This window comes from Stenotrophomonas sp. SPM, from assembly GCF_003105135.1.
In the GTDB taxonomy this organism is placed as follows: domain Bacteria; phylum Pseudomonadota; class Gammaproteobacteria; order Xanthomonadales; family Xanthomonadaceae; genus Stenotrophomonas.
Genome location: NZ_QETL01000027.1, coordinates 1 through 41,066 on the forward strand (window position 1 = coordinate 1; position 41,066 = coordinate 41,066).

At 67.5% G+C, this 41,066-nt stretch carries 31 protein-coding genes; 16 read left to right on the forward strand and 15 right to left on the reverse strand.

Features of this window, described 5'->3' with window-relative positions; translation table 11 throughout:
- The 8 genes from DCO49_RS08375 to DCO49_RS08410 form a co-directional block, all read left to right on the forward strand.
- On the forward strand, window positions 1-397 hold a 397-nt coding region (locus DCO49_RS08375), incomplete at its 5' end, for an energy transducer TonB (RefSeq protein WP_133249415.1).
- 92 nt (window positions 398-489) lie between these two features.
- On the forward strand, window positions 490-1,251 hold the full coding sequence (exbB, locus tag DCO49_RS08380; protein ID WP_079224460.1) for a TonB-system energizer ExbB: 762 nt from the start codon (window positions 490-492) through the stop codon (window positions 1,249-1,251).
- A 59-nt stretch (window positions 1,252-1,310) separates the two neighbouring features.
- Window positions 1,311-1,736: a biopolymer transporter ExbD gene (locus DCO49_RS08385; RefSeq protein WP_040006786.1), complete on the forward strand. Its 426-nt coding sequence runs from the start codon at window positions 1,311-1,313 to the stop codon at window positions 1,734-1,736.
- 3 nt (window positions 1,737-1,739) lie between these two features.
- Window positions 1,740-2,153, forward strand: coding sequence for a biopolymer transporter ExbD (locus DCO49_RS08390; RefSeq protein ID WP_005411740.1), 414 nt, complete (start codon window positions 1,740-1,742; stop codon window positions 2,151-2,153).
- Window positions 2,154-2,327: 174 nt separating this feature from the next.
- Window positions 2,328-3,788 carry a cardiolipin synthase gene (cls, locus tag DCO49_RS08395; RefSeq protein ID WP_116863649.1) on the forward strand — a complete coding sequence of 487 codons (1,461 nt, stop codon included), beginning with the start codon at window positions 2,328-2,330 and terminating at the stop codon, window positions 3,786-3,788.
- 41 nt (window positions 3,789-3,829) lie between these two features.
- Window positions 3,830-4,084: a hypothetical protein gene (locus DCO49_RS08400; RefSeq protein WP_116863650.1), complete on the forward strand. Its 255-nt coding sequence runs from the start codon at window positions 3,830-3,832 to the stop codon at window positions 4,082-4,084.
- A gap of 9 nt (window positions 4,085-4,093) precedes the next feature.
- Window positions 4,094-4,837 carry a pyridoxine 5'-phosphate synthase gene (locus DCO49_RS08405; RefSeq protein ID WP_116863651.1) on the forward strand — a complete coding sequence of 248 codons (744 nt, stop codon included), beginning with the start codon at window positions 4,094-4,096 and terminating at the stop codon, window positions 4,835-4,837.
- Window positions 4,838-5,081: 244 nt separating this feature from the next.
- The gene (locus DCO49_RS08410) at window positions 5,082-6,194 is read left to right on the forward strand and encodes a PA0069 family radical SAM protein (RefSeq protein ID WP_116863652.1); all 1,113 of its coding nucleotides are present in this window, start codon (window positions 5,082-5,084) and stop codon (window positions 6,192-6,194) included.
- A gap of 40 nt (window positions 6,195-6,234) precedes the next feature.
- Here the strand turns inward: DCO49_RS08410 and DCO49_RS08415 are convergent, their stop codons facing one another.
- The 3 genes from DCO49_RS08415 to DCO49_RS08425 form a co-directional block, all read right to left on the reverse strand.
- Complete coding sequence (locus DCO49_RS08415; protein ID WP_116863653.1) at window positions 6,235-6,942, reverse strand: 2OG-Fe(II) oxygenase; 708 nt, start codon at window positions 6,940-6,942, stop codon at window positions 6,235-6,237.
- Window positions 6,943-7,050: 108 nt separating this feature from the next.
- Window positions 7,051-8,067, reverse strand: a complete 1,017-nt coding sequence (locus DCO49_RS08420; protein WP_116863654.1) for a class 1 fructose-bisphosphatase — start codon at window positions 8,065-8,067, stop codon at window positions 7,051-7,053.
- 341 nt (window positions 8,068-8,408) lie between these two features.
- Window positions 8,409-9,611, reverse strand: coding sequence for an amino acid aminotransferase (locus DCO49_RS08425; protein WP_116863655.1), 1,203 nt, complete (start codon window positions 9,609-9,611; stop codon window positions 8,409-8,411).
- Window positions 9,612-9,779: 168 nt separating this feature from the next.
- Here DCO49_RS08425 and DCO49_RS08430 point away from each other — a divergent pair, with 168 nt between their 5' ends.
- Window positions 9,780-11,903 (forward strand): TonB-dependent receptor, encoded by a 2,124-nt coding sequence (locus DCO49_RS08430; RefSeq protein WP_116863656.1) that lies wholly within the window; start codon window positions 9,780-9,782, stop codon window positions 11,901-11,903.
- Window positions 11,904-11,930: 27 nt separating this feature from the next.
- Here the strand turns inward: DCO49_RS08430 and DCO49_RS08435 are convergent, their stop codons facing one another.
- Window positions 11,931-12,329, reverse strand: a complete 399-nt coding sequence (locus DCO49_RS08435) for a hypothetical protein (RefSeq protein ID WP_243402694.1) — start codon at window positions 12,327-12,329, stop codon at window positions 11,931-11,933.
- A gap of 140 nt (window positions 12,330-12,469) precedes the next feature.
- Here DCO49_RS08435 and DCO49_RS08440 point away from each other — a divergent pair, with 140 nt between their 5' ends.
- The 3 genes from DCO49_RS08440 (at window position 12,470) to ligD (ending at window position 16,367) form a co-directional block, all read left to right on the forward strand.
- Complete coding sequence (locus DCO49_RS08440; RefSeq protein WP_116863657.1) at window positions 12,470-12,868, forward strand: hypothetical protein; 399 nt, start codon at window positions 12,470-12,472, stop codon at window positions 12,866-12,868.
- Between the two features lie 91 nt (window positions 12,869-12,959).
- Window positions 12,960-13,889 (forward strand): Ku protein, encoded by a 930-nt coding sequence (locus DCO49_RS08445; RefSeq protein ID WP_116863658.1) that lies wholly within the window; start codon window positions 12,960-12,962, stop codon window positions 13,887-13,889.
- A gap of 3 nt (window positions 13,890-13,892) precedes the next feature.
- Complete coding sequence (ligD, locus tag DCO49_RS08450; RefSeq protein WP_116863659.1) at window positions 13,893-16,367, forward strand: DNA ligase D; 2,475 nt, start codon at window positions 13,893-13,895, stop codon at window positions 16,365-16,367.
- Between the two features lie 104 nt (window positions 16,368-16,471).
- On the opposite strand, the gene DCO49_RS08455 is transcribed toward ligD, so the two are convergent.
- The 5 genes from DCO49_RS08455 to adh form a co-directional block, all read right to left on the reverse strand.
- Window positions 16,472-19,273: a TonB-dependent receptor gene (locus tag DCO49_RS08455; protein WP_116863660.1), complete on the reverse strand. Its 2,802-nt coding sequence runs from the start codon at window positions 19,271-19,273 to the stop codon at window positions 16,472-16,474.
- Between the two features lie 117 nt (window positions 19,274-19,390).
- Entirely contained in the window at window positions 19,391-19,786 is a 396-nt protein-coding gene (locus DCO49_RS08460) for a hypothetical protein (protein ID WP_116863661.1), read from the reverse strand.
- Window positions 19,787-19,847: 61 nt separating this feature from the next.
- The gene (locus DCO49_RS08465) at window positions 19,848-20,225 is read right to left on the reverse strand and encodes a DUF779 domain-containing protein (RefSeq protein WP_116863662.1); all 378 of its coding nucleotides are present in this window, start codon (window positions 20,223-20,225) and stop codon (window positions 19,848-19,850) included.
- Window positions 20,226-20,306: 81 nt separating this feature from the next.
- A complete protein-coding gene (gene adhP / locus DCO49_RS08470) occupies window positions 20,307-21,335 on the reverse strand; it encodes an alcohol dehydrogenase AdhP (protein WP_116863663.1) in 1,029 nt (342 codons plus the stop codon).
- Between the two features lie 75 nt (window positions 21,336-21,410).
- Window positions 21,411-22,940 (reverse strand): aldehyde dehydrogenase, encoded by a 1,530-nt coding sequence (adh, locus tag DCO49_RS08475; RefSeq protein ID WP_116863664.1) that lies wholly within the window; start codon window positions 22,938-22,940, stop codon window positions 21,411-21,413.
- Window positions 22,941-23,177: 237 nt separating this feature from the next.
- Here adh and DCO49_RS08480 point away from each other — a divergent pair, with 237 nt between their 5' ends.
- Window positions 23,178-25,064, forward strand: a complete 1,887-nt coding sequence (locus DCO49_RS08480; protein ID WP_243402695.1) for a sigma-54-dependent Fis family transcriptional regulator — start codon at window positions 23,178-23,180, stop codon at window positions 25,062-25,064.
- A gap of 99 nt (window positions 25,065-25,163) precedes the next feature.
- Here DCO49_RS08480 and eda read toward each other — a convergent pair whose 3' ends face one another.
- Entirely contained in the window at window positions 25,164-25,802 is a 639-nt protein-coding gene (gene eda, locus DCO49_RS08485) for a bifunctional 4-hydroxy-2-oxoglutarate aldolase/2-dehydro-3-deoxy-phosphogluconate aldolase (protein ID WP_108767183.1), read from the reverse strand.
- Window positions 25,789-26,808, reverse strand: a complete 1,020-nt coding sequence (locus DCO49_RS08490; RefSeq protein ID WP_116863666.1) for a sugar kinase — start codon at window positions 26,806-26,808, stop codon at window positions 25,789-25,791. Before DCO49_RS08490 ends, eda begins: the two co-directional genes overlap by 14 nt.
- 286 nt (window positions 26,809-27,094) lie before the next feature.
- On the opposite strand from DCO49_RS08490, the gene DCO49_RS08495 reads away from it, so the two are divergent.
- The 3 genes from DCO49_RS08495 (at window position 27,095) to DCO49_RS08505 (ending at window position 37,177) form a co-directional block, all read left to right on the forward strand.
- A complete protein-coding gene (locus tag DCO49_RS08495; protein WP_116863667.1) occupies window positions 27,095-29,875 on the forward strand; it encodes a TonB-dependent receptor in 2,781 nt (926 codons plus the stop codon).
- Window positions 29,876-30,100: 225 nt separating this feature from the next.
- Window positions 30,101-33,283, forward strand: a complete 3,183-nt coding sequence (locus DCO49_RS08500) for a TonB-dependent receptor (RefSeq protein ID WP_116863668.1) — start codon at window positions 30,101-30,103, stop codon at window positions 33,281-33,283.
- Window positions 33,284-33,358: 75 nt separating this feature from the next.
- Window positions 33,359-37,177: a LamG-like jellyroll fold domain-containing protein gene (locus DCO49_RS08505; protein WP_116863669.1), complete on the forward strand. Its 3,819-nt coding sequence runs from the start codon at window positions 33,359-33,361 to the stop codon at window positions 37,175-37,177.
- Window positions 37,178-37,268: 91 nt separating this feature from the next.
- Here the strand turns inward: DCO49_RS08505 and DCO49_RS08510 are convergent, their stop codons facing one another.
- The 4 genes from DCO49_RS08510 to DCO49_RS08525 form a co-directional block, all read right to left on the reverse strand.
- Window positions 37,269-37,856: a cysteine dioxygenase family protein gene (locus DCO49_RS08510; RefSeq protein WP_116863670.1), complete on the reverse strand. Its 588-nt coding sequence runs from the start codon at window positions 37,854-37,856 to the stop codon at window positions 37,269-37,271.
- Window positions 37,857-37,975: 119 nt separating this feature from the next.
- Window positions 37,976-38,833 (reverse strand): rhamnogalacturonan acetylesterase, encoded by an 858-nt coding sequence (locus DCO49_RS08515; protein WP_116863671.1) that lies wholly within the window; start codon window positions 38,831-38,833, stop codon window positions 37,976-37,978.
- A 1-nt stretch (window position 38,834) separates the two neighbouring features.
- Window positions 38,835-40,460, reverse strand: a complete 1,626-nt coding sequence (locus tag DCO49_RS08520; RefSeq protein ID WP_116863672.1) for a carboxylesterase family protein — start codon at window positions 40,458-40,460, stop codon at window positions 38,835-38,837.
- On the reverse strand, window positions 40,457-41,066 hold a 610-nt coding region (locus DCO49_RS08525), incomplete at its 5' end, for an alpha/beta hydrolase (RefSeq protein ID WP_133249416.1). The genes DCO49_RS08520 and DCO49_RS08525, both read right to left, overlap by 4 nt.

Genomic DNA, 41,066 nt, shown 5'->3' on the forward strand with positions numbered 1-41,066 from the left:
GAAGCCCTCGCCCGTCCCGCCGCCGCCGCAGGCGCCGGTCGTCGACGTGCCGGAGCCGCGCCCGAACGACATCGTCACCCCGCCGTCGCCGCCCGCGCCGCCTGCCCCGCCGACCACCATCGAGGCAAGCGTCGACATCTCGTCGAAGGCCATGAATCCGCCGCGTTATCCGCCGGCCGCTTTCCGCGCGGGCATCCAGGGCGAAGTGATCCTGATCATTGATGTCGATGCCAACGGCAACGTCACCAATGTCACGGTGGAAAAGTCCAGCCGTAACCGCGACCTGGACCGTGCTGCGATGGAAGCTGCCCGCAAGTGGCGTTTCAACGCCGCTGAATCTGGCGGTAAGAAGGCTGCTGGCCGCGTCCGCGTCCCGGTCAACTTTGCACTGAACTGATGCGAGCGGGTGGCCGCCGGCCACCCCTCCTCCGGTTCGATTGTTTAGCTTAGCTACACCCTTTATCACCACACACAACAAAGGTAAGCGTCATGCTGCAGGAACTTTTCATCGCCGCTGCTGCCGGGGGCAATCCGTCCAACGCCCTGTCGCAGATGGGCTTCGAGCATCTGATCCACGAGATGACCACCCAGCCGGGTGACTTCGCTGTCTCCTGGGTGGTGCTGCTGACCCTGATCGTCATGTCGGCCATGTCCTGGTACTGGACCGTCATCAACATCTTCCGTTCGGTCCGCCTGAAGAGCGCTGCCGATCGCGTCGTCAGCCTGTTCTGGGACACCCCGAACGCGCAGGACGCCATCCGTGCGATGGAAGAACAGCCGGCTTCCGAGCCGTTCTCGAAGATCGCACTGGACGCTGCCCAGGCGGCTGCCCACCACCAGCGCGCTGAAGGCGGCGCCACCGGCGGTCTGGGTGAGAACCTGAGCCGTTCGGAGTTCGTCGACCGCGCCCTGCGTCAGGCCGTGACCCGCGAAAGCAACAAGCTGCAGTCGGGCATGACCCTGCTGGCCACCGTCGGTGCAACCGCTCCGTTCGTCGGTCTGCTGGGTACCGTGTGGGGCATCTACGGCGCGCTGATCAAGATCGGTGCCACCGGCTCCGCTTCGATCGACGCCGTTGCAGGCCCGGTGGGTGAAGCGCTGATCATGACCGCCATCGGTCTGTTCGTCGCAATCCCGGCCGTGTTCGCCTTCAACTTCTTCAGCAAGGTCAACAGCGCGACCATCAGCAAGTTCGATACCTTCGCGCACGACCTGCACGACTTCTTCGCCACCGGCTCGCGCGTCCGCTGATTGCGGCGCGTGACCCTGCGACGAACGACGTAGTCACCAAGATCTAGACGGAGCCCGTTATGGCTTTCAGTAGTGGTAACAGCGGCGGCCCCATGGCCGACATCAACGTGACGCCCCTCGTGGACGTGATGCTGGTGCTGCTGATCATCTTCATCATCACGGCGCCCCTGATGTCCCATAAGGTCAAGGTGGATCTGCCGGAGGCCAACCTGATCCAGAAGCCGGAAGACGCCGAAAAGCGTGCCGGTCCGATCACCCTGGCAGTCAAGGAAGACGGCTCGATCTATTGGAACGACGAAGAGATCAACAAGCAGACTCTCGAGTCGCGCTTGGCGACCGCCGCCCAGCAGACCCCGCAGCCGCCGCTGAACCTGCGTGGTGACCGCACCACCAAGATGCGCGTCATCAACGACCTGACCAAGGTCGCGCAGGAGCAGGGCATGCTGGACGTCGGCTTCGTCGCGACCAAAGAGAAGGGGCAATAAGCCATGGCATTCAGTAGTGGTGGTGGCAAGGGCCCCATGGCCGACATCAACGTCACGCCCCTTGTGGACGTGATGCTGGTTCTGCTGATCATCTTCATCGTGACCGCGCCGATCATGACGTATCCGATCGCCGTGGACCTGCCGCAGCGCGTGCTCAACCCACCGCCGCAGCTGGTCGAACCGCCGCCGCCGATCGAACTCAAGATCGACGCCAGCAACCAGGTCTCGTGGAACAACAGCCCGATCAATACCAGCGAGCTGCAGCAGCGGATGGAGCAGGAGGTCCAGCGTGACCCGACCAACCAGCCTGAGCTGCGCATCGATGCGAGCCCGGATTCCGAGTACGACGTGATGGCCAAGGTCCTGGCCGCCGCGAAGAATGCTCAGATGAAGAAGATCGGCTTCGTGCAGCAGTAATACGTACTACCGCAGCACAACAGTCATGACGCGACTGCAGACGCCCCTGGAGACAGGGGCGTCTTTTTTTGCGCAGGGTGATGCCGGCGGGGTCGGATCCCTTTCCGCAGGAAAGGGCTCTGACCCCATCACTACTGACCCCATCACCACACCCGCGCCCGCTATGATCGGCGCATGCTCGCCCTCTTCGATTCGCTGCGCCTCTGGCTCGATGGCATTGCCCACTTGGGAACGATCCTGGCGGTGGCCTATCTGCTTTACCTGCTGGCCCTGACCGGCTGGATCATGCTGCAGAAGCGCGAGCCGGTGGCCACGCTCAGCTGGATCCTGTCGCTGGCGTTGCTGCCCTACCTCGGCCTCTTCATCTACTACCTGCTGGGCCCGCAGAAGGTGAAGCGGCAGCGCCTGCGCCGTGGCCGCGCGCGCTCGGGCATGGAGCACTACAGCGATGTCTGCCCGCCCGATGCCGGCTGCACCGAGCTGGCAAAGGTCGCCCAGGCCACCACCGGCCTCGCGCCCAGCAGCGCCACCGAAGTCACCTGGCTGGTGGATGGCGCGACCACCTATGCCGCGCTCATCGAGGCCATCGGCCAGGCGCGCGACCACGTGCATCTGGAGTACTACATCTTCAACCCCGACCACGCCGGCACGGCCCTGCGCGACGCCCTGGTCGAACGCGCGCGTGCCGGCGTGCAGGTGCGCCTGCTGCTCGATGCGGTGGGCTCCTCGGCATTGCCGGCGCGCTTCCTGCGGCCGTTGCTGGATGCCGGTGGCGAAGCCGTGTGGTTCCACCCGCGGCAGCTGCTGAAACCCTTCAAGCGCCCGTGGTTGAACCTGCGCACGCACCGCAAGCTGGTGATCATCGATGGCCAGCTGGCCTTCACCGGCGGCATCAACATCACCGACGAAGAAGACGAGAGCCGCAACCCCAACGCCTACCGCGACCTGCACATGCGCCTCCGCGGCCACGTGGTGCGCAGCCTGCAACTGGTGTTCGCAGAGGACTGGCTGTACGCCAGCGGGCAGGAGCCGTCGCGCTTCGACATCGCCCGCCTGTGGCCGGCGGACATGCCGCTGCGCGGCGATGGCAGCATCGACGCCCAGGTGCTGGTGTCCGGCCCGGACTCCGGCTGGGAAACCATCCACCGCCTGCACGTGGCGGCCATCCAGGAAGCCAACGAGCGCGTCTGGCTGGTGACGCCCTACTTCGTGCCCGGCGAGGCCGCGCGCATGGCCCTGACCTCGGCGGCGCTGGGCGGCCTGGACGTGCGCCTGCTGGTGCCGAAGATGAGCGATTCCTGGTTCGTCACCCAGGCCGCGCGCTCCTACTTCGACGAGCTGCTGCATGCCGGGGTGAAGATCTACGAGTACGGCCCGCGCATGCTGCACACCAAGGCCTTCATTGCTGACGATGACGTCTGCATCGTCGGCAGCGCCAACTTCGACCACCGCAGCTTCCGGCTGAACTTCGAGCTGTCGATGATGATCAGCGACCGCGACCGCGTGGCGGAACTGGCCACGCTGCTGCAGGCCGAGTTCGACAGCGCCACCCGCGTGCACGACGAGGCCGGCCGTTCGCTGTGGCTCCACCGCCTGCCCGAAGCCTTCGCCCGCCTGGCCTCGCCGCTGCTCTGACGCAGCGCTACACTGCGGTCGATGCCCGGGGAGGACTGGATATGTACTGGCTGTATCTGCTGCTGTCGCTGGGCTGCTTCGCCTTCGCGCTGAAGACCCCGAACATGGGCCTGATGTCGCTGGCCCTGCTGGCCGCCCTCGGCTTCCTGCTGGCATGGGTGCGTGGCCGCTACGTGGCCCGCTTTGGCGACCTGCAGCGCGATCCATCCACCCTGGTCGATGCCGAGGAGCTGCGCCGCCTGCGTGAGCAGGCCCGCGCCCATGACGGCACGCCCCCACCCTCTTCCGCACCGTAGTTCCGTTCCATGACCCAGCTCAGCGTCAACGTCAACAAGATCGCCGTCCTGCGCAACTCGCGCGGCGGTGCCGAACCCGATGTCGTGCGTGCGGCCCAGGCCTGCCTGGACGCCGGCGCCCACGGCATCACCGTGCACCCGCGGCCGGACCGTCGCCACATCACCGCCGAGGATGTGCTGGCGCTGTCGACCCTGACCCGCGCCCGCGGCGTCGAGTTCAACATCGAAGGCAACCCGTTCGCGCCGCCGCGCGAGGGCTATCCGGGCCTGCTGCCGCTGTGCGCGCAGACCCGCCCGGCGCAGGCCACCCTGGTACCCGATGGCGATGGCCAGATCACCTCGGACCACGGCTTCGATTTCGAGCGCGATGGCGAGCGCCTGCGCCCGCTGGTGGCCGAACTGAAGGCGATGGGCTGCCGCGTCAGCCTGTTCGTGGATGCCGGCAACCCGCTGCTGGAACAGGCCGCCGCGGTCGGCGCCGACCGCATCGAGCTGTACACCGGCCCCTATGCCGAAGCGCATGCCGCCGGCGATGCCGGTGCGATGCTGGAGCTGTTCGCCACCGCCGCACGGCGTGCACAGGCGGCCGGGCTGGGCGTGAATGCCGGCCACGATCTTTCGCAGGACAACCTGCGCGACTTCCTGGCCGCCGTGCCGGACGTGCTGGAGGTGTCGATCGGCCACGCGCTGATCGGCGAGGCCCTGTACGACGGGCTCGATACCACCGTGCGGGGCTACCTCGCCCTGCTGTAACGGCTGACGCCGGGCGTTGCCCGGCAGCCACCGCTGCCCATCGCAGCTGCTGAGACGTCCGTGGCCCATGCTTCCGGCCTGCTGCGGCGATGGCGCCTGCGCGACCACGTGCAACCTGTGGATAACACTGGGGTCAACGTGACGTCGGATCCGCCACAACGCCTACAGCTACGTGAATCCTGGCCGCTTGCGCCGCCTGTGGTTAGCAATAATACTAACGTCTCTGAAACGGCCGGAGGGCGCCATGCAATCCCACCCTCGCAACGCCCAGGCCGCCATCAAGGGCCGGGGTTCCACGTCCCACCTCGCGGGGCGCTTCGAAAGCACGGTGAGCGAAGCGGTCGATGACGGCTGGGCCATCGACGAAAGCGAAGAATTCCTCGCCCCGCGCCTGCGTACCGAGGTGCGCGCCGAGACCGCGCGCAGCATCATCAGCCGCAACAACTCCCCGGACGTGGGTTTCAGCCAGTCGGTGAATCCCTACCGCGGCTGCGAGCACGGTTGCTCGTACTGCTTTGCACGGCCCTCGCACGCCTATCTGAACCTGTCGCCGGGCCTGGACTTCGAGACCAAGCTGTTCGCCAAGACCAACGCACCGCAGTTGCTGCGCAAGGAACTGTCAAAGCCCGGTTACGTGCCACAGCCGATTGCACTGGGCATCAACACCGATGCCTACCAGCCGATCGAGCGCAAGCTGAAACTCACCCGCCAGCTGATCGAAGTGATGCTGGAGACCAGGCATCCGTTCTCGCTGATCACCAAGAATGCGCTGGTGGAGCGCGATATCGACCTGCTGGCACCGCTGGCGGCAGAGAACCTGGTCAGCGTGCACTTCTCGGTGACCTCGCTGGACCCGCACCTGTCGGCGAAGCTGGAACCGCGCGCGTCGGCACCGCACGCGCGGCTGCGCGCGATGAAGCGCCTGCACGACGCCGGCATTCCGGTGGGTGTGATGGTCGCGCCGGTGATTCCGTGGATCAACGACAGCGAGCTGGAAGCGGTGCTGGAAGCCGCGCATGACGCCGGTGCCGGCACTGCGGGTTACGTGCTGCTGCGCCTGCCACTGGAGGTAGCGCCGCTGTTCCGCGATTGGTTGGACACCCACCATCCTGATCGCGCCGCGCACGTGATGAGCACCATCCAGCAGCTGCGTGGCGGCAAGGACTACGACAGCCAGTTCGGTACGCGCATGCGTGGCCAGGGTGTCTATGCGGATCTGTTGAACGACCGCTTCAAGCTGGCGCGAAAGCGGCTGGGCTTCAACGCGCAGAACAGCCATTGGCCGAAGCTGGATTGCAGCCGGTTCCAGAAGCCGCTGCCGCCACGGAAGGAATCACCGCAGGGGTCGTTGTTCTGATGTCGGTGCAGTCGAGCATGGCTCGACTCTACAAGCGGTGCTACCCGCCAAACAGCTTCTGCGCACTCTGGAACAGGATCCAGCTGGTGGCGATGAACTTGTCGCCGCCCTGCGGCCGGTTGCCGCGATGGGTGTGGGTGAACGCGGTCGGTGCGATCAGCAGGCTGCCGGTGCGCGGTGCGATCTTGCGGCCCTGGAACAGGAACTCGGTCTCGCCCTCTTCGAAGTCGTCGTTGAGGTAAAGCGTCCACAACACGTGCCGGTGCAGTGTTTCCGCCTGCGCATCCTTCGGGTACAGCTCGCAGTGCCAGTACGGGTAACCGCCCTCGCCCGCCGCATACCACTGCAGGTTGATGGCCCCGGGGCGCAGGCAGGTGCGGGCCAGCTCGGCCAGCTGTTCCGGCGCCATGTCGGGGAAATCCTCGGCTGACAGTCGGCGCGGCTGGCCGTTGCTGTCCTGGATCTGCAACATCAACGGTGCGATCAGTGCCTGTGGATAACGACGTAGATAAGTCTGCAGCCCGGCGAAAACCGCTTGTTGCAGCGCGTTGTCCACGTCGCGCCACGCATCCAGGCCGCTGATGCGCAGATCCTTGCTGTGCTTGAGTTCGGGGAACACACCACTGCCTACCGCACCGGGTTTCAGGCCCTGGCTGCTGCGCATGCGGGCGACGATGGTGGCGCACACGTCACTGGGGACGGCGTTGTGGATGACTTCGATGAAATCGACCGGGCCCGGCTCGTGCATGCATGCAATCCTTCGGCGGCAAGGGCTTGATGGTGCCGTTTGCCGCCGCTGCTGTCACCCCGCGGTCATGTCATCGTACTGCCATGACCGCTGTAGGGATGGCCGCCTTCAAGCGGTCTTCGCGTCATGCTCCTGGTGATAACGCACCGCTTCGGCCACTTCCTCGCGCGAGCCGAGGAACACCGGCACGCGCTGGTGCAGGTGGTTGGGCTGCATGTCGAGGATGCGTTCACGACCGGTGGATGCGGCGCCGCCGGCCTGTTCAACCAGCAGGCCCATCGGGTTGGCTTCGTACATCAGGCGCAGCTTGCCGGCCTTGTCCGGTTCCTTCTTGTCCCACGGGTAGATGAAGATGCCGCCGCGGGTGAGGATGCGATGCACGTCAGCGACCATGCTGGCGATCCAGCGCATGTTGAAGTTCTTGCCGCGCGCGCCTTCCTTGCCGGCCAGCAGGTCCTGCACGTAGCCCTGCATCGGTGCTTCCCAGTGGCGCTGGTTGGACATGTTGATGGCGAATTCCTGGGTGGCCGCCGGAATCTGCATGTTCTCGGTGGTCAGCACGAACTCGCCGGTCTCGCGGTCCAGGGTGAAGGCGTGGGTGCCGTGGCCGACGCTGAGCACCAGCTGGGTGCTGGGCCCGTAGATGCAGTAGCCGGCGGCAATCTGCTTGGTGCCCGGCTGCAGGAAGGCCTCATCGCCCGGCAGTTCGACGTTGGTCGGGCAGCGCAGCACCGAGAAGATGGTGCCGACGGAGACGTTGACGTCGATGTTGGAGCTGCCATCGAGGGGATCGAACAGCAGCAGGAAATCGCCGCGCGGGTAGATGTCCGGCACCGGCTGGCTGTGGTCCATCTCTTCCGATGCGCAGGCGGCGAGGTGGCCGCCCCAGGCGTTGGCTTCCAGCAGGATCTCGTTGCTGATGACGTCCAGCTTCTTCTGCGCTTCGCCCTGCACGTTGCCGGTGCCGGCTTCGCCGAGTACGCCGCCGAGGGCGCCCTTGCTGACGGCGATGGAGATGCTGGTACAGGCGCGGGCGACCACGGCGATCAGCTGGCGCAGGTCAGCGTTGATGCGGCCGGCGTGCTGTTGCTGGATCAGGAAGCGGGTCAACGAAGTACGGGACATGAGCGGGCAGGTCTCGGCAGCGGGAAAACGCCTATTGTCGCTGCTGTGCGCGGCGTGTGCGTGATTGGTTTGAGGCGAAATCGATTACAGGGGTGTTGCGGTGTGCGGCGCCTTCCTCCATGGAGGCGCAGGGCGAGGCACACCGTGGCCATGACACGCCGTAAACCCATCCATGGGGGCTCGGTCGGCGCATCCATGCGCCTCACGGTCCTGGCCACGGTGTGCCCCGCCCTGCGCTTCAGGGTTCGCCGCGAGCGCGGAGGGTGTGGCAAAGGCAGGAGCAGGAGCAAAAACAAAGGCGCCTTTCGGCGCCTTTGTTTTCAAGCATGTGCTGGGTTGCTTCAGCCCTTGGCGACGGTGGCCACGGCCTTGGCGACGTATTCCAGGTTGTTCTGGTTCAGCGCGGCCACGCAGATGCGGCCGGTGCCGACGGCGTAGATGCCGAACTCGTCGCGCAGGCGTTCGACCTGCTCACGGCTCAGGCCGGAGTAGGAGAACATGCCGGCCTGTTCGTTGATGAAGGCGAACTGCGGGGCACCGGCGGCGGCGAGCTTTTCGACCAGGCCCTGGCGCAGGGCGTGGATGCGCTCGCGCATCTCGGTCAGTTCCTGCTCCCACATCGCGCGCAGGTCCGGGTTGGTCAGTACGCCGGCCACCAGCGCGGCACCGTGGGTGGACGGGCTGGAGTAGATCGTGCGGATCACGCGCTTGACCTGCGACTGCACGGCCTTCGCATCGGCAGCGGTCGGGGCGACCATCGACAGCGCACCCACGCGTTCGCCATACAGCGAGAACGACTTGGAGTACGAGTTGGCGACGATGAAGCTGTCGATGCCGGCTTCGGCGATGATGCGCACGGCGGCGCCATCCTGCTCGATGCCCTTGTCGAAGCCCTGGTAGGCCATGTCGATGAAGGGGAACAGCTGCTTGTCCTTCAGGACTTCGGCCACCTGCTTCCACTGGCTGACGGTGAGGTCGGCGCCGGTGGGGTTGTGGCAGCAGGCGTGCAGCAGCACCACGGTGCCGGCCTGCAGCTTCTGCAGATCGGCCAGCATGCCGTCGAAATCCACGCCATGGGTGGCGGCGTCGAAGTAGGTGTACTCGACCACGTCGAAACCAGCGGCACCGAACACGGCGCGGTGGTTTTCCCAGCTCGGGTTGCTGATGGCGATGGTGGCGTGCGGCAGCAGCTTCTTCAGCACGTCGGCGCCGACGCGCAGCGCACCGCTGCCACCGACGGTCTGTGCGGTGGTGACGCGGCCGGCGGCCAGCAGCGGCGAGTCCTTCCCGAACACCAGTTCACGGGTCGCCTGCGTGTAGGCAGGCAGGCCGTCGATCGGCAGGTAGCCACGCGGTTTGGCTTCGGTGGCGAGCTGCTGCTCGATCTGCTTGACGGCGCGAAGCAGCGGAATGCGGCCGCTCTCGTCGTAGTAGATGCCCACACCCAGGTTGACCTTGGTCGGGCGGCTGTCGGCGTTGTACGCCTCGGTCAGGCCCAGGATCGGGTCGCCCGGGACCAGTTCCACGTTTGCAAAGAAGGACACGGCAGTACTCGTTCTATTTGAGGGGGAGAAGAAGCGCGGGTCGTGAAGCAGCGGCCGTCGGCCACAGCCATGCCATCGTAACAAAGCGTGCCACCCGCGCGGCGGCCATCGTCACGCCGCAGCCCGTACCATGGCGTGTTGTTTCCCCGCCGTGCGTGTAGCTGAACGATGAACGATTCCCTGGCGCCCCGCCGCCTGCCTCTGCTGATTGCCCTGCTGCCGTTGCCGGTGCTGGCCCAGAACGCCGCCGACCCTGCCCCGCAGCAGCTGCCGACCGTGGAGGTGCAGGCCGCGCGCGTGCAGGGCATCGATCCGTTCGCGCTGCCGGCCAGCCAGGACACGGTGTGGGTGGGCGACGACCGCAGCGGGCCCGGGATGCAGGTGTCCGAAGCGCTGGCCGGGGTGCCTGGGGTGCTGGCCCGCGACCGCCAGAACTATGCGCAGGACACCCAGCTGTCGATCCGCGGCTTCGGCGCGCGCTCCACCTTCGGCGTGCGCGGCGTGCGGGTGCTGATCGATGGCGTGCCGGCCACCATGCCCGATGGCCAGGGCCAGCTGTCGCACGCCAGCCTGCTTGGTGCCGAGCGCATCGAAGTGCTGCGCGGCCCGTTCTCCGCCCTGTACGGCAACTCCTCCGGCGGCGTGCTGCAGGTGTGGAGCGCGCAGGGCCAGGCCGGCGATCCGTGGCGGCTGCGGGTGAACGCCGGTGCCGACAACACCGTCAGCGTTGGCGCGCAGCTGCGCGGTGCCGGTCCGGTGATCGACTACAACATCGCCGCCAACCACTTCCACACCGATGGCTGGCGCGACCACAGCGAGGCGCGGCGTGAGTCGCTCAACGCACGGCTGGGCGCTGAAGTCGGCGGCGGCCGCCTGGAGCTGCTGCTCAACGCGCTGGATGCCCCCGATGCGCAGGACCCGCTGGGCCTTACCCGCGCCCAGGTCGCGGCCAACCCGCGCCAGGCCACGGCCGTGGCCGAGCAGTACAACACCCGCAAATCGGTGCGGCAGCAGCAGGCCGGCCTGCGCTGGACCCGCGAAAGCGGCGCCCAGCGCTGGCAGCTGATGGGCTACGCCGGGCAGCGCGCGGTGACCCAGTTCCTGCCGATTCCGCCCACCGCGCAGGCCAACCCGCTGCACGCCGGCGGCGTGATCGACCTGGACGGCGGCTATGGCGGCATGGACGCGCGCTGGGGCTGGAAGGGCGACTTGGCCGGGCGCCCGCTGGACGTGGTGGCGGGCATCAGTGCCGACCGCCAGCGCCAGCACCGCACCGGCTACGAGAACTTCGTCGGCAGCACCCTGGGCGTGCGCGGCCGCCTGCGCCGCGACCAGATCGACACCGTGCAGAACGTCGACCAGTTCGCCCAGGCGTGGTGGCAGTGGAGCCCGCGCTGGTCGCTGCTGGCCGGCGTGCGCCACAGTGCCGTGCGCTTTGAGTCGGACGACCGCTACATCACCGGCAGCAACCCCGACGACAGCGGCCGCCGCCGCTACCAGGCGACCACGCCGGTGGCCGGGGTCAGCTTCGAGGCGACCCCGCAGTGGCGCCTGCACGCGGCGGTCGGACGCGGCTTCGAGACCCCCACCTTCAACGAGCTGGGCTACCGTAGCGACGGCCAGGCCGGCCTGGCGCTGGACCTGTCGGCCGCGCGCAGCCGCAACATCGAGGTCGGCAGCAAGTGGCATGCGCAGAACGGAACCCGGCTCGATGTCAGCGTGTTCCGCGCCGTTACCGACGATGAGCTGGCCGTTGCCAGCAACACCAATGGCCGCAGCACCTACCGCAACATCGGCCGTACCCGCCGCCAGGGCGTGGAACTGCAGTACCAGCGGCCGCTGGCCGAGCACTGGGAACTGCAGCTGGCCTGGACCTGGCTGCAGGCGCAGGTGCGTTCGCCGTACCTGACCTGCGGTGGCAGTGGTTGCCGCGTGCCGGACACCGTCGTGGCCACAGGCAGCCGCCTGCCTGGCGTGCCGCGGCAGCAGGCCTTCGCCCGCCTGCAGTGGTCGCCCAGCGACTGGCAGTGGGCGCTGGAAGCCAATGCCAGCAGCGACACAGTGGTGAACGACCTGGCCACCGAGCGCGCGCCCGGCTACACCGTGCTGAACCTGGAAGCCGGCCGCCGCTGGACCCTGCCCGGCGGCGACCTGCGTGCCTTCGCGCGGCTCGACAACCTGCTGGACCAGGCCTACATCGGCTCGGTGATCGTCAACGATGGCAACGGCCGCTTCTACGAGCCGGGCCCGGACCGGCGCGCCAGCGTGGGCCTGCAGTGGTCGTGGCGCTGATGCGCGCGGTCGGCAGCGCCAGCGGCCTCAATCCGGTGCCTTGGCCGGTACGAAGGGTGAGGTCGGGTCACTGGCCGGAAACGTCTCTTCCAGGGCCTGGTCCTGGTTGTCACTGGCATGCTGTTTGCGCTCGCGGCGCTTGAGCGGGCTTTCCTGACCGCCGCGGTTCCGGTCGCCGCAGTCCTTCCGGTCCAGTGCTGCCTGTTCAGTCTCGCGCTTCACCGGCAGATGCGGGCCATCCTGCTGCGCGGTCTGCGGGTTGCCCGGGTCCGCATGCGCCTCATGGCTTCCGGCATCGACGAAGGGGGCACCGGTGCCGCGGAAATCTGCCTCATCATTGTCGTGCTTGGCGCGCTGCTCGCCAGCCACGGGCGCTGTCGTCTCGCGCAGCGGGTCGCGGGAGGTATCTCGGTTCATGGCGGTCATTTCTCGCTGGGCGGGGACTCCACTTAACCGTTCTGGAGGTAAAGCCACTGCGAACCCGGCGTCATGAACATCTCTGTCACCAGTGCATAACAGCGTGGGGCGTATCCCTCCCAGCCCAGACACTGACGCAGGACCTCGCCGTGGCCCGCCTGGAACGACCCGCACCGTCCGTCTTCAACGCGCTGCTGGACCCGTTGTCAGCGCGCAGCCCGAAACGCGGAACCCGCCGCCACCCGGATCCGCAGGCGGTGGCGCAGGACTACCTGCAATACATGCTGACTGATTACGAAGGGCGCCGCGGCCACGGCCATCGGAACTGGCGCGACCTGTGCCCGGTCTACGCCTTCGCACTGACCACCCATGCGGCCGACTGGCCACGTGGAGGTGATGTGGATACCTGCGAGGAGCTGGCCGCGCACTGGGATCAGATGCGAGGGCAGTCACGCCTGGATTGGGAGCAGGCGTGGCCCGTGGTGGAGGACGCCTGGCGCGCCCTGGACCACATCCCAGTCACCGCCGTGAGGCCTCTGCTGCAGTAGTACCGGCCATCCTCCCTCCACACTCCGGACACGGTCGTTTCACGGCAGGCCACCGAAGCTGGGTACCCATGCTGACTGCCCAGGTACGCCCATGGCCCGCCCGATCTGGACCGGTACCCTTTCCTTCGGCCTGCTGAACGTGCCGGTGTCGCTGATGTCCGGCGAACGCAAGGTCGACCTGCAGTTCCGCATGCTCGATTCGCGCGATCGCAAGCCGATCCGCTTCGAACGGGTCAACGCCGATACTGGCGAGGAAGTGCCGTGGAAGGACATCGTCAAGGCCTTCGAATACGACAAGGGCAGCTACGTCGTGCTGGAAGAAGGCGACATCCGCTCGGCCGCGCCGGAGAGCCATGAAACGGTGGAGGTGGAGTCGTTCGTCGACGCCGCGCAGATCGATCCCCGCTACTTCGAAAAACCTTACCTGCTGGTGCCGGGCAAAAAGGCCGAGAAAGGCTATGTGCTTCTGCGCGAGACGCTGCGCAGCACAGGCAAAGTGGGTATCGCCCGGGTCGTTGTGCGCACGCGCGAGTATCTCTGTGCAGTGATGCCCAATGAAGACGCGCTGGTGTTGATGATCCTGCGCTACCCGCAGGAACTGGTCGATCCGGCGGACTACAAGCTGCCCACCGGCAGTCTTTCCGATTACAGGATCACCAGCAAGGAAACCGCGATGGCCGAACAGTTGATCGAATCGATGGCCGGTGACTGGGATCCCACGCAATACCACGATGAATTCCGCGAGCGCCTGCAGCAGGTGTTGAACAAGCGCATCAAGACCAAGGGCGGCACCACCCAGGTGGAAGAGGAGCCGGTGGCGCACGAGGATGCCAGCACCAACGTGGTGGACTTCATGGCGCTGCTGCAGAAGAGCCTGGATGCCAACAAGCGTACGCCGGCGAAGAAGACCGCGACGCGCAAGGCACCGGCGAAGAAGGCTGCGAAGAAAGCCACGAAGAAGACCGCCGGCAAGGCCGCCAAGGCGACGAAGAAGGCCGCACCGCGCCGCAAGGCAGGCTGAGCCATGTCGCTGCACCAGTACCGCCGCAAGCGCCGTCTTGGCGGTGGCAGCGGGCAGACGCCGGAGCCGGATGATGGCCCGGCAGCAGGCAATCCGAAGCGGCGCCCGCAGTTCGTCATCCAGCTGCACCACGCCAGCTCGCGGCACTACGATTTCCGCCTGGAAATGGACGGTGTGCTGAAGAGCTGGGCGGTGCCGAAGGGGCCGTCGTTGCGGGTGGGCGAGAAGCGCCTGGCGGTGGAAGTGGAGGACCATCCGCTGTCCTATGCCGGCTTTGAAGGGGATATTCCCGAAGGCCATTACGGCGCAGGCCACGTGCAGGTGTTCGACCACGGCAGCTGGGGCTGCGAAGGCGACCCGCTGCAGGCGCTGGTCGATGGCAAGCTCGATTTCGTGCTGCACGGGCAGCGCTTGAGTGGCGGCTGGAAGCTGGTGCGCACGGCCATGAAGGGGCGGCAGGTGCAATGGCTGCTGATCAAGCGTGACGATGCCGACGCGCGTGATGCCGAGGCCGATGATCTTGTGGAGAATCCCATGCCCGCATCCAAGGCTGCTACAAAGCAGGTGAAAAAGGCCGCAAAGAAGTCAGCGCGCGCCGGGACCCGCAAGGCAGACGCACGCTGGCATGCGCGCGCGCTGAAGCTCGCCGGTGCACGCGACCATCCGTATCCGCGCGGCTTCAAGCCGCAGCTGACTGATCACCGGGACACCGCACCCGATGGCGAACGCTGGCTGCATGAGATCAAGTGGGACGGCTACCGCCTGCTGGCCGACCTGCACGACGGTGAGCTGAAACTGCGCTCACGCAATGGCCTGGACTGGACCGATGACTTCCCCGAAGTCGCCCAGGCCGTGCGCGCACTGCCGGTGCGTGATGCGCGCCTGGATGGCGAGCTGGTCGTGCTCGACAAGCAGGGCCGTAGTGATTTCGCGGCCCTGCAGCGTGTCATCGATGGCAGCTCGAAACAGCCGCTGCGCTACATCGTGTTCGATCTGCCCGGCGTGGCCGGCGTGGACATCAGCCGCGCGCCGTTGCTGGAACGCAAGGCCCTGCTCAAGGACCTGATCGGACCGGAGCCGGGCACGCTGGCCTACAGCGAACACGTGCTCGACCATGGCCCTGCGGTGTTCGCCGCCAGCGGCGAGGCCGGCTTCGAAGGCATCGTCAGCAAGCAGATCGATGCGCCCTATGTGAACGCCCGCGCGCGCAGCTGGGTGAAGGTGAAGCACGAGGACACCGACGAATTCGTCATCGTCGGCCACACCGCGCCCAAGGGCAGCCGGGTCGGCTTCGGTTCGCTGCTGCTGGCCACGGCCGATGCCGGCGGCCTGCGCTATGTCGGTCGGGTCGGCACCGGCTTCGACGATGCGGCGTTGAAGGCGCTGAGCAGCGCGCTGGTGCCGCTGGCGGTGAAGAAAGCGGTGCTGGAGCTGCCGGCGCATGTTCCCTTCTGCGCGGCCAGCGTGCGCTGGGTAAAACCGGTGGTGGTGGCCGAAGTGGCCTTCCGTGGCTGGGGCAAGGAAGGGCTGCTGCGCCAGGCCAGCTTCAAGCGCCTGCGCAGCGACAAGCAGACGCAGGACCTGGGCGTGACGCAGGCGACGGGCGGCGACGATGCAGCGGTGGCCATCAGCCATCCGCAACGGTTGGTGTACCCGCAGCGCAAGCTCAGCAAGGGCGACGTGGCCGACTACTACCGGCAGATGGCGCGCTGGATCCTGCCGGAGATCGCCGGCCGCCCGCTGTCACTGCTGCGCTGCCCGGATGGCGTCGGCAAGGCCTGTTTCTTCCAGAAGCATCATGGCCCCGGTCTGGGCGACGCCGTGCATGCGGTGCCGCTGAAACAGAAGAGCGGCCGCGAGGACTACGTCTACATCGATGATGCGCGCGGCCTGCTGCAGCTGGTGCAGATGAACACCCTGGAGCTTCACACGTGGGGTGCGACGGTCGAGGATCCCGAGCATCCGGATCGCGTGGTGTTCGATCTGGACCCCGGCGACGGCGTGAGCTGGGCGCAGGTGAAAGCGGGTGCGCGCGACGTGCGCGACCGCCTGCTGCAGGTCGGCCTGCAGAGCTTTGTGCGGCTGTCCGGCGGCAAGGGCGTGCACGTGGTGGTGCCGCTGCAGCCGACGGCTGGCTGGGAACAGGTCAAGGCGTTCTGCGAAGCCTTCGCCCAGGCGATGGCGCTGGAGCAGCCCGACCGCTACGTGGCGACGATGAGCAAGGCCAAGCGCGAGGGCGTGATCTTCATCGACTGGCTGCGCAATACGCGCGGTGCCACCAGCGTCTGTTCGTGGTCGCTGCGTGCGCGGGAGAGCGCGGGCGTGGCGGTGCCGCTGCGCTGGGAGGAACTGGCGAGAGTGAGCGCCGCCGATGCGTTCCCGATGGACAAGGCGCTGGCCCGCGCGAAGCGCCTGAAGGAAGACCCGTGGCGCGGGATGGAAGAGTTGAAGCAGGTGTTGCCGACTACCGATCTGTAGAGCCGAGCCCACGCTCGGCTTCCGCGTCCACGATCAGGAGCAGCCGAGCATGGGCTCGGCTCTACAGGGAAGGCGACGCGCGAAGACGCCGCCTCCTGCGCCGCTCAGAAGTCCGCGCGGATGCCGAAGGTGACGCGGCGGCCGGAGAACTCGTACTGGGTCGGGAACGCCTTGTCGATCGTGTAACCACTGGTCTTCTCGTCCAGCAGGTTGATCGCTTCCAGGTTCAGCTTCCAGGTGTCATTGAGGCGGAAGCCGATCGAGGCATCCAGCTGGCCATAGGCATCGCGGTAGACCGGATACATGTTCAGGTGGATGTACTCGACGTACTTGTCCTTGTAGTTGTACGAGGCGCGCGCGCTGAAGCGGTCGTTCTCGTAATACAGGGTGAAGTTGTACGCTTTCTCGGCCAGGCCTTCCGGTGGGGTCGGGATGTCCAGGTCCGACGCGCCGGTCAGCGAGTTGTCCAGCTGGGTGTAATTGGCGTTGATGCCCCAGCCTTCCAGTGCCGGGTGCAGCATCGACAGCGGCAGCTGCGCGACGAGCTCGACGCCGGTGACCCTGTAGGAACCGTCGGCGTTGACCGGCTGGTAGACCTCGAAGTCGTAGTAGCCGTCCAGCGACCCGTTGGCGTTGAGCTTCTCGACGTCCGGCACAATGCCGGTCAGCGACTGCCGCACCACGCCGTCGATCTTCTTGGAGAAGTACGACGCGGCCAGCAGGCCACCGTTCTGCAGATACTTCTCCAGGCCCACTTCCCACTGCTTGGCGGTGGTCGGCTTCAGCGCCGGGTTGCCGTCCATGAAGCGGAAGCTGCTCCAGCTGACGGTGCGGCGGTAGGCGATGTCGGTCAGCGACGGACGCATCAGCGTTTCCGAGGCGGCACCGCGCAGCACCAGGCCGTCAGCGATCTCGGCGGTCATGTTGAAGCTGGGCAGGATCTTGCTGTAGTCGCCGCTGCTGGAAATCGGCGTCGGCGTGTAGCCGCTGCTGCCATCGGCGTTCTGCACCGGGTGGAAGCCGGCCGAGTCGACGTCGGTGTCGATCGAGCGCACGCCCAGGTTGGCGTAGACCGGCACGGTGCCGATGTCGAAGTAGAAGTCGGCCATGGCATACAGCGCCAGGGTCTTCTCCTTCACCTCGTAGTACTGGCCCGGATCGATCGGGGTTTCATAGCCCGGGTAGCGGAACGTGGTGCGCGCATAGGCGTTGGACACCTGCTGCCAGTCGAGGTCGCTCGGGCGATACGCACCACCCGGTGCCAGCTGGCTGATCCACACCGGGTTGCTGTCGGCCAGCGTGCGCGTGTTGACCCACGCGGCGCTGCCGGCGGTCGGGCCCTGGATCTTGCCGCTGCCGAACTCGCGTTCCTTGGTCTTGTCGGTGTAGCGCGCGCCGAACTGCACGCCGCTCAGTGCCGGGAAGAAGGCCAGGTTCATCTGCCGGCGCAGGTCGAGCTGCGCGGCGTACTTGTCATCCTTCACCTTCTCCAGCTCGGTTTCGTACGCTTCGAACAGGTACTTGTCCGCGGCGTTGTACATGTCGAAACCGCCGGTGGTGCTCGGCACGGTCGCGCCGCCGTTGCTGGTCCAGCGTGTGCGCGACGGCGCGTAGGCCACGTGCTTGAGGTTGGCGTAGTCCGAGTCCTTGCGCGCGCCGGAGTAGCCGACCAGCGCGTCGATGTCCCAGCCCCCCACCTTCCAGTCCAGCTTGCTGCTGAACTGACGGTAGTCGGTGTTGCCGTTGCGTTCCTTGCTGAGGATCTCGTGCTGGGTGGCGGTGTAGGACACGTCCTTCAGCACGGTGATGCCGTAGGCCGACAGCGTGTCACGGTCGTAGTCGTGGATGGTGTCCAGCGTGCTGCGACTGGACGCCGAGTACGCCGCGGCATCGTACTCGTCCTCGTGCGTGTCATAGCCGCCGAGCATCGCATCGAAGCTGAGCGAGAACGTGTCGCTGGGCTTGAACTGCAGCGACGCGGTGGCGCCCCACTGGTCCTGCTCGTTGAGGTAGACGCGGTCGCCGACCTTGTCCTGGAAGATGATGCGGCTGGTCTCGTCCTTGTCCGTGCGGTTCTGCACGACGATGCCAGCATCGCGCGCCAGCACGGCGGCGGCCTGCGAACCGCGCGTGCCCGACGCTTCCAGGAAGCGGCCCATGGGACGGAAGTTGATGCCCGAGTTGGAGTCGGTGCGGTTGGTACGCTTGGCCTTGGAGAACGACACCAGGCCGCCCCAGTCGCCCCAGGTGTCACTGGCGAGGAAGGAGATCTTTGGGTCGATCTTGCCGTTGATCGAGTTGTGCGAGGCTTCGGCCGAAGCACTGAACTTGGCCTCGGGGAAGTCGAACGGCTTGGCCGTTTCGATGTAGACCGAACCGGCGATGCCACCTTCCTCGTCGGCGGCGGTCGGCGACTTCTGCACGGTGACCGTCTGCACCACGTCGGCGGCGAAGATGTCGAACTGCACGTCGCGCCCGCCACTACCCGAGGCAGTGGCCAGGTTGTTGATCGAGACCAGGGTGAACTCGCTGGGCAGGCCGCGCACGCTGACCTTGCTGCCCAGTCCCTTGGTGCGCTCGATGGTCACGCCCGGCATGCGCTGCAGCGCTTCGGCCAGGTTCTGTTCAGGGAAATCGGCCACGTCGGTGGCGACGATCGAATCGGAGAAACCGATGTTGGCGCGCTTGAGGTCGACCGCGCGTTCCAGGCTCTTGGCATAGCTGCCGGAGACGGTGACGGTGTCCAGCTGCTGCAGCTGTTCGCGGGTATCGCCATCGGCGGCTTCTTCAGCCATTGCATCGATGGGCAGTACGGCGAGGCCGCCGATCAGCACCGCATGCACGGCACGGGACAAAAGCTTCGCATGGGGGGCCGCAGCGGCGGCCTCCCGGTTCTGGTAACGCATCGGATGATTTCCCGGTTCCCTGTGGTGACTTACGCCGCGCCTGCCCGTGTTCCGTGGGTGCAGGCCCCTGCGCCGCGTTGCCGACGTTCGGCGGGCACCGAGCCTAGAGGGGAATTGTTAAGCCTGTGTTGCGCTGCGGGACGGACGACGCCCGAACCGCCAGCCACCGAGCAGCTGCACCGGCAGCGACACCAGCAGGGCGATGGCGAACCAGCGCGGGAAATCGCCGCCCATCACCCACAGGCCGTAGCCGCTGCCGAGTACCAGCAGGGTCCAGATCGAGGTGCCATGCGCACGCGGCCAGCACGGTGCGTAGTAGGTGGCGAAGGCGATGCCGGCAATGCCGCCGAGCACGGTGAAGGCCAGGTCCCAGCCCAGTTGCGCTTCGCTGCCGGGGTGCAGGCCGAACAGCGACGGCAGCCAGCCGCCGGCACTGCTGACCAGAGCCAGCGCGAGCAGCGCACCGACCAGGGCGACGACGGACAGGAAAACGGTCTTGAGCATCTCGGGCATGCCGTCATTGTACGGCGTGTGCGACGTTGCAGCCGAGCTATGGGCTCGGCGCTACAGGGCCTCAGGCCTTGCCCGCGGCCTGCAGCGCGGCGAACTCCTCGTCGCTGAACAGCCGCGAGCGGACCAGGAAGCGCACGCCCTCGCCGTTCTCCAGCGAGAACATGCCGCCGCGCCCGGGCACCACGTCGATGATCAGCTGGGTGTGTTTCCAGTATTCGAACTGCGAGGGGCTGATATGGAACGGCGCGCCGCCGATCTCGCCCAGGCAGACGTCGCGGTCGCCGACGATGAAGTCACCCTGTGCAAAGCACATCGGCGAGGAGCCATCGCAGCAGCCGCCGGACTGGTGGAACAGCAACGGACCATGGCGCGCGCGCAGCGTGTCGATCAGCTGCAGCGCCGCGAGGGTGGCGATCACCTGGTGCGGAAGTTCGTTCACTGGAGCCTCGTCAGGGTACCGTTGCACGGCCGCCGCGCCCGTGGGAGAGGGGGACGGGCGCGGCAGCCATGCGCGGGATGATCAGGCCGCGAAGTCCAGCACCACGCGACCCTCGATGGTACCGGCGTGCATGCGCGCGAACACCTCGTTGATGTTTTCCAGGCGGTCGGTGCTGACCGTCGCCGCGACCTTGCCTTCGGCGGCGAACTGCAGCGATTCCTGCAGGTCCAGGCGGGTGCCGACGATCGAGCCGCGCACGGTCACGCCGTTGAGCACCATGCCGAAGATGTCCAGCGGGAAATTGCCGGGTGGCAGGCCGTTCAACGAGACCGTGCCGCCACGTCGGACCATGCCCAGGGCCTGTTCGAACGCCTTGGGCGAGACCGCGGTGACCAGTGCGCCGTGCGCGCCGCCGATCTCCTTCTTCAGGAAGGCGGCCGGGTCGGTGGTGCGTGCGTTGACGGTGACCTGCGCGCCCAGCCGTCGGGCCAGGGCCAGCTTGCCGTCGTCGACATCGATGGCGGCCACGTTCAGGCCCATGGCGCGTGCGTACTGCACCGCCATGTGGCCGAGGCCGCCGATACCGGAAATCGCCACCCAGTCACCAGGCTTGGTATCGGTGACCTTCAGGCCCTTGTAGACGGTCACGCCGGCGCACAGCACCGGTGCGATCTCCACGAAGCCCACTTCCTTCGGAAGCAGGCCGACATAGTTGGCATCGGCCAGTGCGTACTCGGCGAAGCCGCCGTTGACCGAGTAGCCGGTGTTGCGCTGCGTTTCGCACAGCGTTTCCCAGCCACCCAGGCAGTGTTCGCAATGGCCACACGCCGAGTACAACCAGGGGATGCCGACCCTGTCGCCTTCCTTGACGTGCCCTACCCCGCCTCCCACGGCCACGACGTGCCCCACGCCCTCGTGGCCGGGGATGAATGGCGGGTTCGGTTTCACCGGCCAGTCGCCCTCGGCGGCGTGCAGGTCGGTGTGGCAGACGCCACAGGCCTCGATTCTGACCAGTACCTCGCCCGCCCCCGGGCGCGGTACCACGACTTCCTCGATGACCAGCGGCTTGCCGAACTCACGGACGACGGCAGCCTTCATGGTTCTATTCATGCGGGTTTCTCCGTAGTGCGCTTGCAGACAGGATGGCGCCGGCCCCATGCCCGCGCCTTGATCCCGATCAATCCATCAGAAGAAGCCCAGCTTCTTCGGCGAGTAGCTGACCAGCAGGTTCTTGGTCTGCTGGTAGTGGTCGAGCATCATCTTGTGGTTCTCGCGGCCGATGCCCGACTGCTTGTAGCCGCCGAACGCCGCGTGCGCGGGGTAGGCGTGGTAGCAGTTGGTCCACACGCGCCCGGCCTGGATGGCGCGGCCCATGCGGTACAGGCGCGAGGCATCGCGGCTCCACACGCCGGCACCGAGGCCGTACAGCGTGTCGTTGGCGATCTGCAGCGCTTCTTCCTCGGTCTTGAACGTGGTCACCGCCACCACCGGCCCGAAGATCTCCTCCTGGAAGATGCGCATGCGGTTGTGGCCCTTGAACACGGTGGGCTTCACGTAATAGCCGCCGGCCAGTTCGCCGCCGAGCGTGTTCTGCTCGCCGCCGATCAGCACTTCGGCGCCTTCCTGCCTGCCGATGTCGATGTAGGAAAGAATCTTCTCCAGCTGCTCGGACGATGCCTGCGCACCGATCATGGTGTCCGGGTCCAGCGGATCGCCCTGCTTGATCGCAGCCACCCGCTTGAGCACGCGTTCCATGAAGCGGTCGTAGATCGATTCCTGCACCAGTGCACGCGACGGGCAGGTACACACCTCGCCCTGGTTCAGCGCGAACAGCACGAAGCCTTCCACTGCCTTGTCGAGGAAATCATCGTCCTCGGCCATCACGTCGGCGAAGAAGATGTTGGGCGACTTGCCGCCCAGTTCCAGCGTCACCGGAATCAGGTTCTGGCTGGCGTACTGCATGATCAGGCGGCCGGTGGTGGTCTCACCGGTGAAGGCGATCTTCGCGATGCGGGGGTTGCTGGCCAGCGGCTTGCCCGCTTCCAGGCCGAAGCCGTTGACGATGTTGAGCACGCCCGGCGGCAGCAGATCGCCGATGATTTCCATCAGCACCAGGATCGAGGCCGGGGTCTGTTCGGCCGGCTTGAGCACCACGCAGTTGCCGGCGGCCAGTGCCGGGGCCAGCTTCCACGCGGCCATCAGCAGCGGGAAGTTCCACGGGATGATCTGCCCGACCACGCCCAGCGGTTCGTGGAAGTGGTAGGCCACGGTGTCCTTGTCGATCTCCGACAGGCTGCCTTCCTGCGCGCGCACGGCGCCGGCGAAGTAGCGGAAGTGGTCAACCATCAGCGGGATGTCGGCGTTGAGCGTCTCGCGGATCGGCTTGCCGTTGTCCCAGGTTTCGGCGCGAGCGATCAGTTCAAGGTTCTGTTCGATGCGGTCGGCGATGCGGTTGAGGATGTTGGCGCGCTCGGTGGTGGAGCGCTTGCCCCAGTCATCCTTGGCGGCATGCGCGGCGTCGAGCGCGGCCTCGATGTCCTCGGCATTGGAGCGCGCCACCGAGGTGAGCACCTTACCGGTGATGGGCGTGGTGTTGTCGAAGTACTGGCCGCTGCGCGGGGCCACCCACTGGCCGCCGATGTAGTTGTCGTAGCGGGGCTTGAACAGGGCGCTGGGGTCGGCCGGGTCGGTCGAGGGCGAGGCAACGGCATTCATCGTGGGCACTCCTTGGATGGCCCGGACAACCCGGGGCCTGCCCAAGTACCGCAATGAGCGTGCCAACCGCGCTGGTGCTGCGGCGCGTCACGGGGCGCGGCAGCGCCGTTGCAACCGACCCCCGCGCGGAATGCGGCGGTGCACCAGCGGTCGTCATCGCAACTGAAGCCGCGATGTGCTTTTAATCGGGACAGTGCCCGCAACAACTGTCGCAGAATGCGACACAGGAGCGTCAGGGTGTCCCAGCCGATTCTTCCCGAGCGCGTGGGTGGCGCGCGCCGTGCCTTCTTCGAGCGCGGCGCCTCGCCGGCCGGGGCGGTGCCCGACGCCATCCTGCAGTCGTGGCGGCGCTGCCAGCGGCAGGGCCTGTCGGTGGACGCGCGGCCCGACGTGGCACCGGTGCCCGAGCTGTCGCTGCGTGAACTGCGCCAGCGCCGCGAGCGCCTGTGGCGGCTGGCCCGTCCCGAGCTGGAAGGGCTGGCAAGCTCGCTGGCCAGCAGCGATGGCATCGTGCTGCTCACCGACGAGGAAGGCTGGGTGCTGGACGCCGAGGGCAGCAACAGCTTCCTCGACCGCGCCGGACAGGTCGCGCTGATGCCGGGAGTGCGCTGGGACGAAGGCACGGTCGGCACCAATGCCATCGGCACGGCCATCGTCGAAGGCCGTGCCCTGCAGGTGCGCGGCGGGGAACACTTCTTCGCCCCGCACGGCATCCTGACCTGCTCGGCCACGCCGATCTTCGATCCGTTCGGGCAGCGCGTCGGCGTGCTCGACATCTCCGGCGATGCACGCCACGCCCACCTGCATGCGCTGGCGCTGGGCCGCCACGCGGTGGACCAGATCGAGCATCGCTATTTCGCTGATGGGCTGGACGACTGCGAACTGCTGCACCTGCATGCGCAGCCGCTGTTGCTGGGCAGCCCGCGCGAGGCCCTGCTGGGCTTCCGCAATGGCCGCCTGGTGGCCGCCAACCGGGTCGGCCTGGGGTTGTTCGGGCTGGACCGACACGACATCGGCCACGCGTCCTACGAGGCCCTGTTCGACCAGCCGCTGTCGCGCCTGCATGACGACGGCCTGCTGCTGGACCGGCAGGGGCGTGCGCTGTACGGCCACAGTGACGGCAGGCGCCATACGCGTGCCGCTGGCGCAGTGATTGCGCGCACGCCCCGCGTGGCCCCTGCCGCCGCCGCGCCCGCGCTGCTGGCGGCACCCGGCACGGTGCTGGCGGCGCTGGTGCAGCAGCAGTTGCGCCAGGCGGTGCGGGTGCTGGATGCGGGGCTGCCGGTACTGGTGCAGGGCGAAACCGGCACCGGCAAGGAGGTGTTCGCGCGCGAGCTGCATCGCCGTTGCGCGCGTGCCGGCCAACCGCTGGTGGCGGTGAACTGCGCGGCCTTGCCTGAGGGCCTGATCGAAGCCGAGCTGTTCGGCTACGAGGAAGGCGCGTTCACCGGCGCGCGCCGGCAGGGCAGTACCGGCCTGCTGCGGCAGGCGCAGGGCGGCGTGCTGTTCCTGGATGAGATCGGCGACATGCCGCTGGCCCTGCAACCGCGCCTGCTGCGCGTGCTGCAGGAACGCGAGCTGTCACCGCTGGGCGGTGGCCGCCCGGTGAAACTGGACTTTGCCCTGGTCTGTGCCAGCCACTGCGACCTGCAGCAGGCCGTGGCCGAGGGGCGCTTCCGGGCCGATCTGTACTACCGCATCGCCGACCATGTGGTGCATCTGCCGGCGCTGCGCGAGCTGGACGAACGCGGTGCGCTGCTGCAGGCGCTGTGGGCGCCGATGGCACAGGGCCGCGTGCTGCAGGCGGAGGTGCTGCAGGTGCTGCAGAAACAGCGCTGGCCCGGCAACCTGCGGCAGCTGCAGGCCTGCCTGCGAACGCTGGTGGCGTTGAGCGACCCGGGTGAGCAGATCACGCCTGCGCACTTGCCTGCCGAACTGCTGAAGGTGCCGAGGGTACAGGCGGCTGACGTCAGCACTGCATCGGGCGGGCTGCGTGACATCGCCGAGGACGCGATGCGGCAGGCTCTGCAGGACGCCGACGGCAATGTCACCGCCGCAGCCAGGCAGCTGGGTATCAGCCGCAGCACGCTGTACCGGCGCCTGGGCCAGCCCGCCACGCGCTGAACCCGCGCGGTGGACTGGTAGAGTCGAGCTTGCTCGACTGCTGTTCGCGCAGCGCATAAGCTGAAGCAGTCGAGCAAGCTCGACTCTACGTGCAGTAGCTCAGCCGGCCAGCACCGCTGCTTCGCGGGCCAGGCGCTCGATGCTGTCCCAGTCGCGTGACTGCATCAGGGCCGCGGTGGTCAGCCACGAACCGCCCACGCACAGCACGTTGGGCAGGTGCAGGAACTGCGGCGCGGTCTGCGCGCTGATGCCACCGGTCGGGCAGAAGCGCACATCGGCGAACGGGCCGTGCCATGCCGACAGGAGCGGCGCACCGCCGGACTGCACCGCCGGGAAGAACTTGAACGTGTCCAGGCCGGCCTCGAGGCCGAGGATCAGTTCCGAACCGGTGGCCACGCCAGGCAGGTAAGGCAGGTCGGCATCGCGGGCGGCCGCATACAGCGTCGGCGTCGCACCGGGCGACACCGCGAAGCGCGCGCCGGCGGCCTTGGCCGCGTCCATCTGCGCCGGCGTCAGCACCGTGCCGGCACCCACCACCGCATCCGGAACGGCCTCGACCATCGCCTTGATCGCGTCCAGTGCACGTGGCGTGCGCAGGGTCACTTCGATCACCGGCAGGCCGCCACGGAACAGCGCCTGCGCGACCTGCACCGCATCGTCCACGTCATCGGGAGTGAACACCGGAATCACCGGTGCAAGTTTCAGTACCGCACGTACGCGCGGATCAGCGCCGGACATCGAATCGCTCCTCGCCCACCAGGGCCAGTACGTCAGCTTCGCTGACGGGGTTGAAATCGCCGGGGATCGAGTGCTTCAGTCCACCGGCAGCCAGGCCGAAACGCACGGTGGCGTCGGCATCGAAGCCGGACAGGATGCCATGCAGGATGCCCGCGGCGAATGCATCGCCACCGCCGATGCGGTCGACGATGCCCTGCAGCTGGCGCACCGGTGCCTGGGCGCGGGTGCCATCGCGGCCCAGCAGCAGCGCGCCCAGCGCATGGTGGTCCACGCTGAGGGCCTGGCGCTGGGTGCACGCCATCCACTGCAGCTGCGGGAAGGCGGCAAACGCCGCAGCGGCCGCGGCTTCGACCTTCGCCACCACGTCGGCCTGCTCGAAGCGCTGGCCGAGGATGACTTCGATATCGCGGTAGTCGGCGAAGACGATGTCGGCCTGGGCGAACAGCTCGTGCAGGATCGCCTGCGCATCGCCGCCCCAGCGCTGCCACAGCTTGGGCCGGAAGTTGCCATCGAAGGAGACGCGCACGCCCAGCGCACGCGCCGCGCGCGCCGCCGCCAGGGTGGCCTGCGCCACGTCCGGGCCCAGCGCCGGGCTGACCCCGGACAGGTGCAGCCACTGCGCGCCCTGCAGCAGCACCGGCCAGTCGTAGTCGGCCGCGGTGCTGCGCGCGAAAGCGGAGTCGGCGCGGTCATAGACCACTTCGCTGGCACGCTGCACCGCGCCGGTGGTCAGGAAGTACAGGCCCATGCGCCCGTCCCGGTCCTGCCGCACGCTGCGCGTATCGACCCCGTGCCGGCGCAGTTCACCCAGCACGTGGGCGCCCAGTGCGTTGCCGGCCACGGTGCTGACCATGGCGACCTCATGTCCAAAGCGGGACAGCGAGACACCCACGTTCGCTTCCGCACCGCCCACGTGCACCTGCAGCTGCGGCGACTGCATCAGCAGTTCGTTACCCGGTGCGCCCAGGCGCAGCAGCAATTCCCCGAAACATACGACACGACCCATTTCCGCTCCCTTTCGCTGGCCGCCCGCAGCGACTGCTGGGCGGCGTGGAATCGCGCCACGCACCCGCGTGGCGGTTGACCATCGGTGTCATCAAGACACCGAAGCGGCCGTGGGCACAGCCTACCAAACTGTCAGAACCATTGTCCCGCAAGCGTCTTGGAGACATCACAGGTCTGTTGCGGTGCAAGATGCCGCCGAGGGAACGTGCTGCTACCGTCGGCTCTGACCAGCGGTGTCATTCCGCTGAAACACTCGCGAGACCAGACCTTTGGGAGAGGGGAAAGGCATGCATTCTCGGAACCAAGCAAAAAAGACACCGGTTACCTTGCTCGCCATGGCGGTCAGCCTGGCCCTGTCGGCAGGCGCCGCTGCCCAGCAGCAGAGCGAGGCGCCCAGCGCCACCAATCTCGATACGGTGAACGTTACCGGCTACCGCGCCAGCGTCGAGAAAGCGCTGGACATCAAGCGCGGCGAGGCCGGCGTGGTCGATGCCATCGTGGCCGAGGATGTCGGCAAGTTCCCCGACCTGAACCTGGCCGAGTCGCTGCAGCGCATACCGGGCGTGGTCATCACCCGCGAAGCCGGTGAAGGCCGCAACATCTCGGTGCGCGGCCTGGGCCCGGACTTCACCCGCGTGCGCATCAACGGCATGGAAGCGCTGACCACGGTCGGCGCCGGCGACCAGAGCGGCGGCACCAACCGCGGTCGTGGCTTCGACTTCAACGTCTTCGCCTCGGACCTGTTCTCGCAGATGGTGGTGCGCAAGACCGCGTCGGCCGACGTCGAGGAAGGTTCGCTGGGTGCAACGGTCGACCTGCGCACGGCACGCCCGTTCGACTACGATGGCTTCACCTTCGTCGCCAGTGGCCAGGCCAGCTACAACCAGATGGCCGAGAAGGCCGACCCGCGCCTGGCCGCGCTGATCTCCAACACCTTTGCCGACGGCACCTTCGGCGCGCTGCTGTCGGTGGCCTACTCCGAGCGCCAGGCGCTGGAGGAAGGTTCCAACACCGGCCGCTGGGCCAACGGCACCAGCAACGGCGGCTTCAGTGCGACCTCGCCGTTCACGGCGGCGCGCAGCGCCGATGTCTATCACCCGCGTTTCCCGCGCTACGTGCAGATGGAACACCAGCAGAAGCGCCTGGGCATCACCGGCTCGCTGCAGTGGAAGCCGTCGGACCGCACCGAGATCTCGCTGGACACGCTGTACTCGAAGATCGACGCCACGCGCGACGAGCACTACATCGAAGCGATCTCATTCAGCCGCAACCGCGACTCCGCCACCGGCGCCAACCGCCGACCGGACCGCGACGGCAAGCCGGAAACCATCGTTCGCAATGGTGAGATCCGCAACAACGCGCTCCTCTACGGCGAGTTCGACAACGTCGACCTGCGTACCGAGAACCGCCACGACGAATGGAACACCGAGTTCAAGCAGGTCAGCCTGAACTTCGATCATCGCTTCACCGATGATTTCCAGATGACCGGCAAGGTCGGCATCTCGCGCTCCGCACACGAGAACCCGGTGCAGACCACCATCATCATGGACAAGTACGATGTCGACGGCTACAGCTACGACTACCGTGGCAACAGCCGGGCGTCGATCATCAACTACGGTATCGACCCGACCAACCCCAATGGCTGGGAACTGGCCGAGATCCGCCTGCGCCCGCAGTACGTGGACAACGATTTCGATACCGCCGAGGTCAACTTCAACTGGAATCTCAGCCCTGGCTTCCGCCTGAAGGGCGGCGTGCTGGCCAAGGATTACACCTTCAGCACGCTGGAACTGCGCCGCAGCAGTGAAGGCGCAGTACCGCTGCTCGCCGACGGCAGGCGCATCGTGCCCGCCGAACTCACCAGCCAGGCCGGCCTGAAGGGCATCAACGGCTCGCCCTCGAACTGGGTGGTGCCGAACCTGGATGCGATCGCCGATCTGCTGGACATCTACAGCAACACCGGTACCTTCGCCCTTGCCCCGCGTGCGAACAACAGCCGCAGCGTCGAAGAGAAGGACCGCGGCGTCTGGCTGATGGGTGAGTTCTCCACCGACCTCGGCTCCATCCCGCTGTCGGGCAACTTCGGCGTGCGCTACGTGCAGACCGAGCAGACCTCCAGCGGCGCAGCCACGGTCGGCGGCGTGCTGGTGGATGCCACCACCAACCGCAAGTACAACGACACCCTGCCCTCGTTCAACCTGGTGGCGGAGATCACCCCGGACTTCCTGATCCGCCTTGGCGCGGCCAAGGTGATGAGCCGCCCGGGCCTGGGCAACCTGACCCCGGGCGTTACCGTGGCCGTAGCCGGCGGCGCGCGCACCGTAGCCGGCGGCAACCCCAACCTCGATCCGTTCCGCGCCACCAACGTCGACATGAGCTTCGAGTGGTACTTCGCCGAGGGTGCAATGGCCGGCATCGGCCTGTTCTACAAGGACATCGATTCGTTCGTGCAGACCACCCGCGAAGTGCGGCCGTATTCCAGCAGCGGCCTGCCGGCCAGCCTGCTCGACGGCACCGGCGCATCGGTCAACGACGACTTCACCTTCAGCATCCCGCTCAACACACCCGGCGGCGAGCTGTATGGCGTGGAAGCCAACTACACCCAGCCCTTCACCTTCCTGCCCGGCAAGTGGTCGAACCTGGGCGTGCAGCTGAACTACACCTGGGTCGATACCAGCATCCAGTACGTCAACGGCACCGGCGTGGCGGTGATGAAGAACCAGCTGACCGGCACCTCGAAGAATGCGTGGAACGCCACGCTGTTCTACGAAGGCGATGCCTGGTCGGGACGTGTCTCGGCCACCAACCGCAGTGACTACCTCACCCAGGCGCCCGGCCAGGAAACCGGCTTCAACCTGGACGGCTACCACGGCATGACCGGCACCACCGTGCTCGATGCCTCCATCCGCTACCGCATCAGCGAACAGCTGGAGCTGAGCCTGGAAGGCATCAACCTGACCAACGAGGCGTCCGATGAGTGGGTCTACTCGCCCACCACCGGCGAGCTGCCGCTGCAGTACACCGAAACCGGCCGCCAGTTCCTGCTGGGCGTGCGCTACAAGTTCTGACCGCTGACGCGGCGGCGTGCAGTCACGCCGCCGCACTTGGAGTGCAACGAAGAAACGCCGCTGCGGCTGCTGCGGCGCAAGATGCCGCGCGCCATGTGCTTTGTTACGTTCACGCATGACCCGCGGTGTCAGCAAGTCGTTGCACCTGTGTCGTACCGGAGGAGGCCGGTACGCACGCTGGAACGCCTTAGCAACGCTTGAGGACACCCTGGGAGGGGATTTCAGATGGATTCGTCGCTCGCGCTTCACCGCGGCCGCGCGCCGCTCACCGTGCTTGCCCTGTCGATCGGACTGGTGCTGAGCCACGCCGCGCATGCACAACAGACCCCGGAAGCGGCTGCGGCCGCACCCGATGCGGTCGACCTGGACAAGGTGGAAGTCAAGGCCACCTACCGCGAAAGCCTGCAGCAGTCGCTGGACGAAAAGCGCTACAGCGTCGAGCAGGTCGATGCGATCTACGCCGAGGACATCGGCAAGTTTCCCGATCTGAACCTGGCCGAATCGATGCAGCGCATCGCCGGTGTCTCCATCGACCGCGAAGGCGGCGAAGGCCAGCAGATTTCCGTACGCGGCCTGGGTTCGGATTTCACCCGCGTACGCATCAACGGCCTGGAAGCGCTGTCCACCGCAGGCAGCGGCACCACCGGCGTCAACCGCAGCCGCGGCTTCGACTTCAACACCTTCGCCTCCGAGCTGTTCAGCCGGGTCAAGGTCAACAAGACCCAGTCGGCGCAGATCGATGAAGGCTCGCTGGGCGCCACCGTCGACCTGCGCGCATCGCGGCCGTTCGATTTCGAAGGCTTCCAGGCCTCGCTCAACGGCCAGTACGGCTACAACGAACTGTCGCGCTCGAAAGACCCGCGCGTGTCTGCGCTGCTGAGCAACACCTGGGCCGATGGCCGCTTCGGTGCGCTGATGTCGGTGGCGTGGAGCAAGCGCACGATCTTCGAGGAAGGCTACAACCCGGTGCGCTGGGAGCACGGCAACTACCGCAATTCCAACCAGGCCACCGCCGCCAACAACGGCACCTACGGCTTCTGCAGCCCGGCCGGCTACGACCCGCAGACGCCGCGCAACCCGGCCGCGAATGAAACCGCGCAGGGCGTCGGCAGTGCCGCCAACCAAGCGCGCAGCAATGGCTGGGGCAGCTACGGCATCGATGCCACCCACTGCGGCACCGGCATCGACCGCCCGGCGGCGACCGCCGAGAACATCGCCGCCTACGAGACGGCCACCAATGCGTGGATTCCGCGTTACCCACGCTACATCCGCACCGAACACGAGATCGAGCGGCTCGGTGTCACCGGCGCGCTGCAGTTCCGCTTCAGCCCGGACAGCCTGCTCAACCTCGACCTGATGTACTCCAAGCTGGACAAGGACCAGCGCGAGGATTCGATCGGCGCCAACCTGCACCGCACCGCGCAGTACGGCGGCAAGACCCAGATCGTGGTGCGTGAGGCGCAGGTGGATGCGCAGAACCGGCTGGTCTACGGCGTGTTCGACAACGTCGACTTCCGCACCGAATCGACCGCCATCGAGGAGAGCACCGAGTTCAAGCAGGCCAGCCTGAACTTCGAGCACCGCTTCAACGATGCGCTGCGCCTGGATGCGCTGGTTGGTCATTCCTCGTCCAGCTTCGAGCGGCCGGTGTTCTCCATGGTCAGCTTCGACAACAGCAACCTGGATGGCTTCGTGCTGGACATGCGCAACGGCGCCAGCATGCCATCGATGACCTTCCCCTTCGCGCTGGGCGATGCGGCCTCGTGGCAGTGGCTGGGCTACGGCACCGCGCCGGTGAATGCCAACGGCACTGCGCGTGGCGGCAACATCAGCGAAGTGCGCTTGAACCCGCAGTACGTGGACAACAGCTTCGACACCGCCAAGGTCGACCTGACCTTCAACGTGTCGCCCACCTTCACCCTGCGCGGCGGCCTGGCCTACAAGGACTACGGCATGCGCACGCAGGAGTACCGCAACATCAGCTACGGCCGCATGTCGCAGGCGCTGCCCGACGGCGTCGGCGTAGGTGACCTGTCCACCACGCTCGATGGCTTCGGCAAGGGCCTGGACGGCAGCACGCCGGGCAGCTGGCTGATCCCCGACTTCAACCGCATCGCCGAGCTGCTGGACATCTACTGCAACTGCAACACCGGCACCCTCGGCGGTGACTACCGCCTGGCCGGCGTCGGCCATTTCGGTGCATCGAACAACAACTTCGACGTGACCGAAAAGAGCTATGCCAGCTACCTGCAGCTGGACTTCAACACCGAGCTGTGGGACCGGCCGTTCCGCGGCAACCTCGGCCTGCGTTACGTGCGCACCGAGATCGACGCCAGTGGCTACGCGCCGTGCCAGGCGGCCAGCAGCAGTGACCTGTCGGCAGCCTGCGAACCCTTCCTGGGCGTGGCCAGCGCCACCGCCGATGCCGGCGAGCGCCTGCTGGTGGCCACCACCGTCGGCCATCGCTACGACGACTGGCTGCCCTCGCTGAACCTGGCCTGGGACCTGACCGACAGCGTGGTGCTGCGCTTCGGTGCGGCCAAGACGATGGCCCGGCCAACCCTGTCCAACCTGTCGCCCAGCGTCAGCGGTGGCCCGACCAGCTTCCTCGACGAGGACCGCTACTACTCGATCAACCTGGGCAACCCGAAGCTGGATCCGTTCCGCTCCACCAACTACGACCTGAGCGCGGAGTGGTACTTCCAGGAAGGCGCCCTGCTGTCGGCGGCGGTGTTCTACAAGGACATCGAAACCTACGTGCAGCGCACCCGCCTGCTGACCACCTGGGGTGACATGGGTTACTCGCTGGACCTGCTGCCGGCCGGCTTCAGCCCGAACACGCTGTTCAACGTGCAGAGCTACTTCAACACCCCGGGCGGTCCATTGAAGGGCTTTGAGCTGACCTACCAGCAGCCCTTCACCTTCCTGCCCGGCTTCTGGAAGAACTTCGGCGTGCAGCTGAACTACACCCACGTCGATTCGAAGATCAAATACCTCTTCAGCTCCGGCAGTGGCGACACCATCGTCACCACCTACACCGAGAACGACCTGCTGAACCTGTCGCCCAACTCGTACAACGCCACCGTGTACTACGACGACGGCCGCTTCAGCGCGCGCGTTTCCACCAGCTACCGCGATGCCTACATCAACCAGATCCTGACCCAGGAAAACGTCTGGGACCTGGACGGCAACCCGTACGCCACCGCCGACGTCACCGGCAAGTACAGCGTCAAGAACGTGGATTTCAACATGTCCTGGAAGTTCAACAAGCAGCTGACCGTCAGCTTCGAGGCGATCAACCTGCTGGACAGTGCCGACGAACGCTACGTCGATTCGGCGCTGTCACTGCCCGACCGCTACACCCACACCGGGCGCCAGTACTACCTGGGGCTGCGCTACAAGTTCTGAGTGCACGCCCTGCACCGCCGTACCGCACCGCCGCCATGCCGCTGCACCGTCGAATGCTGCTGAAAGGAAGGTTCCATGCACCGTACCGCTTCTGTCCTGCCCCGCCCGCGCCGTCGCCTGCTGGTGGCCGCGCTGTCGCTGGCCACTGCGCTGCCCGCGTTGGCCGCACCGTCGCCGACGCTGCTGTTCCACGTCGATGCCAACCAGGGGCTGACCGCCGTGACGGCGCAGGGCGAAGCGGTGCCGAACTTCCGCGACAAGGCGGCGGTGGTTGCTGACGGGGCACGCGGCAAGGCCATCCAGTGGGAAGACGACGGCGTGCTGGCCTGGGATGCACCGGGCAACATCCTGGCCCAGCGCGGCACCCTGGCGTTTGACTGGCGCCCCCGCTACGCGGTGGGCGAAGCACCGTTCGTGATCTTCCGCGTCGGCTATGCCGACCACAGCAGCTGGGACATGGCCTGGCTGCGCATCGACTGGAACGGCCACGGCTTCGATGCCTTCGTCACCGATGCCAACCTGGCACGCACCCGTGTGTCGTTCCGCATGGACACGCCGCCGCGGCCGGAGCAGTGGCTGCACCTTGCCTTTGCCTGGGACGAGGACCAGGGCGTGCGCCTGTTCGTCGATGGCCGCGAAGTGGCGCGTGCGCAGGCGACCGGTGACTACGACGCGGCGCTGGACCAGCTCGGCCTGGCCGGGCGGGTGATGGCGCCCTACCAGGTGCAGAGCCGCTACAACTTCCTGCGTGGCAGCGATTTGCAGCACATCCGCGTGTACGACCGCATGCTCGACGCCCCCGCCGTGCAGGCACTGGCAGGCGGCAAGGCGCCGGCCAGCGCGGTGGCGCCGGCCAGCGACGAGCGCGCATGGCGCCATCGCTTCGGCTGGGAAGGTGCGGCACCGCCGGCACTGGCGTCGGCCGGCACGCGCATCCGCAAGATCGAGTTCGCCGATACGCGCGACCACAAGGCGTGGATGTGGAAGGCCACCGACGGCATCGCTGAAACCACCTGGCCGGGCGTCTACAACCGCTCGCGCCTGCCCGGCCGCAACGACTACTTCCAGCTGCCGGACTGGAACACCTACGTGGAAAGCGGCCAGCACCTGGACCTGACCCTGCCGGCCGGCGAGACGGTGAACCGCATGGAGATCCGCGGTGCGGCCTTCGGCAGCCTGGCGCATGGGCCCGACGCCGAACATGCCACCGAGGTGCTGGCCACGCGCCCGCGCGGCGTGGTGCGCAGCGTGCAGGACATTCCCGCGCAGCAGGGCGGCGTGCTGCGTTTCAGCAACGTCGAACAGGAAACCCCCATCCAGGAAATCTGGGCCTACAACGTGAGCGAGGGCGCCGAGCCGGAAGGCACGGTCAAGCAGACCTACGTGATCGACAGCCAGGCCCTGCCCGATTACACCAACCTCGATGCGCTGCGGCACTACATCGATGGCCGCTTCCCGGCCGCCGAACGCAGCACGGTGATGGCCCTGCCCAAAGGCGCGGGTTCGCGTCGCCGTGGTGCCGACAGCCTGCCGACGCAGCCGCGGCCGATCGTGCACGTGCTGATCCCCTCGGGCGTCGGTGACGCGCCGGCCAACCAGCCGTTGATCCGCAGCTGGGCCTACAGCTGGGAGAACATGCACGACGGCCTGGACGGCGTGGCCATCGACCTTCCCGCGCTGGACCTGCCGGCCACCCACGACGGCCTGATCCCGCTGAACATCCGCGTCAAGGATCCGATCTGGCCGGCACGCGACATGATCGATGTCTCGGTGTCGGTGCAGCCGGGGCAGAAGCGCACGCTGTGGCTGGACCTGCGCGACCGCATCCTCACCCCCGACAGCCTGTGGCTGAGCATCGCCTCGGCCGCGCCGGGCTTCGATGCCGCCGCGGTGGACGGCGCGCAGATCCGCCTGGTGTTCAAGCCGCGCGCCGAAGCGCTGAAGGAACACGTAGCCGACCGCTTCAACCAGGTGCGCGACAACTGGGGCTTCCTGGTCGAGGAACACACCACCTCCAAGCGCCAGCGCCTGTATGCGCGCGTGTATGCCGACCTCAGCGACCTGCTGCGGGTGGACCCGGACCACGAGCTCGGCCGCCTGTACTGGAACTACATCAGCTACAACAGCCAGGGCCGCCCGCCCTACACCGCACCGGCCGTGCCCAAGGGCGTGCCGGCGTGGGCGTTCAACCAGGTGCAGGACCTGGCCCAGGTACGCCAGTTCGTCGACTGGTGGATCGACGAGCGGCAGGTGGCCTACGGCGATTTCGGCGGCGGCATTTCCGATGATTCCGACCTGACCCAGCAGTGGCCGGGCCTGGCGCTGATGGGCGTGCAGCCGGATCGCCTGAACGCCTCGCTGACCGCGCTGTCCGATGCGGTGTACCGCAATGGCATGTTCAGCAATGGCCTGAGCACGATCGAGACCGACGAACTGCATTCCTACGAGGAAGGCATCAACACCAACAGCGCCATGCTCTACCTCAACTGGGGCGATCCGTTGACCGTGGAGCGCCTGATGGAAACGGTGAAGGCGTTCGACGAGCGCATCATCCTTCGTAATCCGCAGGGCAATCTGCTGTTCTCCAGCAACTGGTTCGGTGGCAACAAGGTCTACCGCGAGCCGAACTGGCAGTGGCAGAAGCCCTATTCGTTCCCGGTGCTGCACCCGGCGTTCCTGCTCGGCCAGTACAACGCCGATCCGACCGGCCGCAAACTGGTGATCGGTTTGGCCGATGGCTACCTGGCCCACGCGGGCACTGACGAGAAGGGCCGCTTCACCCTGCCCAACGAGATCAACTGGGCCACCGGTGCCACCCGCGGCGGCGAGTTGAACAATGGCTCCGGCGGCGGCGACACCATGCACACGTTCTGGGCCGCGTGGCGCTGGACCGGCGATGCGAAGTACCTGCAGGCGCTGGACTACCGCGTGGCCCGTGGCGGGCCGGGCGCGCTGGCCAACCTCGGCGAGAACTACGTCGAAGTCCTGGGCCGGCAGCAGGACTGGTACCCGAAGCTCACCGCCGAGGCCGACGCCGGCAAGACTGGCTTCGCCAGCCTGATGGCCTGGCAGGCCAGCGGCGATACGAAATACATCGACGCGCTGCACGCTGACGGCCTGCAGGCCAAGGTGCAGCGCGCCTACATGAACACCGAGGGCCACTGGTGGTCCGACCGCGTGGAAGCGCCCAGCGAGTTCCTGCAACGCGCGCGCCTGGGCGGCATCGCACTGAAGCGCAACCAGAGCTGGCCCGGCCACACGGTCAGCTGGCGCTTCGACCGCGACGGTGCCGCCGAGCAGGTTGCCCTGCTGGTGCACGCGCCCTCGCGCGAACGCTTCACCGTGACCAGCCATAACCTGGGCACGCGCACCATCGCCGCCGAGATGACCGGCTGGAACGTGGCCAGCGGCACCTGGCGCGTGCGTAGCGGCGTGGACGCCGATGGTGATGGCCGCATCGACGGTACCGCCGCCGAACGCACCGTGCAGCTGGAAACCAGCGCCTCGGTACCGATGCAGTTCCGCCCGGGCCGCACCGAGGTGTTCGAGTTCGAGCGGATCAGCGCCGGCACGCCGGTGGAGACCCGCGCGGATCTCGGCATCGGCCGTGGCGATGTGCGCGTGGATGGCCGCCAGGTGCATGTGACCGTGCACAGCCTGGGTCATGCCGGCAGCGGAATGGGCGTGGCGGTGCTGGAGGATGCGCGGGGTCGCGAGATCGCACGTACCGAGGTGCCGGCCATGGCCGCGCCGGTGGACCTGCAGCCGAAGACGGTGGTGGTGTCGCTGCCCCTGCCGGCGGGTGACCGCAGTGGCCTGCGCGTGCGCGTGGCGCTGGCCGATGGTGGCGAGGAAGTGACCCGGTTGAACAACGTGGCCGACGTGCCGCGTTGATGGGAGGCGGAGCCGCCGGGCCTGGCCCGGCGCCACCGTGATTCAGCGCGACGGAGGTGGGTAGCGCCGGGCCATGCCCGGCGGGACGCGGTCAGGCCGCGTCGGTCTCCATCATCTTCACCCGGCGCTGGTACCAGCCATCGTCGAGCGGATCGAACACGGCGCTGCGTTCCATCACGCCCTGGTAAACATGCACCGACACCGCCACGTCGGTATCGCTGGCGTTGCGCAGCGTGTGGTACTCGTGCGGCGGGATCAGGCTGCCGGCGCTGCCGCGGTAGCCGTACAGGGCTTTCTGCGCGGCGAAGCGGTGGCGGTCGCCCTGCCGTTCCAGCAGCGCATGGGGGGTGACGATCAGCTCGCCCTGCCAGACCCCTTCCACGCACCACATTGCATCGTGGTCGTGCAGCGGCGTGCCCTGCCCCGGGCCCCAGCACATGGCGATGACGCTGTAGCCCAGGGTTGGGCTGCGGTGCAGTTCGCGGCGTGCGTAGTGGCCGTCCACCGGGCGGCGCACGCATGGCGGCAGTTCGATGAGCGGATCGATGATGGCCTCGCGCAGCACTTTCTGCAGTGCGTGGGTGATCAGCGCCGGATCCGCCAGGCAGACCGCGCCGTCGACGGCCGCCAGCAGGCGATCCCGGCCCATGAACGGCAGTGGTGTGAACGTCGCTCCCATGTCGGCCAGTCTAGGCGAGCCGGGTTAACAGAATGTTTTCAGAGCTTCATCTTTTTCAGATGGTGCGAATTGAGGAGACGTTAGGCGCAGATCGCTGCATTTTAGTGGCGTTGGCCGCATCATGGCAGCAGCAGTATGCGCAGCTCCGGTACCTCGCGCGCCAGTTCCGTGGCCACCAGGGTGGCGAACACCCGCGCGCCCTCGTCGCCCAGGTGGGTGTAATCGAAGGCCTGTTTGGCCTGCCCCATCGGTTCCAGCGCGGCGTTCTGCACCGTCGCCGGCGCGCCGGCCAGGGCCGGGCTGGCGCCGACCGTGGTGCCGCCCAGGGCGCTGGCCACCTGCGCCTGCGTAGCGGGTGCCTGCGCAAGCCGCATCGCCGCCACCGGCCCCAGCGCCTGCACCAGGGCGCGGCCGCGGCCATGCAGATCGACCAGCGGCACCTGCAGTTCGCGCGCCACCGCACGCACGCTGTCGGCCCACGGTGCGAGGTCGTCCACCAGCACGCCATCGACGAACTGGCGGCGGGTCAGCGGGGTCAGCAGCACCGGTTTGGCGCCGGCCGCGCGCACCTGCTGCACGTAGCGGCGCAGGTTGTCGGGAAACTCATGCTGCAGGTCGGTCGAGCGCCCCGGCTTGCCCGGCTGGTCGTTGTGGCCGAACTGGATCAGCACCCAGGTCGCGGCGTAGCCCGGCGTGCGCATCTCCGCCTCGACCAGCGCCCATGAGCCCTCGGCGCGATAGTTGTAGGTGCTGCGGCCACCGCGCGCCAGGTTCAGGCAGGCAGCGAACGAGGTCACGTGGTCGGCGCAGAAGGCCGGGCCCCAGCCGCCCTGCACGGCGGTGGTGGAATCGCCGACCAGCACGATCTTGCTGGCGCGGATCGGTGTGGGCGCGGGGCGGTCGCTGATCGACGGGTCGACGGCGGCGTGGGCCGCACCGGCCACGGCCAGGGCAAACAGGAAAGGCAGCAGGCGCATCTCAGGCAGTACCTCGTTGCAGGAAGGGGACGCGCTGGTAGAGCTCGCGCTCGCCACCGCGCGGGTCATCGGCGCCACGGCTGCGCACGTCGAACAGCATCGTGCGCCGCTGCGGCAGGGTGTACGGCGCCCAGTCCGCCAGCCCGGCGTGGTTGGGGTCGCCGTGGCGGGCGAAGGCGATCAGCGCGTCGCTCATGGTGCCCGCCAGCGCGCGTGCGTCTTCGCCACCGCCGGTGCGCGCCGTGGGCAGGCCGGCGTTGTCGAACACCAGCGGGATGTCCAGGGTGTGGAAGGCGCGCAGGCGTCCCTCTTCCACCGGCGAGGGCCAATCGAGCTGGTAGGACCAGGTCGGCGCTGCCGTGGCCGGCTGCCGCGCACGCGCTTCCAGCTCCTCCACCGCACCGCGCCAGGAGCGCCCGGCGGTGGTGGCGGCGAAGAACACCTCCGACGCCGTGTAGTGCGGATAGAGGCGGCGGTAGTGCTCGATCACCACCGACGGCAGCAGGTCGACGAACTGCTGTTTCTGCAGCTGCGCCGGCAGGGTGTTCCAGTCCAGCGCGAAGTTGCCCGGGTCGTTGCCGAGGAAGGCGCGGGTTTCATCGTGGGTGTTGCCGATCACCATCGGGATGCCGGCCGACTGTGCCGGTGCCTGTGGCCAGAACGGATGCGCCGGCAGCACCACCTCGTCCAGCACCGGCCCGAAATACAGCGTGGTGTCTTCCACCCGCGACGGATCGCGGGCTCGGGTGGCTGCCAGCAGGTCAGCCGCCGGCAGGCGCAGCAGCGCCGCCAGGTCCGGCGCGTGCACCGCCTCCATCGCCACCGCCGCGCGCTGTGCGGCCGCGCGCGGACCGGCGGCGGTGACCTGCTGGCCGCTCATGGTCCACGCCCGCTGGAACAGGCCGCGTGCGGCCGGCATCGCCATCAGCGTGGCGATCTTGGCGCCGCCGCCGGACTGGCCGAACACGGTGATGTTGCCGGGGTCGCCACCGAACGTCGTAGCGTGCTCGCGCACCCACTGCAACGCCTGCACCAGGTCCAGCTGGCCGACATTGCCGGACGCGGCGTAGCGTGGGTCGCCCAGCGCGCCCCGGTACAGGTAGCCGAAGGTGTTCAGGCGATGGTTGAGGGTGACCACCACCCCGTCGCCGCGCCGGCACAGCGCGCTGCCGTCGTACAGCGGGTCGCTGCCGGAGCCGTTGTTGAAGCCGCCCCCGTGGATGTAGACCAGCACTGGCCGCCGCGCGCGCGCATCCAGCGCCGGCGTCCACACGTTGAGGAACAGGCAGTCCTCGCTGCCGGGGCCTTCGGCGCCCCCCTGCGGTGCTGCCGCGCCGTACTCCAGCGCGTCGGCGATGCCGCGCCACGCCACCTCGGGCCGGGGTGGCTGGAAGCGGTAGGTGGCCGTGTCCGCGCCGTAGCGCAGGCCGCGGAACACCAGCACGCCCTGTTCGCGCTGGCCGCGCACCCGGCCGCCACGCACCCGTGCCAGCACCTGGGTGTCACCGCACGGGCCGGGCGCCGCCAGCGCCGATGGCAGTGCCGCCACGGTGGCCGTGGCCAGTGCCCAGCGCGCGCTGTCGCGCAGGAAACGGCGGCGCTGCAGATCGTTCGGCGCGGTGTTCATCGGCTACCCCGGGGTCGGATCCCCTCGCCAGAGGAGAGGGGATCTGACCCCACCCCCGTCTCACCCGCAGCCGCCAGCCACGCCTCCGCCAGCAGTGGCCATACCGCCAGCGTCGACCCCGCCGGCATGCGCATCCCGAAACCATGGCCACCGTGGGCGAACAGATGCAGCTCGTGCTCGACCCCGGCCGTGGCCAGTGCCGCAGCCATCAGCTCGCTGTTGTGCACGCTCACCACGCGGTCGTCGTTGGCATGCACCAGCAGGGTCGGCGGCATGTCCGCGCGCACCTGCTGCTGCATCGAATACTGCGCGGCCAGCGTCGTATCGCGGTGCTCGCCGAGCAGGCGCCCGCGCGAGCCGCTGTGCGCATGTGCACCCATGTCGATGACCGGATAGACCAGCACCGCGCGGGCCGGGCGCGCGCTCAGCCGGTCGATGGCATCGCGTGCCGGGTACACCGCGGCATCGAAGCCGGTGGCCAGCCGCGCAGCGACGTGGCCGCCGGCGGAAAAACCCATCACCGAGACGCTGCCGGCATCCAGACCGCGCCGCGCGGCCTGCTCGCGCACCACCCGCAGCGCGCGCTGCGCATCGGCCAGCGCGGCC

What these genes read in the sequence shown, in the direction of transcription:
- DCO49_RS08495 (WP_116863667.1), top strand. Translation starts at nt 27,095, where the DNA reads ATGCATTCTCGGAACCAAGCAAAAAAGACACCGGTTACCTTGCTCGCC.
- DCO49_RS08505 (WP_116863669.1), top strand. Translation starts at nt 33,359, where the DNA reads ATGCACCGTACCGCTTCTGTCCTGCCCCGCCCGCGCCGTCGCCTGCTG.
- DCO49_RS08520 (WP_116863672.1), bottom strand. Translation starts at nt 40,460, where the DNA reads ATGAACACCGCGCCGAACGATCTGCAGCGCCGCCGTTTCCTGCGCGAC.
- DCO49_RS08460 (WP_116863661.1), bottom strand. Translation starts at nt 19,786, where the DNA reads ATGCCCGAGATGCTCAAGACCGTTTTCCTGTCCGTCGTCGCCCTGGTC.
- adhP (WP_116863663.1), bottom strand. Translation starts at nt 21,335, where the DNA reads ATGAATAGAACCATGAAGGCTGCCGTCGTCCGTGAGTTCGGCAAGCCG.
- DCO49_RS08400 (WP_116863650.1), top strand. Translation starts at nt 3,830, where the DNA reads ATGTACTGGCTGTATCTGCTGCTGTCGCTGGGCTGCTTCGCCTTCGCG.
- DCO49_RS08390 (WP_005411740.1), top strand. Translation starts at nt 1,740, where the DNA reads ATGGCATTCAGTAGTGGTGGTGGCAAGGGCCCCATGGCCGACATCAAC.
- DCO49_RS08385 (WP_040006786.1), top strand. Translation starts at nt 1,311, where the DNA reads ATGGCTTTCAGTAGTGGTAACAGCGGCGGCCCCATGGCCGACATCAAC.
- ligD (WP_116863659.1), top strand. Translation starts at nt 13,893, where the DNA reads ATGTCGCTGCACCAGTACCGCCGCAAGCGCCGTCTTGGCGGTGGCAGC.
- DCO49_RS08410 (WP_116863652.1), top strand. Translation starts at nt 5,082, where the DNA reads ATGCAATCCCACCCTCGCAACGCCCAGGCCGCCATCAAGGGCCGGGGT.
- exbB (WP_079224460.1), top strand. Translation starts at nt 490, where the DNA reads ATGCTGCAGGAACTTTTCATCGCCGCTGCTGCCGGGGGCAATCCGTCC.
- DCO49_RS08490 (WP_116863666.1), bottom strand. Translation starts at nt 26,808, where the DNA reads ATGGGTCGTGTCGTATGTTTCGGGGAATTGCTGCTGCGCCTGGGCGCA.
- eda (WP_108767183.1), bottom strand. Translation starts at nt 25,802, where the DNA reads ATGTCCGGCGCTGATCCGCGCGTACGTGCGGTACTGAAACTTGCACCG.
- DCO49_RS08455 (WP_116863660.1), bottom strand. Translation starts at nt 19,273, where the DNA reads ATGCGTTACCAGAACCGGGAGGCCGCCGCTGCGGCCCCCCATGCGAAG.
- DCO49_RS08500 (WP_116863668.1), top strand. Translation starts at nt 30,101, where the DNA reads ATGGATTCGTCGCTCGCGCTTCACCGCGGCCGCGCGCCGCTCACCGTG.
- DCO49_RS08430 (WP_116863656.1), top strand. Translation starts at nt 9,780, where the DNA reads ATGAACGATTCCCTGGCGCCCCGCCGCCTGCCTCTGCTGATTGCCCTG.
- adh (WP_116863664.1), bottom strand. Translation starts at nt 22,940, where the DNA reads ATGAATGCCGTTGCCTCGCCCTCGACCGACCCGGCCGACCCCAGCGCC.
- DCO49_RS08415 (WP_116863653.1), bottom strand. Translation starts at nt 6,942, where the DNA reads ATGCACGAGCCGGGCCCGGTCGATTTCATCGAAGTCATCCACAACGCC.
- DCO49_RS08515 (WP_116863671.1), bottom strand. Translation starts at nt 38,833, where the DNA reads ATGCGCCTGCTGCCTTTCCTGTTTGCCCTGGCCGTGGCCGGTGCGGCC.
- DCO49_RS08445 (WP_116863658.1), top strand. Translation starts at nt 12,960, where the DNA reads ATGGCCCGCCCGATCTGGACCGGTACCCTTTCCTTCGGCCTGCTGAAC.
- DCO49_RS08435 (WP_243402694.1), bottom strand. Translation starts at nt 12,329, where the DNA reads ATGACCGCCATGAACCGAGATACCTCCCGCGACCCGCTGCGCGAGACG.
- DCO49_RS08405 (WP_116863651.1), top strand. Translation starts at nt 4,094, where the DNA reads ATGACCCAGCTCAGCGTCAACGTCAACAAGATCGCCGTCCTGCGCAAC.
- cls (WP_116863649.1), top strand. Translation starts at nt 2,328, where the DNA reads ATGCTCGCCCTCTTCGATTCGCTGCGCCTCTGGCTCGATGGCATTGCC.
- DCO49_RS08420 (WP_116863654.1), bottom strand. Translation starts at nt 8,067, where the DNA reads ATGTCCCGTACTTCGTTGACCCGCTTCCTGATCCAGCAACAGCACGCC.
- DCO49_RS08510 (WP_116863670.1), bottom strand. Translation starts at nt 37,856, where the DNA reads ATGGGAGCGACGTTCACACCACTGCCGTTCATGGGCCGGGATCGCCTG.